Below are 48,881 nucleotides of genomic sequence, written 5' to 3'. Positions count from 1 at the left end.
CAGGACACACAGACGCGGCCCGTTGTCGAGAATGATGCGTGGTGGCTGGATTCTCGCAAACGGGCCGCCGTCTCGCGCTTCGGGGTGATCATTGCTGGGCGTGAACAAGCCTCCCAGGCTTGATCATCTTCGCCGCGAATTGTCGGTGGCCACCGGTAGAATGAATATCGGGGGCCGGAGGCATATCAAGATCATCGCCACGACTCGTCGAGCCCACCGCCCGAGGGACTCAGAGCGGAGAGAAGCGCGCTGTCCCGCAAGCGGCATCCCCACGAGGTCTCACGCACGGCTCAACCGATCAACCCGCGACCGGCTCCGACGGCGTCAGCGACCTGGGTCGCGATCGTCGTCCCGCGGCCGACTGGACCGCAAGGCGAGTTGCTCCCGTTGCCAGGCAGGGCGTTGAGCTTCGCCGGGCGCACGTCGGCGAAGCGGCTGCCATCGGTAGCGCGGTCGAACCGGTTTCGGTTGCCCGCGAACCCGGTCGCACGCGGCGGCGGAACGAACAGCGGAGGCCCACGCGCGCGGTGCGGGCGTGGGCCTCCGTCGGTTCCTGTGCGCGGTGGCGGTTACTCCTCGCCCGCGAAGTCTTCCTCGCCGCCGCCACCGTCGTCGCCGTCGAACATCTCGCCGAGGATCATGCCGCCGACGACGCCCGCCGCGACGCCGCCGATCACGCCGCCCATGCCGGGGCCGCGTCGCTGGCCGTGCTGACCGTATCCGGGCTGACCGTAGCCCTGCTGCCCGTAGCCGGGTTGTCCGTAGCCGGGTTGTCCGTACCCGGGCTGGCCGTAGCCGTGCTGCGGCTGGCCGTACCCGGGCTGGCCCCCGAACGCCGCGTTCGGCGCGCCGCCGCCGAAGGCGGGGTTGGCGGCGCCGCGTTCGACGACCTGCTCCAACCACTGGCCGATGAGCGGGGTCCAGTCGGTGGACTCGGCTTCCTGGTGGGGCATGGCGAAGCGACCGAAGACGTCACCGCCGCCGCCGAAGAAGCCGCCCCGGCGGTCGGCCTCGAGCACCACGTGCAGCTCGGTCGGCGTCGCCACGAAGGTGAGCTCCACCTGGTTGATCCGGCCCGCGACCTGCGGCGGCGCGTAGAACTCGAGCTCCTGGTAGCAGCCGAGCTGCTGCGGTACGCCCTGGATCCGCCCCGCCTCGACGTCGGCCTTGGCGAAGCGGAAACCGAGCTGCCCGAACGCGTCGAGCACCTTGTCCTGGGACGGCAGCGGGTGCACCTCGACCGGGTCTAGGTCGCCCTTGTCCGGCGCGCCCGCGATGACCAGCTCGGTGCGCAGACCGACGCTCATCCCCGGCAGGTGGCTGCCACCGACCGCGGTGATCGGCGTCTCCCACGGCAGCGGGAACTGGAACGGCACGTCGACGTTCTGGTTGGCCCGCACCGGAACCCGGTCCTGCACGACGACCCGCACGAGTTCACCGTTGCCGACCACCTCGTTGCCGCCGCGCTCCACCTCGACCCGGGTGACCAGCGACAACACGATCTGCCCGATCTCGACGTCGGCGCTCCCACCCTGGATGCGCACCCGCCCGGTGACCAGTTGCCCCGCCACCGCGTGCGGCGAGTCCAACACCGTGTCGACCGACGGACCACCGACTCCGAAAGCGGAGAGCATCCGTTTGAACATGAGGCCAAGTCCTCCTGATGAGCCACGAAAAGGGCAAATCCGACACTAGCACAACCGGACGATCACCCTCCGCGACCGTTTCCCGCGTGTCCGCGCCCGGTCCAGCGATGACACCCACCACAGCCCCTGTGAACGCGCGGTTCGCGATGCGGCCGGACTCCGTGCGGTGCGGACGATCCCCGTGGTCACCCGGCCACCCACGCGACATCAACAAGATCAACACTACCGGAGTCCGGGCGGGCGAGGTGCGCGACAGCGGGGAGACCGGACCGGTGGACGCGCCCCGACATCCGTTCCAGCCATTGTCCATTTCTCCGAATCAGCAAGTATTTCACCAGAATCGCCAGTGCGCGGTGAGCCGCGCGCCATCTCGGCCGTTCGTGTGGCGGTACGTCACAACATGATCGCGACCAGAGTGCCGCCACCGACGTGACCATGCAGGAGCAGCCTCCGAACTCACCGAACAAAATCCACCGAACCCGCCGAACCGGATGCGGCGGGCACGGGCGCCAGGCTAACCGTGTTCTCGGCGTTCAAACGCGAGTTCGCCGCGACAAGCTTGTTCACCGCGGTCGTGGCCGCGGTCTCGTCCCTCGGCGGTATATACGGCCAGGTATTCGCGATCGGCCCATGGGGCCTGGTGCTGGCACTCGGAACGATCCTCGTGCTCACCACCGCTTCGGCCGTCCGACGCGGTATGCGGAGCAACCAGATAACCAAGACCCAAGTGGCGTTCACCGCGGCCCTCCTGGTGGCCACGGTCCTGATCTTGCCGATCGCGGCGATCGCGCTCTTCACCTAGAAGGCGACCGAATCGTCCGCGGTGGCACCAATTCCCCCTTTGGTCAGCGAGTCGCCTGGACAAGTTCCCCCTTCCCGTTCGGCCGACCCGACGACACCCGGAGTGTCGAACCCGCCTGCCATATCCGGCACCCAGCCGGTCACGGTCGAGCAGACGACACCGTATTCACCGCCTGTTTCCGTTGTCCAGCCCGCCCCGGCCGGGCAGGCGGCACCGCATTCCACGGTCATGTCCGAGATTCCACCGCCAGCCCCCCGCGCCGCACCCGTACTTGCGGGCGACACCGGATACCCCAGGCGGGTGCAGCAGGCATGCCACACTCGCCGGTTCCGCGAACGGCGATTCCCGCGCCGCGGGAAAGGACCTCTGAGTGGTGTCCGAGTTGTTGGCCGCTCCGGAAACGGGAACAAGGACCACTTCTACGCGACAAGCAGGCTCCTCGACCGGTCGGTACCCGGTCGAGGAGCGCGGTCCGATCACCGCGGGCGCAACGCGTCTCCCAGGACCGCGCCCAGTGTGGGAGTCATCCGGGGAGACAGCACTTGGGCGTGTCGGCAGTCGAACGGGACGGCGGTGACGGTGCCCGTGGCGAAGTCGCGCCATTCGTCCGAGGCAGGGGTGTGGGTCAGTTCGAAGCCGGGTTCCGGGGTGGTGGCGTCGACCACGAGGATGTCGCCGTTGAAGACGGGGTATTCAGCGGTGGCGAGTAGCTGTTGGCCGGTCAGGTAGCTGATCACCACCGCCGCGATTGTCTCCGGGGTGAAGGACGCCATGATGTCGCCCCGAGCGCGGATGACCTCGACGGCCGATTCCATTGTCAGGTCGGCGGGGACCGGGTAGTCGAGGTCCGCGAGCAGGCCTTCCAAGGCGGCGGTCGCGTCGGCCGGAACCTCGTCCAACGCCGGGTCGAACTGGCGGGAGTCGAGCAGTGCCAGCAGGTCGACGGTCAGGCCCCGCCGCTGGAGGGCGCAGGCGACGAGGTGGGCCAGGTTGCCGCCGAAGGACCAGCCCACCAACCGGTACGGGCCGGTGGGGTGCAGGTGGATGATCTCCGCCACGTAGCGCTCGGCCAGGTCCGCCAAGGTGTCGAAACGCTCGGTCGGGGTGGTCAGCAGCGGCGACTGCAAGCCGTACAGGGGTACGCCGTCGGGGAGGTGGGGTTTCAGGGCCGCGAATTGCCAGGCCAAGCCACTCGCCGGGTGGAGGAAGAAGACCGGGGTCCCGGTGCCCGCGCGGAGCGGCAGGACCGGGGACAGGCCCTCATCCGGACCGGCCTCCGCGACCCGACGGGCCAGGGCGGCGACGGTGGAGGCGGTGAACAAGGCCGTGATGGGGAGGGTGACCCCGAGACGCGACTCGATGGCGGCGCTGAGGCGCACGAGGAGCAGCGAATGGCCGCCCAGCATGAAGAAGTCGTCGTCCACGCCTACCGAGGCCACACCCAGGACCTCAGCGAAGAGCGAGCAAAGGGCTTCCTCGGTGGGGGTCTGGGGCGCACGACCCTCGGACCGGGAACCGAAGTCCGGGGCAGGCAAAGCGCGGCGGTTGACCTTTCCGTTGTCGGTCAAGGGAAACGCGTCGAGTACGACGAAGGCCGACGGGACCATGTAGTCCGGCAGGCGAGAAGACGCGGCGGAACGCAGGGTCGCGGTGTCGATGGACCGGCCGGGCGCGGGGACCACATACCCGACCAGGCGCGCGTCGCGGGCGACCACGACCGCCCGCCCCACGGAGTCCACTTCGGACAAAGCAGACTCGACCTCGCCCAGTTCGATGCGGAACCCGCGCACCTTGACCTGGTCGTCGGCCCGGCCCAGGTACTCGAGTTCGCCCGCGGCGTTCCACCGGGCCAGGTCGCCGGTTCGGTAGAGGCGCCCCGCGCCGAAGGGGTTGGCCACGAAACGGGTGGACGTCAAACCCGGACGCCGGTGGTAGCCGCGGACGACTCCCTCACCGGCCAGGTAAAGCTCACCGACAACTCCCGCGGGCACCAGTCCGAGCCCACCGTCAAGAACATGGGCCTGCGTGGCCCGAATAGGCGCACCGATCACCACGCGCTCGTCGGTGACCTCGGCGGTGGTCGACCAGACCGTGGTTTCCGTTGGCCCGTAGAGGTTCACGACCCGATGTGCGCGGGTAGCGAGGGCGCTGGCCAGAGCGGAAGGCAGGGCCTCGCCACCGACCAACGCGGTCGTGTCGCCCAAGCCGGCACCCGCGTCGACGACGGCCTGCCACAAAGAAGGCGTGGCCTGCACGTACCCGGACAGGTGCGGTACCAGCAGCCGGGGGTCGAGGACCTCGTCCCTGGACGCCACCCGCACGGTCACCCCGCGCGTCAACGGCACCAGCAGCTCCAACACGGCGATGTCGAACGACAGCGTCGTGACCGCCAGCAACCGGTCCCCCGCCCCGAACCCGACGACCGCGCCCATGGCCTCCGCGAAGTTCGCCACGGCACCATGGGGCACGACCACGCCCTTGGGCCGCCCGGTCGACCCGGACGTGTAGATCACGTACGCCGGGCTCGCCGGAGCGGGCCACGCGACCGGGACGTCCCCGGACCACGAGTCGTCGAACGTCACCGTTTCCGCGACCGGGGGCAGCACCGCGCGCAACGCGGGGGTGGTCACCAAGAGCGCGGGCGAGGCGTCCTCGACCATGTACGCCAACCGGTCCGCCGGGTACTCCGGGTCCAGCGGCAGGTACGCCGCCCCCGACCGCAGCACGGCCAGCATCGCGACGACCATGTCCGTCGACCGGGGCAACGCCAGCGCCACGATCCGCTCCGGGCCCGCGCCGCGCCTGGTCAGCTCCCCGGCCAGCGCGGAGGCGCGGGCCACCAGCTCGGCGTAGGTCACCGAGCCGTCGGCGGCGGTGACCGCGACGGCCGTGGGGGTGCGCGCGGCCTGGGCGAAGATCGACTCGATGACCGTGGTGGCCACGGCGGGTGCGTCGGGGAACGCCAGCAGGTCCCGCCGCTCCCCCGCCGACAGCAGGTCGACGGCGGAGACCGGCAGCGCGGGGTCGGCCGCGACCGCCTCCACCAGCCGCACGAGGCGGGTGGCCAGCAGGGATGCCGTGGCACGGTCGAACAGGTCGTCGGCGTACTCGACGGTGCCGGAGATGCCGTCGGCCAGTTCGGTGAAGGTGAACGTCAGGTCGAAGCGAGCCGTCGTCACCTCGGCGACCTGCGCCGCGGTCGAGACGCCGGGCAGGCCGAGGTCGCGGTCATCGGCGTCGTGGAACACGACCAGCGTCTGGAACAGCGGGTGCCGCCCCATCGACCGGGTCGGGTTGAGGATCTCCACAAGGCGCTCGAACGGCACGTCCTGGTGCGCGTAGGCGGCCAGGTCGGTCTCCCGGACACGGCCGAGCAGCTCGGCGAACGACGGGTCACCGGAGACGTCCGTCCGCAGCACCAGCGTGTTCAGGAAGAACCCGACCAGCTCATCCAGCGCCTCGTCGGTGCGGCCCGCGATGGGGGAACCGAGCGGGATGTCCGTGCCCGCGCCCAGTCGCGAGAGCAGGGCTGCGACGGCGGCTTGGGCGGTCATGAACAGGGTCGCGCCAGAGGCGCGGGCCGCCGATCGGAGCCCGCGCAGCGCGTCGCCGCTCAGGTCGAACCGCACCTCGCCGCCACGGTAGGAGGCGATGGCCGGACGTGGTCGGTCGGCGGGCAGTGCCAGCTCCTCCGGCATGCCCGCGAGCGCCGAGCGCCAGTGGTCGACCTGGGTCGACACGACGCTCGTCGGGTCGTCTTCCGAGCCGAGGAGTTCCCGCTGCCACAGCGCGTAATCGGCGTACTGCACGGGCAGCGGTGTCCACTCCGGACGCGTGCCGGACCGTCGAGCCGAGTACGCGGACGCCAGGTCGCCCAACAGCGGCGCGGTCGACCACTCGTCGGCCGCGATGTGGTGCACCAGCAGCACCACCACGGACTCCTCGGCGGAGAGCCGGAACAGCCACACCCGCAGGGGAATCTCGGCGGACAGGTCGAATCCGTACTCGACCGCCGCCGCGACCAGGGAATCCACGTCCGAGCCCGCGTCCGCCACCTCGAACGGAACGTCTACATCAGACAAAATCCGCTGGTACGGCACGCCGTCCCACACCGGGAACACCGTCCGCAGGCTCTCGTGCCGCCCCGCGATATCCCGCAGCGCCAACCGGAACGCGTCGGCATCGACCTCGCCGCGCAGCCGCGCGGTCAGCGGGATGTTGTAGGTCGAACTCGGCCCTTCCATCCGGAACAGGAACCACAGCCGCTGCTGCGCGAACGACAGCGGCAACCGCTCCGGCCGCTCCCGCCGGGTCAGCGCGGGCCGCGCGACCCCGGACAGGGGAAGCCGCGACACCAGACCCGCGACGGTCGGCGCCTCGAACACGTCCCGAATGGTCGGCTCGACACCGAGAACCGTCCGCACACGACTCACCAGCTTCGTCGCCAGCAGCGAATGGCCGCCCAGCGCGAAGAAGTTGTCGTCGGAGCCGACGGAGTCCACCCCGAGCAGGTCCGCGAAGATCCCCGCGACCAGCTCCTCGCGCGGCGAGCGCGGCGCCCGCCGGTCACCTGTCTCCAGCACCGGCTCGGGCAGCGCCCGCCGGTCCACCTTCCCGTTGGCGGTGATGGGCAACGCGTCCAGTTCCACGAACGCCGAAGGCACCATGTATTCCGGCAGCGTGTTCTTCGCCCACTCCCCCAGGTCCGCGACCGGACCCTCGGGAACCACATACGCGGCAAGGTAAGCGCTTCCGGTGGGTGTGTGCCGGGTGGTCACCACCGCCGAACGGACGCCAGGGTGCGACAGGAGCGCGGCCTCGACTTCTTCCAGTTCGAGCCGCATTCCCCGGATCTTGACCTGGTTGTCCGCGCGCCCGACGAAGTCGAGCGTGCCATCCCCCGCCCAGCGCACCAGGTCGCCGGTGCGGTAGAGCCGTCCGTCACCGAACGGGTTCGCGACGAAGCGCGCGGCGGTCAGGTCCGGGCGGTTCACATAGCCCCGACCGAGCAGGTACCCGCCGACGTACAGTTCGCCCGCGACACCCGGGGGAACCGGGTTGAGCGCGTCGTCGAGCACGTAGAGCCGGGTGTTCGGGTTGGGACCGCCGATCGAGGTGGCCATGCGGTCGGAACCCTCACGGTAGACCACGTGCGAGACGCCGATGGTGGTCTCGGCGGGACCGTAACCGTGGTACATCGTGGTGTCGAGCGCGGCGCGGAACCGGTCGAACAGCTCCGGGGTCAGCACTTCGCCACCGCACCAGACGTGCCGCAGGCCGCGCAGGGAATCGGTGCCGCGGCCGAGTTCGAGCAGCGCGTCGAGCATCGAGGACGGCAGGTAGACGAAGGTGATGCCCTCGTCGTCGATGAGGTCGAGCAGGTAGCGGGGGTCGCGTTCGCCGCCCGGTTCGGCGATCACCACGCGACCGCCGGTGACCAGCGGCAGCAGGATCTCGTTGACCGAGATGTCGAACGACAGCGGCGCCTTGAACAGCGACGCGTCACCCCGGCCGAAGCCGAGCAGCCCGCTCTGCCACACCAGGCGCGCGCAGATGGCCTCGTGGCGGATCATCGCGCCCTTCGGCGCGCCGGTCGACCCGGAGGTGAACATGACGTAGGCGAGCTGCGTGCCCAGCGCCGGAACCGCTGGGGCAACGGGGTTCCCGCCGAAAGCCCAGCGTCCCAGGTCGACGGCCAGAGTGTCCGCGGATTCCGGCACCCCGCCAGGACCGGTCACGGTCAGCACCGCACCCGAATCGCGCAGCACGCTCTCGCGTCGAGCCCGCGGCCAAGTCGGGTCGAGCGGCACGAACGCGCCGCCCGCGCGCAGGATGGCCAGCAGCGACACGACCATTTCCGCACCACGCGGCAGCCCGATGGCGACGACCCGCTCGGCCCCGACGCCGCGCTCCCGCAGTTCCCCGGCAAGCTGTCCCACCAGCACGTCCAAGTCCCGGTAGGACAGACGGGCGTGGCCGGACACCAGCGCGATCTCGTGGGGGAACTCGGCGAACGCGGACGCGAGCAGTTCCGGCAGGGACCGCTCGACTTCCGGTTCCGCCGTGTCGTTCCACGTCCGCAGCACCAGTTCGCGCTCGTCCTCGGACAGCAGTTCCACGCGCCGGATCGGCCGACCGGGGTCGGCGGCGACGGCCGCGAGCAGCCGCACCAGGCGGTCCGCGAGGTCGACGATCGTCGCCCGGTCGAACAGGTCCGTGGCGTACTCGATCGCGCCGACCATGCCGCCGGGCACGTCCGCCAGCCCGAAGGACAGGTCGAACGTGGCGGTGGTGGTCGCGACGTCCGCGGCCTCGGTCCGGGTGCCGGGCAGGCCCAGGTCGGCCTCCTCCAGGCCGGTGTGCGTGACCATGACGTGGAACAGCGGGTGGCGAGCCATCGACCGGGTCGGGTTCAGGATCTCCACCAGCCGCTCGAACGGCACGTCTTGGTGCGCGTAGGCCGCCAGGTCGGTCTCCCGGACGCGGCCCAGCAACTCCACGAACGACGGGTCACCGGAGACGTCCGTCCGCAGCACCAACGTGTTCACGAAGAAGCCCACGAGCCGGTCGAGGTTCTGGTCGGTGCGCCCCGCGATCGGCGTGCCGAGCGGGATGTCGTCCCCACCCCCGAGCCGGGACAGCAACGCGGCGACAGCGGCCTGCACGACCATGAACACCGTGACGCCGTGGTCCCGCGCCACCTCGCGCAACGACGAAGCGACGTCGGACGGCACCTCGAACCGGACGTCGTCGCCCCGGTAGGAAGCCACGGCGGGTCGGGGCCGGTCCAGCGGGAGCGCGATCTCGTCCGGCGCGCCGGCGAGCGCGTCCCGCCAGTAGGCGACCTGCCGGGACACCAGGCTCGCGGGGTTGTCCTCGGAACCCAGCAGTTCCCGCTGCCACAGGGCGTAATCGCCGTACTGCACGGGAAGGTCAGCCCAGTCGGGACCGACGCCCCGCTTGCGCGCCGAGTACGCCTCGCCCAGGCCGCCCAGCAGCGGCGCGGTCGACCACTCGTCCGCGGCGATGTGGTGCACGAGCAGCACGACGACCGAGTCGTCCGCGGACACCCGGAACAGCCAGGCCCGCACGGGGATCTCGGTGGCCAGGTCGAACGCGTACCCGGTGGCGTCCTGGACTTCCGCACCGACCTTGTCGGCGGTGGTGCCGATCTCGGTCAGCTCGACGTCCACATCGGACAAGATCCGCTGGTAGGCCACACCGTCGTGGTCGGGGAACACCGTGCGCAGGCTCTCGTGCCGCCCCACGACGTCCCGCAGCGCGAGCCGCAGGGCGTCCGCGTCGACCGCGCCCCTGAGCCGTGCGACGAACGGGATGTTGTTGGTGGCGCTGGGGCCTTCCATGCGGAACAGGAACCACAGCCGCTGCTGCGCGAACGACAGCGGCAGCCGCTCCGGCCGCGCCCGCCTGACCAGGGCGGCCCGGACCTCGTCGTCGCCCGCCGTGACGAGGGCGGCGATGCCCGCGACCGTGCGGGCCGTGAACACGTCCCGGATCGCCAGCTCGGCGCCGAGCGTGGCGCGGACGCGGGAGACGAGCCGGGTGGCCAGCAGCGAGTGCCCGCCGACGGCGAAGAAGTCGGCGTCGGCCCCGACCTCGGGCAGCCCCAGCACCTCGGCGAACAGCGCGGCGACGATCTCCTCGGCGGGTGTGCGCACCCGGCCGCCCGCGAGCGCGGCGAGGTCCGGTGCGGGCAACGCCTTCCGGTCGACCTTGCCGTTGGGCAGTGTCGGGAACTCCGCGAGGACCACCACGACCGCCGGGACCATGTGTTCGGGCAGGCGTTCCGCCAGCCGTGCCCGCAGCGCCCGGCCATCCGGTGCCGTGTCGGGCGCGGCCACCACGTAGCCGACGAGTTGCTCGTCGCGCACCACGACGACCGCGGCGGCCACCGACTCCTCTGCGGTCAGCGCCGCTTCGACCTCGCCCGGCTCGATCCGGAACCCGCGCACCTTCACCTGGTCGTCGACGCGCCCCAGGAACTCCAGCCCGCCCGGGGTCCGGCGCACCAGGTCGCCGGTGCGGTAGAGCCGTCCGCCGCCGAACGGGTTGGCGACGAACCGGGACGCGGTCAGCCCGGGCTGACCGAGGTACCCGCGCGCCAACCCGGGCCCACCCAGGTACAGCTCGCCCGGCACACCGGCGGGCACCAGCCCGAGCGTCCGGTTGACGACGTAGGCGGTCGAGTTCGCCACCGGGTCACCGATGACGACCTCGGCACCCACCACGGGTGCGAACACGGCATCCACAGTGGACTCGGTCGGGCCGTAGAAGTTGAACGCCGCCACGTCCGCGGCGGCCAACCGCGCCCACAGCGCGGCTCCCACGGCCTCGCCGCCGGTTCCCACGACCGTGAGTCCGGTCTCCAGAAGACCTTCGTCGACCAGCCGGGTCAGCAGGGCGGGCGCGGCGTCGACGTACCCGATCCCCCGCGACCGGACGTGCGCGACGAGCGCGGCCGGGTCGGTGGTGAGGTCGGGGCCCGCCAAGTGCAGTTCGTGTCCGGCCAGCAGCCAGAGCAACCCGTCGACCGAAGCGTCGAACGAGAAGGACGCGGCGTTGAGCACCCGCAGCCGTTCGGACGGCATGACAGCAGCGCGATGCGAAGCGAGAAGGTTGGCCACACCGCTGTGCTCGACGACAACCCCCTTCGGCCTGCCCGTCGAACCGGAGGTGTAGATGACGTACGCGGCGCCGGAAGTGCCTTCGAGCGCGAACGTCTCCCCGGTCGCACCCGGCAGGCCGTCCGGCCCCAGGACGACCCCGGGCGCCGCGTCCTCGACCATGAACGCGATGCGCTCGGCCGGGTAGCCCGGGTCCAGCACGAGGTATGCCGCGCCCGCCCGCCAGGTCGCGAGGATCGCCGCGACCAGTTCGGCCGACGAGGGCAACGCCAACCCGACGACGTCCCCGGCGCGCACCCCTTGTCCCACGAGGTGAGCCGCGATCTCGCCGGACCGCGCGACCAGTTCCGCGAACGTCAGCGACCCGTCCGGCCCGACCACCGCGACCGCGTCGGGCGTCGCGGCGGCCTGCCGCGCGAACACCTCCAGCACGGGCTCGACCGGGACTTCCCGGCCCTCCAGCCCGCCACCGCCGGCCAGCCACAGGCCGCGCACCGAGGAGTCGGGGTCCGTTGCCAGGGCGCGCAACGCGGTCCGCAGCCCGTCCGCGAGCCGGGTGACCAGGTCCCGGTCGAGCGCGTCCGGTCGGTACTCCAGGGACAGGTCGAGGACCTCGCCGAAGTCGGCGGTGAGCGTCAGGGGGAAGTCGGTGGCGTCCGTGCCGGAGACACCCTTGACCCGCAGGCCCGCCGCCGCCTCGGCGGCACCGAGCGCGTCGGTGTCCACGGGGAAGCTCTCGAACACGGTCAGGCTGTCGAACAGCTCGGGCAGCCCCGTGCCCCGGGTGATGTCGGTGAGCCCGAGGTGCTGGTGGTCGAGCAGCGCGGACTGCTCGGTCTGCACCCGCCGCGCGGCCTGGCCCAGGCTTTCGCGGGGGTCCAGCCGCACCCGCACGGGCACGGTGTTGATGAACAGCCCGATCATCGACTCGACACCGGGCAGGTCCGCCGGTCGACCGGACACGGTCGCGCCGAACACCACGTCCTCGCGGCCCGACATCCGGGCCAGGGTGAGGCCCCAGGCGAACTGGATGGCCGTGTTCAGCGTGATGCCCAGCGCGCGGATGGTCGCGACCAGCGCCTCGGACAGCTCCCGGCCGGTCTCGACGTCGACGTTCTCCGGCCGCACGGCGGTCGTCTTGGCCGCCGCGCCCGCGACGAGCGTCGGCTCGTCGACACCGGCCAACGCCGCGCCCCAGGCGGCCCCGGCGGCCTGGCTGTCCTGAGTGGACAACCAGGACAGGTAGTCGGAGAACGGCTTGGCCCTGGGCAGCCGGACGCCGCCGTAGAGCTGGAGGAGTTCCTGCCCCAGCAGCGGGGTGGACCAGCCGTCGAGCAGCACGTGGTGGTTGGTGATCACCAGGTGGTGCGCGCCGTCGTCGGTGCGCACGAGCAGGAACCGGATCAGCGGTGCGGCCAGCGGGTCGAACCGGGTGTCGCGGTCCTGCGCCACCAGCGCGTCGAGGTCACCGGACGCCTCCCGCCACGGCGCGCGCACATCGTCGAGCACGAGTTGCGCCGACCGGCCGGACGACAGCGTGTGGAAGCGGACCCGCAGGCCGGGGTGCCGGTCGAGCAGCGCGTCGGCGGCGGCGCGCAGGCGTGCGGCGTCGACCGGTCCGTCGAGGTGCAGGACGGTCTGGACGGTGTACACGTCCTCGTCGGAGTCGTCGAGGCCGGCGAGGAACAGCAGCCCCTGCTGCAACGGCGACAGCGGCCAGACGTCGGCCAGCGCGGGCTCGGCGGCCTGGAGCGCGTCGACCTCGGCCTGCTCCAGCGCGACCAGCGGGAAGTCCGACGGCGTGCGCCCGCCCCGGGCGCCGACGAGGTCGGTCAGCGCGGCGAACCAGTGGTCGCCGAGCGCGCGGATGTCCGCCTCGGTGAAGACGCCGTCCGGCCACGTCCAGTCGACGGTCAGCACCGGACCGCCGACACCGTCCACTGTGGTCACGTCGATCTGGAGCGCGTGGTCGAGCGGCAGGCCGGGGTCCGCGCCGCCGCCGATCCCCGCGTCGACCGGTTCCCACGGGCCGGGCGCGGCCTCGCCGGTGCCGAACCGGCCGAGGTAGTTCAGCACGACCTCGGGCCCGCCCCGCGTGGCCAGGCGCGCGGCGGTGTCCGGGTTGAGGTGGCGCAGCAGGCCGAAGCCGGTGCCGTCGCCCGGGGTGGCGCGCAGGGTTTCCTTGACCCGCTTGAGGGTCGCGGCCGGGTCGGTCGGGACGATGCCGGCGAGCCGGACCGGGTGCGTGCTGGTGAACCAGCCGACCGTGCGGTGCAGGTCGGCGCCGTCTACCCGGGTCTCGTCGCGACCGTGGCCTTCGCGGTCGACCAGCAGCGCGGTGCGGCCGGGGTGCAGCCGGGCGACGGCGACGGCGAGCCCGGCGAGCAGGACGTCGTCGACGCGGGCGCGGAACCGGTCGAGCACGGTGGTGAGCAGCGGCCCGGTGACTGCGGGCGGCAGTTCGGCGCGGTGGGTGCGCGCGGTGGCGATGACGTCGGTGCGCGGGTCGAGCCGACGGGCGCCGAGCGGCTCCTCCTCGGTGAGCACCGCGAGCCAGTGGTCGAGTTCGGCGGTGTTCTCGGCCGCCTCGACCAGCCCGGTGGCCCAGCGCCGGAACGACGTGCCGACCGGCTGGAGGTCTTCGCCCCGGTAGGCGGCGACGAGGTCGGGTAGCAGGATCCGCCAGGACACGCCGTCGACGACCAGGTGGTGCGCGACCACAGCGACGACTCCGCGCTGCCGCAGCCACACCACGCGGAACACGACCCCGGCGCTTGGGTCCAGTTCGTCCAGCACGGCGTCGACGTCACCGTCGTCGACGACTCGGACGACGTCGGCGGCGCCTGGCGGGGCGATGAGCAGCCCGTCGTCGGTGAGTCGGGCGCGCAGGACGTCGTGGGTGTCGACGAGCTTGGCCACCGCGGCGGCCAAGCGGTCCGCGGTGAGGTCGGCAGCCGCGGTCAGCACCTGGACCTGGGCGTACCGGTTGATCGGGCCGCCCGCGTCGAGCAGTTCCCGCATGATCGGGGTGAACGGCACGAGCCCGATGGCCGCCCCCGCCTCCTCGACGACCGGGGCCGTGTCGGGGGCGGCGATCGCGGCCAGCGCGGCGACCGTGCGCTGCTCGAACACGTCACGCGGGGACAGCCGGAGCCCGGCCGCGCGGGCGCGGCTGACGAGCTGGATTGACACGATGCTGTCGCCGCCGAGGGTGAAGAAGTCGTCGTCGACCCCGACCGCGGGCAGACCGAGGACGCGGGCGACGAGGTCGAGCAGGACCGACTCGGCGGGGGTCCGCGCGGCGCGGCCCGCGGTGGCGAGACCGGCGAAGTCGGGGGCGGGCAGGGCCTTGCGGTTGACCTTGCCGCTGGGCAGGGTCGGCAGCTCGTCGAGTACGACGAACGCGGCGGGCACCATGTGGTCGGGCAGCACGGCCGCCGCGTGCGACCGCGCATGGTCGGCGTCGGCGCCCACGAGGTACGCGACGAGCCTGCCGTCGCGGACCACGACGACCGCGTGCCGCGAGATCTCCGCCAGCACGGCCTCGACCTCGCCGAGTTCCACCCGGAAACCGCGGATCTTGACCTGGTCGTCGGCGCGCCCCAGGTACTCCAGCTCGCCCGCGGCGGTCCAGCGCACGAGGTCGCCGGTGCGGTAGAGCCTGCCGTCGCCGAACGGGTTGGCCACGAGCCGGGTCGCGGTCAGGCCAGGTCGGTTGAGGTAGCCGCGCGCCACGTGCGGCCCGGCCAGGTACAGTTCTCCCGCCACACCGGGCGCGACCCGCGACAGCGCGGTGTCGAGCACGTACGCGGCGCAGTTGGCCAGTGGCGTGCCGATGACGACGTCGGTCCCCCGGACCTCGCCCGCCACACCGTCCACGGTGAACTCGGTCGGGCCGTAGGCGTTGAACGCCTCGACCGGTGCCTCCGCGAGCCGCGCCCACAGCGCGGGCCCGATGGCCTCCGCTCCGGTGCCGACGACCCGGATCCCGGACTCCAGGAGCCCGTCCTCGACGAGTTGGGTCAGCAGCGTGGGTGTGGTGTCGATGAAGCCGACGCCGTTCGCGCGGATGTACTCGACCAGCGCGGCGGAATCGCGCACCAGCTCGGCGGAGACGATGTGCGCGGGGTGCCCGGCCAGGAACCAGACGATCGGGTCGAGCGAGCCGTCGAAGGAGAACGACGCGGTGTGCAGCGCCGACACCGGCCGCATGACCGTGGCGCGGTGCGCGGCCAGCAGGTTCAGCAGGCTCCGGTGCTCGACGACCACGCCCTTGGGCCGTCCGGTCGACCCCGAGGTGAAGATCATGTACGCGGCGCCGTCGACCGGCGCGGGGGTGAACGGCGCGGACATGTGCGGTTCGACCGCGTCCAGCACGACGACCGGGTCGGCGTCCTCGAGCATGAGCCGCAGCCGCTCCGCGGGGTAGGTCGGGTCGACCGGCAGGTAGACGCCTCCGGCCTTCCAGATCCCCAGCATGGCAACGAAAACGTCGACCGAGCGCGGCAGCTTCGACACCACAACGCGTTCCCGCGCGACCCCCTGGGCGCGCAGCCACCCGGCGAGGTGGTCAGCGCGCTCGTCGAGTTCGGCGAAGGTCAGCGCGCGGGTGCCGTCGGTCACCGCGAGTCCGTGCGGGTCGGCCGCGACGGCGGCGGCGAAGGTGTCCAGCACCGAGGTTTCCGGCACCGCGAGGACCGGCCCCCGCTCGGCCGCGCGGACCGCCGCGCGCTCCACATCGGACTGGAGGTCGAGGGCGCGGACCGGGACGGAGGCGTCGGCGGTGAACGCGGTGAGGGCGGTGACGAGGCGTTCGGCGATCCGGGTCGCGGTCGCGGCGTCGACGACGTCGGGCCGGTGGTCGAGCCACACCTCAAGGCCTTGGGACGCCTCGGCGGTCAGGGTGATCGGGTAGTTGGTGTCGTCGGTGCCGTCCGCGCCCAGCACGCGCAGTCCGGCGGCGCTTTCCGCGCGGCCCAGCGCCTCGGTGTCGACCGGGTAGCTCTCGAACACGGTGATGGTGTCGAACAGCTCGGTCAGGCCGGTGTGCCGCTGCACGCGGGACAGGCCGACGTACTGGTGGTCCATGACCCGCGCCTGTTCGGCCTGCACGCGCGCGAGGAACTGCCCCACGGACTCGGCCGGGTCGAGCCGGATCCGCACGGGCAGGGTGTTGATGAACAGCCCGATCATCGACTCGACCCCGGGCAGGTCCGCCGGGCGGCCGGACACGGTCGCGCCGAACACCACGTCGTCGCGGCCCAGTTGGCGGGCGAGGGCGAGCCCCCAGGCCGCCTGCACCAGGGTGTTGACCGTGACCCGCAGTTCACGGGCCACCGCGCTCAACCGCGCCGCCAGGTCGGCGGAGATCTCGACCGGCACCCGCGCGGTCAGCGACCCGGAGTTCGACGCCCCCGGCGGGCCGACCAGCGTCGGCTCGGTGACGCCGTCCAGCGCCTGGGCCCAGGTCTTCTCCGCGACCTCCTTGTCCTGTTTGGACAGCCAGACCAGGTAGTCGCGGAAGGAGCGGACGCGGCGCAGACCGGAGGCGTCGCCGCGGGCGCCGTAGATCTCGAACAGCTCGCCGAGCAGCAGCGGGGTGGACCAGCCGTCGAGCAGGATGTGGTGGTTGGTAACCAGCAGCCGGTGCCTGCCGTCGCCGACCTCGGCCAGCAGGAACCGGACCAGCGGCGGCACCGCGAGGTCGAACCGGGTGGCGCGGTCGCGCTCCAGCACCGCCGCCCAGTCCCGCTCCACGTCGTCGGAACCGGTGAGGTCGATCTCGGTCCACGGCAGCGGCGCGCGCGCCACGATGAGCTGGACCGGCTGGTCGGCCTCCTCGGTGGAGAAGCACGCGCGCAGGCCCGGGTGGCGGCGCAGCAACGCGGTGGCGGACTCGCGCATCAGCTCGGCGTCGAGGTCGCCTTCGATGGCCAGCACCGTCTGCACGGTGTAGATGTCCACTCCGGACTCGTCGTAGCCGGAGAGGAACAGCATCCCCTCCTGCAACGGGGAGAGCGGCCAGATGTCCTGTAGACCCGCGCGGCTCACGGGGTCCTCCATTTCGCCTCGAAGCGGTCGATCTGCTCCTGGGCGAGCCCCGGGATCAGCAGGTCCGATGGGGTGAGTCCGCCCGCGCCGGACTCGGCGCCGTGGTCGGCGAGCGCGCGCAGCGCCCCGGCCACGCACACGGCCAGGTCGCGGACGTCGCGCTCGTCGAACAGCGCGTCGGGGAAGGTCCAGTCGAAGCGCAGTTCCAGCCCGTCCACTGTGGTCACGTCGACCTGGAGGGCGTGGTCGGCGGGCAGGTCGGCGTCGGCGCCGCCGCCGATGCCCGGCCGCACGGACCAGGCGCCGTCCGCGGTGCGGGAGTCGAAGCGGCCCAGGTAGTTGAACAGGAGCTGCCTGCGGCCGGTGAGGGCCGGGGCGGTGTCGGGGTTGAGGTGGCGCAGCAGGCCGAAGCCGGTGCCCTCGCCGGGGACGGCCCGGACCTGCTCCTTGACGAGCTTGAGCGCGGTGCCCGCCTCGGGGCCACCCGCGAGCGCGTCGGCGAGGTCGACCTCGCCGACGTCGAGGCGGACGGGGTGCACGCTGGTGAACCAGCCGACCGTGCGGTGCAGGTCGGCGCCGGGCACGGCGTCCTCGTCGCGGCCGTGCGACTCGAGGTCGATGGTGACCGCGGGCCGGTCGAGGCCGTGGTAGCGCTTGGACCAGCGGGCGAGGCCGAGCGCGAGCCCGGTGAGCAGGACGTCGTCGACCTCGGCGTGGAAGAGGTCCGGGACGGGGCCGAGCAGCGGCTCGGCGGTGTCGGCGTCGACGGTCGTGGTGACGCGGCGCAGCGTGGACACGGTGTCGACGCGCGGGTCGAGCGGCCGGGCGCCGAGCGGGGCGTCCGCGCCCGCGACGGCGGCGGTCCAGTGCGCGAGTTCGGCCAGCCGCTCGGCGCTGCGGGCGTTCTCGACCAGCCCTTCGGCCCAGCGGCGGAACGAGGTGCCGACCGGTTCCAGATCGCGGCCCTCGTAGGCGGCGGCCAGGTCCGGCAGCAGGATCCGCCAGGAGACGCCGTCGACCACGAGGTGGTGGGCGGCGAGGACGAGCGATCCGGTCTTGGGGAACCAGGCGACGCGGAAGACGCTGCCCGCGCGGGGGTCGAGGTCGTCGAGCACCGAGTCGACGTCAAGGGTGTCGGACTCGACCACGCGGACCTCGGGGGTGACCGCCCCGGGCTCGCCGACGAGCAGGCCGTCCCCGGTGAGGCGGGCGCGTAGGATGTCGTGGGTGTCGAGGAGCTTCCCGACCGCCGCGGTCAGCCGGTCGACCGCCAGGTCCGCAGGTGCGGTGACGACCTGGACCTGGGCGTAGCGGGTGATCGGGCCGCCCGCGTCGAGCAGGTCGCGCATGATCGGGGTGAGCGGCACCAGGCCGACGCCCGCGCCCGCGGCCTCGGCGGTGGGCTTGTCGGTCTCGGCGACCAGCGCGAGCGCGGCCACGGTCCGCTGCTCGAACACATCGCGCGGGGAGAACCGGAGCCCTTCCGCGCGGGCCCGGCTGACGAGCTGGATCGACACGATGCTGTCGCCACCGAGGGCGAAGAAGTCGTCGTCCACGCCGACCGACGGCAGGCCGAGCACGGCGAGGAACAGGCGTCGCAGCACGGACTCGGACTCGGTCGTGGCCGCGCGGTCGGAGACCAGGGCGGCGAAGTCCGGGGCGGGCAGGGCGGTGCGGTCGACCTTGCCGCTGGGCAGGGTCGGGAACTCGTCGAGGACGACCACGGCGGCGGGCACCATGTGGTCGGGCAGCGCGGCGGCGGCCTTCGCGCGGACGGACTCGGTGTCGCCTTCGGTGACGTAGGCGACCAACCGGCCGTCGCGCACGACGACGACCGCGTGCCCCAGGACGGTCTCGATCTCGCCGAGTTCGACGCGGAACCCGCGGATCTTGACCTGGTTGTCCGCGCGGCCGAGGAACTCCAGGCCGTCGTCGGCCCAGCGGGCGAGGTCGCCGGTGCGGTACAGGCGGCCGTCGCCGAAGGGGTTGGCGACGAACCGGGACGCGGTCTGGCCGGGCTGGTTGAGGTAGCCGCGCGCCAGACCGGGCCCGCCGACGTACAGCTCGCCGACGGCACCCGGCGGGACGAGCCCGAGGGTCGCGTCGAGCACGTGGACGACCGTGTTGGCGACCGGGCGTCCGATGACGACCGCGCCTCCCGCGATCGGCGCGACCAGTGCGTCCACTGTGGACTCGGTGGGGCCGTAGAAGTTGAACGCCGCGACGTCCGCCGCCGCGAGCCGCGACCAGAGCGCGGGGCTCACGGCCTCACCGCCGGTGCCGACGACGGTCACGCCGGTGTCCAGGAGGCCGTCGTCGACGAGCTGGGTCAGCAGCGCGGGGGCGGCGTCGACGTAGCCGATCCCGTGGGCGCGGGTGTAGTCGACGATGGCGCGGGAGTCGCCGGTCAGGTCCGGTCCGGCGACATGCGTCTCGTGTCCGGCCAGCAACCAGAGCAGCGGGTCGAGGGAGGCGTCGAAGGAGAACGACGACAGTTGCAGCGCCTTGCCAGGCCGCATGACCGACGCGTGGTGCGACGCGAGGAGGTTCACCAGCCCCGCGTGCTCGACCACGACGCCCTTGGGCCGTCCGGTCGAGCCGGATGTGAAGATCACGTACGCGGCGCCGCCGACCGGGCCGGGGGTGAACTCCTGGGTCGAGAGGTCGATCGCGTCGAGGTCGATGCCGTCGTGGTCGACGGCCGCGATGGTGAGGGTGACCTTGGGGTTGGCCTGCTCGACCATGTACCGCAAGCGATCCGCCGGGTACTCGGGGTCGAGCACGACATACGCCGCGCCCGCCCGCCACACGCCGAGGATCGCCGCGACCAGGCCTGCCGACGGCGGCAGCGCCAGCGCCACCACGTCTCCTGGCGCCACACCGCGCGACACCAGCAGGCCCGCGATCCGCGCGGAGCGGTCGGCCAGTTCGCCGTAGGTGAGCGTGGTGTCCGACCCGACGACCGCGGTGGCCGCCGGGTCTTGGGCGTCCACGACGTCGAGCACGGTGCGCTCGACGACCGGGACGCGCGGACCTTGTCCGGCGGCGAGCAGGTCGGCGCGCTCGGTGTCGGTGATGAGGTCGAGCGCGCGGACCGGGGTGCTCGGGTTCGCGAAAGCCGTTAGCGCCCGGGCGAACCTGGCCGCCCAGATCTGGGCGGTGTCCGGGTCGATGAGGTCGTCCCGGACATCCAGCCAGGCCGCGAGCCCGGCGCCGACGGTCAGCGTGATCGGGTAGTTCGTGGCGTCGGCGCCGTCGACCGCGCTGACGGTGAACCCGGCGGCGGCCTCGGCGCGGTCGAGGGCTCCTGTGTCGATGGGGAAGCTCTCGAAGACGGTAAGCGTGTCGAACAGCTCCGCCACGCCGAGCGCCCGCTGGATGTCGGCTAGGCCGACGTGCTGGTGGTCGAGCACCGCGGCCTGCTCGGCCTGCACGCGGGTCAGCAGGTCGGCCACGGTCTCGGCCGGGTCGAGCCGCACCCGCACGGGCAGGGTGTTGATGAACAGGCCGATCATCGTCTCGACGCCGGCGACCTCCGGCGGCCGCCCGGAGACCGTCGCGCCGAAGACGACGTCGCCGCGGCCGAGTCCGCGGGCCAGGGTGAGGCCCCAGGCGGCTTGGACGAGCGTGTTGACGGTGACGCCGCGTTCGCGAGCGATGGCCGGGAGCCCGTCGGGGAGGGTGATGTCGACGCGGCGCGGGAGGACGGCTGCGCGGGAAGCGCCTGCCGGGGCGACCAGGGTCGGCTCGGTGATGCCCGCAAGCGCTTGCGACCAGACGTCGACACCGGTGTCGCGCGTGGACAGCCAGGTGAGGAAGTCGCGGTAGGGGCGCACGGGCGGGAGGGTGTTGCCCGCGTAGGTCTCGAACAGCTCGCGCACCAGCAGGGGCGTGGACCAGCCGTCGAGCAGCACGTGGTGGAAGGTGATCAGCAGTCGGTGCCGGTCGTCCGCGAGCCTGCCGAGGTGGAACCGGACGAGCGGTGCCTCGTCGACGGCGAACCGGGTCTCGCGGTCTTCCGCGACCAACCGGTCCCATTCGGACTCGTCCACGTCGACCTCGCGCCACGGCAACGGGACGGTGTCGGCGATGACCAGGACGGGATCGCCGGAGATCAGGTGGTCGACGGCGGCGCGGAGGGTGTCGTGCCGGTCGAGGAGGGTCGCGGCGGCGGCGCGGAGGCGGGCCGGGTCGAGGTCGCCGGTCAGCTCGCAGGAGAACTGGACGGTGTAGACGTCGGTCCCGGTGTCGTCGAACCGCGACAGGAACGCGATGCCCTGCTGGAGCGCGGTCGGCTGCCACACGTCGACGAGCCCGGCGTGGCGTTCGGCCAGGGCATCCACATCGGACTGGGTGAGGCGCGCCAGCGGGAAGTCCGACGGCGTGTGGCCGCCGGAACCCGGTTCGCTGTGCCGCTCGATGGCGTGCAGGGCGTTGACCCAGTGGGCGGCGAGGTCGCTGACCTCGGCCTCGGTGAACAGGGCGGCAGGCCAGGCGAAGGTGGCGGAGAGGACGCCGTCGGCGGTGACGGCGTTGATGTCGAGCGCGTGCCCGACGGGCAGGCCGGGGTCGGCGTCGCCGCCGAGCGCGCCCGCCTCCGGGGCGCCGGACCAGGCGTCGCCGGTGGTGGCCGCGGTGCCGAAGCGGCCGAGGTAGTTGAACAGGATCTCCGGTGTGGCGGCCGGGAGTTCGGCGCGCAGCAGGCCGAAGCCGATGCCGTCGCCGGGTACGGCTCGGAGTTGTTCCTTGACGAGCTTGAGCGCGGTGCCCGCGGCGGGTCCGCCCGCGAAGGCGTCGGCGATGTCAACGCCGGTCAGGTCGAAGCGGACCGGGTAGAGGGTGGTGAACCAGCCGACCGTGCGGGCCAGGTCGGCTCCGGGGACGGCGTCCTCTTCACGGCCGTGGCCTTCGAGGTCGACGACTCCCGTCGCGGTGCCGCGCGCGCGGGCGACGGCGAGGGCGAGCGCGGTGAGCAGGACGTCTTCGACGCCCGCGTGGAAGGCGGCGGGGATGTCGCCGAGCAGCCTGGTCGTGGTCTCGGCGGAGAGGGCGACCTTGACCGTGCGGACGGTCGAGACGGTGTCGCGGGCGGCCACGGGGGTGCGGCCGTCAACGGCGTCCAGGGTTGTGCGCCAGTGGTCCAGTTCGGTGGTGCGGTCTTGGGCGCGCAGGGCGAGGGCCCAGTCGCGGAAGGAGGTGCCGACGGGTGCGAGGGCCTCTCCGGCGACGGCGGCGGCGAGGTCGGGGACGATGATCCGCCACGACACGCCGTCGACGACGAGGTGGTGCGCGACGATCAGCAGCCGGTCCGGGGCGAACCAGACCACGCGGACCACCTCGCCCTCAGCTGGATCGAGTTCGCCGTACGCGCGGGCGGCTTCGGCCTGGTAGTCGGTGTTGTCGACGCGGCGGACGAGCTTCGCGGCGTCGACCGCGCCGACCGGTCGGACGTCGAGCTGGTCCCCGGCGAGGCGGGCCCGCAGCACGTCATGGGTGTCCACAACGGACTGGACGGCGGCGGTGAGGCGTTCCTGGGTGAGGCCGGTCGGGGCGATCAGCAGGCGGGCCTGGGAGACGCGGTTGACCGGGCCACCCCGGCCAACCAGGTCGCGCATGATCGGGGTGAGCGGCAGGGCGCCGGAGCCGGTGGAGGTCGGCACGGGAACGGGTTCGGTGGCGATCTCGGCGATGCGGGCGACCGTGCGGCGCTCGAAGACATCACGCGGGGAGAACTTGAGGTCCTCGGCGCGGGCGCGGCTGACGAGCTGGATCGACACGATGCTGTCGCCGCCGAGGGCGAAGAAGTCGTCGTCCAACCCGACCGACGGCACACCCAGGACCTCGGCGAACACAGCGGCCAGCGCGCGCTCGGCGTCGGTCTCGGGCTGGCGGGTGGTGGTCAGACCGGCGAAATCGGGTGCGGGCAGGGCCTTGCGGTCGACCTTCCCGTTGACCGTCAGGGGAATGCGGTCGAGGACGACGATGGCGGCCGGGACCATGTGCTCGGGCAGGTCCCGCGCGGCCCAGTCCCGCAGCTCCGCACTGTCCACTGTGCCCGTGACGTAGCCGACGAGCCGGGTGGTCTTGTCCTCGCGGACAACCGCGACGGCCTCGGAGACCGCCGGGTGCGCGGCGAGGACCGCCTCGACCTCGCCGAGTTCGATGCGGAAGCCGCGCAGCTTGACCTGGCCGTCGGCGCGACCGAAGTACTCCAGTCCGCCGTTGCTCCAGCGCGCGAGGTCGCCGGAGCGGTAGAGGCGGCCGGAGCCGAAGGGGTTCGCGACGAAGCGGGTCGAGGTGAGGCCGGGGCGGTTGAGGTAGCCGTCGGCGAGACCGGCGCCCGCGACGTACAGCTCGCCGACGACACCAGGGGCGCAGAGGCCGAGGCCGGAGTCGAGGACGTAGGCGCGCAGGTCGGGGATGGGAACGCCGATGCCGGGGTTGGCGTCGGCGGCCGTGAGCGGCAGGTAGGTCACGTGGACGGTGGTCTCGGTGATCCCGTACATGTTGACCAGCCGGGGCGCGTCCTCGGCGTGCCGGGTGTACCAGCCCGCGAGCCTGCGCGGGTCCAGCGCCTCGCCGCCGAAGATCACGTACCGCAGGGCTAGGTCCGCGCCGCTGTCGACCGCGTCGAGCTGGTAGAACGCGGACGGGGTCTGGTTGAGGACGGTGACGCGTTCGTTCGCCAGCAGGTCGAGGAACGCCTCCGGGGAGCGGCTGGTGGCGTGGTCGACGACGACCAGCGTGCCGCCGCGCAGCAGGGCGCCCCACAGCTCCCAGACGGAGAAGTCGAAGGCGTAGGAGTGGAACAGCGTCCACACGTCGTCGGGGCCGAAGCCGAACCAGTGGTCGGTGGCGGTGAGCAGCCGGTCCACGGCCCGGTGTGGGACGACGACGCCCTTGGGGGTTCCGGTGGAGCCCGAGGTGTAGATGACGTAGGCCGGGTGGTCCGGGGTGAGGGCGGTGCTTACCGGTCCGTCGGCGGTGTCGTGCGGGTTGACCGTGGCGATGTCGCCGAAGCGGTCGTGCAGGTCCGGGGTCGTGATCAGCAGGGTGGGCGCGGCGTCGGTGAGCATCAGCTCCAGGCGCGCGGCCGGGTAGTCCGGGTCGAGCGGCAGGTACGCGGCCCCGGCCTTGAGCACGGCCAGCACCGCGACGACCAGTTCGGCCGACCGGGGCAGGGCGATCGCGACAAAGCCTTGGGCGCCCTGGTTTCGCAGGACCCTGGCGAGGCCCGTCGAGCGGGCGTCGAGTTCGGCGTAGGTGAGCCGGGTGTCGCCTGAGACCAGCGCGATGCCGTCCGGGTTGGCGGCGACCTGTTCGGCGAAACGGGCCGGGATGGTGGCCTGCTCCCCAGCTTCGCCGGTCGGGTTCCACGTGCGCAACAGGTTCTCGCGCTCATCCGCCGCCAGACCATCCACACGCGACACCGGAACGCTCGGATCCGCCGCCAAGGCGGTGAGGACGCGGACCAGGCGCTCGGACAGCTCGACCGGGTCCACCAGCCCGGGACGGTACTTGAGCAGCAGGTCGGGGCCGGTGGCGACGAGGGTGGCCGGGTAGTGGGTGGCGTCGCGGGTCTCCCCCGCGCGCACGCGCAGCCCGGTGGCGGCTTCGGCGCTCTCCAGGGCGGCGGTGTCCACGAAGTAGCTCTCGAACACTGTCAGTGTGTCGAACAGCTCCCCCACGCCTGCCGCGCGCTGGATGTCCGCCAGGCCGACGTGCTGGTGGTCCATCACCCGCGCCTGCTCTGCCTGCACCCGGGTGAGCAGCGCGGCCACGGTCTCGGCCGGGTCGAGTCGCACCCGCACGGGCACGGTGTTGATGAACAGCCCGATCATGCTGTCGACGCCCGGCAGCTCCGGTGGCCTACCGGATACGGTGGCGCCGAAGACGACGTCGTCGCGGCCGAGGGTGCGGGCGAGCAGCAGCGCCCATGCGGTCTGTACGACGGTGTTGAGCGTGACGCCGTGTGCGCGGGCGAGCGCGGCGAGGGTGTCGGTGAGGCCGTCGGGGAGCGGGATCGGTTGCTGTTCGGCGGATCCGGACGGGTCGGCGCCGGCGGCGAGCAGGGTGGGTTCCTCGAAGCCGGCGAGGGCTTCGGCCCAGGCGGCGCGGGAGGCGTCGGCGTCCTTGGCGCGGAGCCAGGACAGGTAGTCCTTGTAGGGCCGGACGGTCGGCAGCGCGGACGCGTCGCCCTTGGCGGTGTAGAGCTGGAACAGCTCGCGGGCCAGCAGTGGCGTGGACCAGCCGTCGAGGAGGATGTGGTGGTACGTGATCAGCAGGCGGTGCCGCTCGGGGCCGAGCCTGCCGAGGAGCACGCGCAGCAGCGGCGGCTGGGTGAGGTCGAACCGTTCGGCGCGGTCCTCGGCGAGCAGCACGTCCCAGTTGTCGACATCGACCTCGCGCCAGGGGAGTTCGACGTCGCGCGGCACGGGCGCGACGACCTCCCCGGTCTTGCGGCGGCGGAAGCAGGCGCGCAGGTTGGCGTGCCGGTCGATCAGCGCCTGCGCGGCCGTCCGCAGCACGGCGGCATCCAGCGGGCCGTCGAGGTCGAGGGCGAACTGGACCACGTACGGGTCCTCCGGCTCGGTGCCGCCGGAGTACTCGCTGTGGAAGAGGAGGCCCTGCTGTAGCGGGGCGAGGGGCAGGACGTCTTCCAGCCCGGACTTGCGCGCGTTCACCTAACTCCACTCCGACTCGAACTCGTCCAGCTCGTCCTGCGACAGGTCGCTGAGGGTCAGATCCGACGGCGTGTGGCCGCCGCCTCCACCGTCCGCGTGCGCGACGAGCGCCCGCAGCGCGGCGAACCACTTCTCGGCCAGGTCCCGCACCGCCGACTCGGCGACCACCTCGCCGCCCCACGCCCAGTTCGCGGTCAGGCGCGGGCCGCCGGGCCCGTCCTGGGTGAGGGCGTTGACCTGGATGGCATGGGAGATGGGCATTCCCGGGTCGACGCCGCCGTCGAGCGCGGCGGCCTCGGGGGCGCCTTGCCAAGCCCCGGTGGCCGCGTCGGTGCCGAAGCGGCCGAGGTAGTTGAACAGGATTTCCCGCGCGGGCACGGGGGGAGCCAGGAGACCGAAGCCGATGCCGTTGTCGGGGATGGCCCGCAGGTGTTCCTTGACCCGTTTGACAGCCCGCCCGGCCGCATCGCCGCCCGCCAGCGCCTCGGCGGCGTCGATGCCGGTGAGGTCGAGGCGGACAGGGTAGGCGGTGGTGAACCAGCCGACCGTGCGGGACAGGTCCGCGCCGGGGATGACCTGCTCTTCGCGGCCGTGGCCCTCCACGTCGACCAGGCGCGCGGTGTTGCCGCCGGTGGCCGCGGCGGCGATGGCGAGGGCGGTGAGGAGGACGTCGTTGACGGTGCCGTGGAACAGGTCGGGCACGGTGGTGAGCAGCGGCCCGGTTTCCTCGGGGGTGAGGGTCAGGCGCAGCTCTCGTCCGGTGTGGATGGTGTCGGTCGAGCGCAGGGGGCGGGTGGTGAGCAGGTCGCCCCGGGAGTCGGCGAGGCCGGTCCAGTGCGCGGTCTCGGCGCCGCGGTCGAGTTCGGTCAGGCTCTTGGCCCAGCGGCGGAAGGACGTGCCGACGGGGTCGATGTCGGCGCCTTCGTAGGCGGCGCGCAGGTCGGGTTCGATGACGCGCCACGAGACGCCGTCGACCACGAGGTGGTGGGCGACGAGCAGCAGCCTGCCTTCGTCCGCGCCCCGGTCGAACCAGACGACGCGGAACATCTCGCCCGCTCGGGGATCGAGTTCGTCCGCGACCGCTTGTGCCGCTGGCGCGAGGTCGTTGATCCCGGTGGCGTCGACGCGCCGGACGCTCGCCTGCGCGGTCTCCGGGATGTGGAGGCCGTCGTCGGTGAGGCGGGCGCGGAGGACGTGGTGGCGGGCGATGAGCGCTTCGACGGCCTTGGTGAGCCGGTCGAGGTCGAGGTCGGCGGGGGCGCGGAGCAGGCGGGACTGGGAGAAGCGGTCGATCGGACCGCCCCGGGCCAGCGCGTCGCGCATGATCGGGGTGAACGGGACCTCGCCGATGCCTTCGCCTTCGGCTTCGGCGGCCCGGGTGTCGGTGTCGGCGACCATGGCCAGTCCGGCGACCGTGCGGCGTTCGAAGACGTCTCGCGGGGAGAAGCGGATGCCCGCCGCTCGCGCCCGGCCGACGAGCTGGATGGAGACGATGCTGTCGCCGCCGAGGGTGAAGAAGTCGTCGTCCACGCCGACGGTCGGCAGGCCGAGGACGGCGGCGGTCAGGTCGACGAGGACGCGTTCCAGGTCGTTCCCGGCTTCGCGGTCGGTGACCAGCGCGGCGAAGTCGGGGTCGGGCAGGGCCTTGCGGTCGGTCTTGCCGCTGGGGGTGAGCGGGATGGCGTCCAGCGTCACGAAAGCGGACGGGACCATGTGGTCGGGGAGGGTGCGGGCGAGTTCGGCGCGGAGATCGTCGTGGGGGGTTTCGCCGACGAGGTAGCCGATGAGGCGGTCGTCGCGGACGAGGGTCACGGCGTGCTCGACGCCGGGGAGCGCGGCCATGGCGGCCTCGATCTCGCCGAGCTCGACGCGCTGGCCGCGGAGTTTGACCTGGTCGTCGGCGCGGCCCAGGTACTCCAGCGCGCCTTCGGGGTTCCACGCGGCGATGTCGCCGGTGCGGTAGAGGCGGCCGTCGCCGAACGGGTTGGCCACGAACCGGGTCGCGGTCAGGCCCGGGCGGTTGAGGTAGCCCTGGGCGAGTTGGGCGCCCGCGAGGTACAGCTCTCCGGGGACGCCTGCGGAGACGGGGTTGAGGAACGGGTCCAGCACGTAGGTCTGGGTGTTCCATACCGGGTGTCCGATAGGGACGGTCAGGTCTTCGCGGTGGAGCTGGATGGCGGTGACGTCAACGGAGGCTTCGGTGGGGCCGTAGAGGTTGTGCAGTTGCGCGTCGGAGACGTTCAGGAACTCGTCGCGCAGGTCGACGGGGAGGGCTTCGCCGGAGCAGAGGACTCGGCGGAGGGTAGTGATGGTCCGCGCTTCGGGCTCGGCGACGAACGCGCGGAGCATGGATGGGACGAAGTGGACAGTGGTGATGTTGTTGCGTTCGATGGCGTCCGCGAGGTAAGCGGGGTCGCGGTGGCCGCCGGGCTTGGCGAACACCAGGGTGGCGCCGGTGATGAGCGGCCAGAAGAACTCCCACACCGACACGTCGAACCCGGCCGGGGTCTTCTGCAGGACCCGCTCGCCCGGCTGGAGGCCGTATTCGGACTGCATCCACAGCAGGCGGTTGACGATGCCCTCGTGCGGTACCCGCACGCCCTTGGGCCTGCCGGTCGAGCCCGAGGTGAAGATGACGTACGCGGGCGCGTTGGGGTCGCTGTTGTCGTCGGCTTCCGGACCGGTGGCTTGCGGCGGGAGCACGGTGACACCGGGGAGAGTGGCGTTTTCCGGTGCGATGACGACGACCGGGGCCGCGTCCTCGACCATCATGCGAAGGCGGTCGGCGGGATAGTCGGGGTCGAGCGGAAGGTAGGCGGCGCCTGCTCGCTGGACCGCGAGGAGCGCGACGATGAGGTCCGCCGAGCGTTCCAGCATCACGCCGACGATGTCACCGACGCCCGCGCCCCGGCTCCGGAGTTCGCCTGCGAGGACCTTGGTCGCGTGGTCGAGTTGCTTGTAGGTCAGGGTTTCGCCGCCGTCGACGACCACAGCCGTCGCGTCGGGGGTTTGTGCGACCTGGCGGGCGAACAAGGCTGGGATGGTCGTCCGCTCGACGGGAATCGCCTGACCCTGCCAAGTCTTCAGGACGCTCTTTGCGTCCACTTCAGACAGCAGGGTGACGTTGCCGACGGGCTTGTGCGGCGTGTCGGCCACCGCGGTGAGGGCTTTGACGACGCGAGCGAGGAGGGTGTGGGCCTCGGGCTCGTCGATGACGTCCGGGCGGTATCGCAGGGTCAGGGTCGTGGTCGCGCCGGGCAGGACCAGCAGGGTCAGCGGGTAGTGGGTGGCGTCGCGGCCGACGGCCTCGGTGACGCGCAGCCCGGCGGCGGTCTCGGCGCGTTCGAGGGCGTCGGTGTCGACCGGGTAGCTCTCGAAGACGGTGAGGGTGTCGAACAGGTCGCCGATGCCCGCCGCGCGCTGGATGTCGGCGAGGCCGAGGTGCTGGTGGTCAAGCAGGGCGGCCTGTTCGCCGTGCAGCTTGGTCAGCAGCTCGGCCAAGGACTCGGCCGGGTCGAGGCGGACGCGGACGGGAACGGTGTTGATGAACAGGCCGATCATGCCCGTGATGCCGTCGAGGTCGCCGTCGCGGCCGGAGACCGTGGCGCCGAACACGACGTCGGTGCGGCCGGTCCGTTGCGCCAGAACGAGTCCCCACGCGGCTTGCACGGCGGCGTTGAGTGTCACGCCGACCGCGCGGACGGCGGCGGTGAGCCTGGTGACGACCGGTTCCGGGAGGTGGACGTCGAGTTGGCCGGGGAGGACGCCGCCGTGGGGGGCTCCGGGGGCGACCAGGGTCGGCTCGTCGAGGCCGGTGAGCGCGGTGCGCCAAGCGTCGCGGGCCGCGTCGGTGTCGCGGTCGGCCAAGTCGGCTAGGTGGTCGCGGTAGGAGCGGACCGGGGGCAGGGTTTCGCCCGCGTAGCGCGCGAACAGCTCCCGGGCGAGGAGCGGGGTCGACCAGCCGTCGAGGATCGCGTGGTGGTTGGTCAGGACGAGCGTCGCGTCGGTTTCCGCGCGTACCAGGAGGAAGCGGACCAGCGGGGGTCGGGCGAGGTCGAAGCGGGTGGCGCGTTCGGCGTCGATGATCCGGGCGGTCTCGGCTTCGGAGGCGCTGGTCACCTCGCGCCAGGGGACCTCGACTCGGCGGGTGATGACCTGGGCCAGTCGGCCTGTCGCGAGGGTGGGGAATCCTGCTCGCAGGATCTCGTGGCGGTCGACCAAGGCTTGCGCGGCGGCGCGGAGGCGAGTGCTGTCGACGTCGCCTTGCAGGGAAAGGACCTGCTGGGTGGTGTAGACGTCTACACCGGACTCGTCGAAGCGGGAGAGGAACAGCAGGCCTTCTTGCAGCGGGGAGGTCGGCCAGACGTCCGCGACATCCGGGTAAGCGGTGTCGATCTCATCCACTTCGGACTGGGTCAGGTTCGCGATGGGCCAGTCCGCTGGGGAGTGGCCGCCGGTTTCCAGTGCCGCGATAGCGTTCAGAGCGGCGACCCAGCGGTCCTTGACGGCGTGGACCACGGCGTCGGGGACGGCGGCGACCCAGGCGAAGTGGGCGGTGAGGGTGGCGCCTTCGGCGATGATGTTGAGCGCGATGGGGTGGCCGACGGGGAGTTCCGCGTCGGCACCGCCTGCCAGGGTGGCCGCTTCGGGGGCGGTCGACCAGGTCTGCGCGGTCTCGGATCCCATGCGTCCCAGGTAGTTGACCAGGATGTCGCGTCGGGGGGCGTCGGCGAGCTGGTCGCGGAGGAGGCCGTAGCCGAGGCCGTCGCCTGGGGTGTTCTTGACGCTGCCCTTGACGAGCTTGAGGGTCGCGGCGGCGTCGGGTCCGGGGGTGAGGCGGACGGGGTGGATGTCGGTGAACCAGCCGACGGTGTCGGTGACGTCGTCGGAGCGGCCGTGGCCTTCGACGTCGACGACGATCGGTTCGCCGACGGCTTGGGCGAGGGCGGCGAGGAGGACTTCGGTCGGGCCGGTGTGGAAGAGCGCGGGGACCGGGCCGAGCAGGCGGTCGGCGTTGGGGACGCTGACCGTCAGTTCGCGTGCTGTCGCGACGGTGTCGTCCGCGTTCAGCGGGCGGGTGACCAGGGTGTGCGCGGGGGCGAGGATTTCTTGCCACAGCGGGAGTTCCGGCGTTCGGTCCTGGTTCGTCGTGGCGATTGCCCAGGTCCGGAAGCTCGTGTCCGGCGGTTGCGGGGTTTCGCCCCCGATCGCGGCGGCCAGCGCGGGGACCAGGACTCGCCAGGAGACGCCGTCGACCACGAAGTGGTGGGCGACGATCAGGAGCCTGCCTTCTTCGGAACCCCGGTCGAACCAGACGACACGGAGCACGCGGCCCCGCGCGGGGTCTAGGTCCGCGATGGCCTGTTCGGTGTGGTAGTCGAGTTCGCTGGTCCATTGTGGATTTTTTGCGTCGACGCGGGATACCGACGGTTCCGTTGCCTCGTCGGGGATGACGAGCGCGTTGTCGGTGAGGCGGGCGCGAAGGATCACATGAGCGTCGGCGAGTGCGGCAACGGCCCGGGTGATCTGGTCGAGGGTCAGGTTCGCCGGGGTGGTGAGCAGGCGCGACTGGTGGAAGCGGTTGAGGGGGCCGCCGCGGTCGAGGTGCTCGCGCATGACCGGTGTCAGCGGGATCTCACCGGTGGCGATGTCCTTGGGGCGCGCGGCCACGGCCTCGACGATCTCCGCGACAGCGGCCAGCGTGGCGATCGTGCGGGTCTCGAACACCTGCCGGGTGGAGAAGCGGATGCCCGCGGCCTTCGCCCGGGCGACGAGCTGCATCGAGATGATGCTGTCACCGCCGAGGGCGAAGAAGTCGTCTTCGACCGTCACGGTCATGCCGAGGATGTCACCGACGAGGCTGACGAGCGCCGCCTCCGCCGGGGTCTCGGGCCCGCGACCGCCGCCGCTGGCGCGTTCGGGCTCGGGCAGCGCGGCGCGGTCGACCTTGCCGTTGACGGTGGTCGGCAGGGCGTCCATCAGCACGAACGCCGAGGGGACCATGTAGTCGGGGAGGACGGACCGCGCCCAGTCGGTGATTTCCGTCGCGGTGACGGGGTTCTCGGGGACGATGTAGCCCGCCAGGTACGGCGACGGGTTCTTGCGGACGGTGACGACCGCGCGGCGGACGGCCGGGTGCGCGGAAAGCGCGGCCTCGACCTCCTCCAGCTCAAGGCGCATGCCGCGGATCTTGACCTGGTTGTCGGCCCGGCCGACGAAGTCCAGTGTGCCATCGCCGTTCCAGCGCGCGAGATCGCCGGTGCGGTAGAGCCTGCCGTCGCCGAAGGGGTTGGCGATGAAGCGGGACGCGGTCAGGCTGGGCGCGTTGACGTAGCCGCGGCCGAGGAGGTAGCCGCCCGCGTACAGCTCGCCGGTGCGGTCGACGGGGACCGGGCGCAGGTGCGGGTCGAGCACGTACAGCTGGGTGTTGGGATTGGGCTTGCCGATCGAGGTCGCGGGCCGCTCGGCCGCGTCGCGGTAGACGACGTGCGAGACGCCGATCGTGGCCTCGGCGGGGCCGTAGCCGTGGTACATCGTCGTGGTCAACCTGCGGCGGAAGCGGTCGAAGAGATCGGGGGTGAGGACTTCACCGCCGCACCAGACGTGCTTGAGGTCGCGCAGCGTCCCGGGTTCGGTCGCGACGGTGAGCAGCGCGTCGAGCATCGAGGACGGCAGGTAGACGAACGTGATGCGGTGGGTGTCGATCGTGTCGAGGAGGTAGTTGGGGTCTCGTTCGCCGTCCTGCTCGGCGATGACGACCCGGCCGCCCGCGACCAGCGGCAGGAAGATCTCGTTGATGGAGATGTCGAAGGCGAGGGGTGCTTTGAAGAGGGTGGCGTCGTCCGGGCCGAAGCCGAGGAGTCCGAGCTGCCAGTGCAGGCGGGCGCAGATGGCTTCGTGGCGGATCATGGCGCCCTTGGGCGTGCCGGTGGAGCCGGAGGTGAAGATGACGTACGCGAGGTTGGTGCCGTCGACCGCGACCGGCGTCGGTTCGGCTCGGGTCCAGTTGTCGAGGTCGACGTCTTCGGGGCCGAGCAGGAGGAGTGCGCGGGAGTCGGCCACGACCCGGTCCCGCCGGTCCTGCGGCCAGGCCGGGTCGACGGGGACGAACGCGGCCCCGGCCCGCAGCGTCGCGACGAGGGCGACGACCATCTCGGCGGAGCGCGGGAGGGCGATGCCGATGGTGGTCTCCGGCTTCGCACCGTTGCTCTGGAGCACGGCCGCGAGCGCAGCGGTGCGCTGGTCCAGCTCGCGGTAGGTGAGGGTGCGCTCGCCGTCCACGATTGCGATGGCGTCGGGGGTTTGCGCCATGCGTGCGACGAGCATGTCGGTCAGGGTGCGGGTGACCTCGGGCTCGGCGGTGTTGTTGAAGGTACGCAGGATGGTGCGCCGCTCGGCGTCGGTAAGGACATCGATGCTGCCGACCGTGCTGTCGTTGCCCAGCTCGACGAGCGCCGTCGCAAGCCTCGTCGCCAGGTCCCGGGCCGTTGCGCGGTGCTCGACCTGGTAGCGGAGGCGGATGTCGCCGCTGTCGTGCGCCACGAGCGCGAACGGGTAGTGGGTGGCGTCCCGACCCTCGACGCCGACGACCCTGATCTCCTGGTCTTCCCGCTGCTCGGGGATGGGGTAGCTCTCAAAGACCACGAGCGTGTCGAACAGCTCGCCGATGCCCGCCGCCCGCTGGATGTCGACCAGCCCGACGTCTTGGTGATCGATCAGCTCCGCCTGCTCGGCCTGGAGCCGCCGCAGCAGGTCACCCGGCCGCTCGTGCGGCCGCAACCGGACGCGGACGGGGACGGTGTTGATGAACAGCCCGATCATCCCGGCGATCCCCGCCACCTTCGGCGAGCGCCCGGAAACCGTCGCGCCGAAGACGACGTCGTCCCGCCCGAGCACCCGCCCGAGCACCAACCCCCACGCCGCCTGGACCACGGTGTTGACCGTGACCCTGTAGCGCTTGGCCAGCTCCTCGAGGTTGGTGGTTACCGGGACCTCAACCTCATCCGGCAACCCACCCTTCACCCCGGGAGCCAACAGCGTCGGTTCCCCGAACCCCTCGAGGGCCCGCGCCCACGGTTCGGGATTCGCGTTTTCGAGCGAGGCGAGGTAGTTCCGGTAATCACCCGTCCGAGTGGCCTCCCCGTTCGCGTAAAGCGAAAGCAGCTCCCGAACAAGCAATGGACCAGACCACCCATCAAGCACAAGATGATGATTGGTCACCACCAGCCGATGCCGCTCGCTCCCCACCTTGACCAGGCCGAATCGAACCAACGGCCCCCGCTCAAGATCAAATTTAACCCCCCGGTCCGTCCCCAAAAACGCGTCCCACTCACCTTGTCCCCATGCCGGGAATCCATCCACAGCATCCGCACCGCCCCCCAATTCCCCCTCCCCCGCCGATAAAATGGGCAGGGGACGCCCCCCAGAGGAGGGCGGGGGTGTGTGTTGGGGTCCGGTGGGGTGATCTTCAAAACCGGGGTGGGTTTGGGCGTTGCCGAGATTCGGGTCGAGGGGGTCTCGGGTGCCGGGGTCCAGCGGGGTCGAGTTGCCGGTGCCGTGAGTTGTCGAGTCCGGCGCGGTGGGGCGCGGGGCGGCAGTGCCGTGCGTGGCCGAGTCCGACGCCGTGGGGTGCGGGTCGAGGGTGGCCGGAGAGGTGGCTCTCGGCTTCATGAAGTTGTGGGCAGCCGCGTTCGATGAGTTGCGCGGCGGGTGGGTGGGGTGCCTGTCCGACGATTCCTGGGTAGCGGTGTCCGGCGAGTTGAGATGCGGACGGGTGGGATGACCGTCCGGCGATCCCTGGGCGGTCGGGCCCAGCGGGGCGAGACGTGAGCCGGGCGAACCCTGGGCAGTCGGGCCCGCCGGGTTGAGGCGCGCACTGACGGGGTCCGGCGCGGCGGAAAGCGGGACGGCCGACCGCCGGTCGGTGGATTCCGGCGCGTGGGCGGGCGGTGCGGTCGTGGGCCGCGCGGCCTCAGTCGGCGAGGCCGGACGCGCGCCCGGGTTGGGGGCGCCCGGAGCGGGGTGAGCCGGGCCGGTGGGAGCGCCGGAGGTGGAGTGTGGTGCGTGGAGGGTGGGGTGGTAGGTGAAGGGGGTGGTGGTGGCGGGGGTGATCAGTTGGACCGGAGTGCCGCTCGGGGTCAGGTGGAAGGTGGCGCGGAGGTTGGGGTGGTTGTCGAGGAGGGCGGCGACCGCCGTCTCCAGGCGGGTGGGGTCGAGGGGGCCCTCCAGGTCCAGGACCAGTTGGACCGTGTAGGCGTTGTCTTCGTCCTCTGTGGACAGGTAGAGGAGTCCGGCTTGCAGGGGTGAGACCGGCCAGATGTCGGTGAGGTCTGGGTGGGACTGGGCGAGGGCGTCGATGTCGCTCTGCGGCAGGGTGACCAAGGGGAAGTCGGACGGGGTGTGCTCGGTCGCGGTGGCCGACGCGGCTTCGGCGGTCAGGTTCCGCAGGGCTGCGGCCCAGCGCGCGGCGAGGGTGGGGGTGGTGGTGCCCGCGGCGGGTGTGTAGGTCCATTCGGCGACCAGGGTGGGGCCGGTGGGGCGGTCTTCGAGGGCCGCGTTGATGGTGATGGGGTGGGTGACCGGGAGTTCCGGGTCGACGCCGGCGCCCAGGGCGTTGCCTTCGACGGCCGGGGACCAGGGGGAACCGTCGGTGGTGAATCGGCCCAGGTAGTTGACCAGGACCTCGGCGGTGGGGGTGGCGACGAGGCCGTAGCCGATGCCGTTGTCGGGGGTCTGGTGCGCCTGTTCCTTGACGAGTTTGAGCGCGGCGGTTCCCTCGCGGCCTTGGGCGTCGAGGTACATCGGGTAGACGTTGGTGAACCAGCCGATGGTGCGGGTCAGGTCGGCGCCGGGGACGGCGTGTTCGGCGCGGCCGTGGCCCTCGACGTCGACCCGGGTGGGGCCGTCGGCGGTGATGGCCAGGGCGGTGAGGACGGCCTCCCGGACACCCGCGCGGAAGCGGCGCGGGAGGACGGTGAGCAGGTCGGCGGCGTCGATCTCGACGCGTTCGGTGCGGGTGTTGCCCGCGGTGTCCCGGGTCGGGTCGAGCGGGGCGGTCCCCCAGGGGCGGACGGGCTTGGCGAGCAGGGCGCGCCAGTGGTCGCCGTCGGTGCGGGGGCGGGTCATGAGCTCACGCGCCCACAACCGGAACGGCGTCGACTCGGGGGCGAGGTCACCGGCGCACGCGGCGGCCAGGTCGGCGGCCAGCACCCGCCAGGAGACGCCGTCGATGACGAGGTGGTGGGCGGCGATGAGGAGGCGGTCGCCGTGCCAGCGGAAGGCGATCATCGAACCCCGCCACGGATCCAACGAGTCCAGGGCCTCGTCGACGGTGAATTCGCCGACCTTGAGCACATCGGCAGCGGACCTGGACGGCTCTACGACCAAGCGGCGGGCGTAGGTCTCCGCGGGGTCGACGACCAACCCGCCATCAGCCAGGTGGCGGCGGGACGCGTCGGCGACACCCGAGGCTGGCTCGCCGGGCTCCGAGGAACGGGCAACCGGTGTGTCCACGACATCCGGGATGGACTGGCCGGACGCAGAAGGTTCTGCCGCGATCCTGCCACCGACCGGCGAAGAACTCGATGCGCCGATGACGCCCGGGGCAGGCTCGTCGGACTCCGGAGACGCAGCGACGATCCTGCCATCGACCTGGTGAGCACCGTATGCGTTGACGGCGCTCGGGGCGGGCTGGGTGGAGTTCGAGGGGTTGGTGGCCGGGGTGCCGCCGATCAGGCGGGAGCGCAGCATGCCGTGGGTGTCGAGGACCCGTTGGATGGCGGTGGTGAGGGTTCCGGTGGTGAGGTCTTGGGGGGTGGTGAGGATTGTGGTTTGCGCGAATCGGCGGATGGGGCCGCCGAGGGCGAAAAGGTTGCGGATGACGGGGGTGGGGGTCACCTCCCCGTTGGGTGAACCGGTCAAGCCCGTCACGGTGGCGGGGGCGTGGGCGGCCAGCGCGGCTACGGTGCGGAGTTCGAAGACGTCGCGGGGGGTTAGGGCGAAGCCTGCGGTTCGGGCGGCGGTGACCAGTTGGATGGAGACGATGCTGTCGCCGCCGATGGCGAAGAAGTCGTCGTCTGGTCCTACGGTGGGGAGGTTGAGGACCGCGGCGAAGATCTTGGCCAGTGCGAGTTCGGCTGGGGTGTTGGGGTCGCGGGTGGTGGTCAGTGCACTGAAGTCGGGGGACGGGAGGTTGTTGCGATCGATTTTGCCGTTGGGGGTGAGTGGGAAGGTGGCTAGGGGAACGATTGCGGCTGGGACAGCCTGCTCTGGCAACGTTGCGATCAGGGTGGTGCGGATGGCTTCCGTGGAGAGGTCGGCGGGGGTGACGTAGGCGATCAGGCGTTGGTCGCGGAGGATTGCGGCGGCAGAGCGGACACCGTCTACCGCGGATAGCGCGGACTCGACTTCGCCTAGTTCTACGCGGAAGCCGCGGATCTTGACCTGGTGGTCGTCGCGGCCGCCGAACTGGAGGGAGCCGTCGCGGGAGCGGCGTACGAGGTCGCCGGTGCGGTAGAGGCGGCCGGGGCCGAAGGGGTTGGCCACGAAGCGGGACGCGGTGAGGGCGGGTTGGCCTAGGTAGCCGCGAGCGACTTGTGCGCCACCGATGTAGAGCTCGCCTACTACGCCGGTGGGGACGGGGCGGAGCAGCGGGTCCAGTACGTGGGCGGAGGTCCCGGCGACGGGAGCGCCGATGGTGACGGAGTCACCGGAGATTCGGGCCATGGTGACCATGACGGTGGTCTCCGTTGGGCCGTACACGTCGAAGGCGACCACGTTCGACGACGCCAGGCGCTCCCACAACGCGGCGGGTACGGATTCGCCGCCCATTGCGAGGCCGGAGACGGACGTGTCGAGGAGGCCGTGGTCCACCAGCATCGAGACCGTGCCGGGAGTCGCCTCGACGAAGTCGATCCCCTGGGCGGTGATGGCAGCGACGTAGGCGGCCGGGTCGGCGTACTGGTCGCGGTCGAGCAGGTGCAGTTCGTGGCCGTCGAGCAGCCACAGGACCTGCTGCCACGACGCGTCGAAGGCGAAGGAGAAGCCGTGGGACACGCGTAGGCGGCGGCCGCGCGAGACCGGCTCGAAGACGGCGGAGTGGTTGGTGTGGAAGAGAGTCGTGATCTGCCGGTGTGCCACCGCGACGCCCTTGGGCAGGCCGGTGGAGCCCGAGGTGTAGATGACGTACGCGGTCGAGTCCGGGTGCGGCAGGCGGCCGAGAGGGGCGTCCGAGTCGCCCGCGTCGGGTCGGACGGTTCGCAGTGAGGTCTCCAGGCGGTCGGTGATGACGAGCACCGGTCGCGCGTCGGAGAGGATGTGGTCGAGGCGTGTCCGCGGGTAGTCGGGGTCGAGGGGCAGGTAGACCGCACCCGCCTCGACGACCGCGAGCAGGGCGACGATGAGGTCGGCGGACCGTGGCAGCGCGACGGCAACGACGTCCTCCGTGGCGACCCCGAGGTCGACGATGTGGCGCGCCAGGCGGCGAACGCGGCTGCCCAGTTCGGCGAACGTCAGGGATTCGCCGCCCGCGACCAGGGCGGTGTCGTTGGGCCGGGAGGAAACCTGTACCGCGAACAACTCCGGCAGCGTTTGCGGACCCGAGGGCGCTGGGACCGGCGTGGCGGGCCAGGCGCGTTCCCGAGGAGTTCGTAGGTCTACCGAGGACAGCGGTGCGGACGGAGCGGCGGCGACGGCGTCCAGGAGGGTGGCGAGGCGCCAGGCGAGGTCGACGGCTGTCTCGTGGTCGAACAACGCCGTCGCGTAGTCGACCGAGAGGTCGATGCCGCCCTCGGCGCGTTCGGCCAGGGTGATGGTGAGGTCGAACTTCGCGGTGGTCAGCTCGACCGGTTCGAACACGCCGTCGTGGCCGGGCAGGCCGGGCTTCGCGGTGGGCGCGGTCCGGTGCACCACCATGGTCTGGAACAACGGGTTGCGGCCGAGGCGCCTGCTCGGCGCGAGATCCTCGACCACCCGGTCGAACGGCACGTCCTGGTTCGCGTACGCGGCCAGGTCCGAGACCCGGACCCGGTCCAGCAGCTCGGCGAACGTCGGGTCACCCGCGGTGTTCGCGCGCAGCACGACGGTGTTGACCAGGAACCCGATCAGCCCGTCGAGCCGGTCGTCGACGCGGCCCGCGACGGGCGCGCCGAGCGGGATGTCCGTGCCCGCGCCCAAAGCGGTCAGCAGGGCGGAGACGGCTGCGTGGCCGACCATGAACAGCGAAGCCCCGTGCCTGCCCGCCAACTCGGCGAGCGCGCGGTGCGTGTCCGCGCCGACCGACGCCCGCACGCGGGCGCCCCGGTGGTCGGCGGCGGCCTGCCGGGGGCGGTCGAGTGGCAGCGGGATCTCCTCCGGCAACCCGTCGAGCGCGCGGCGCCAGTGCGCGAGTTGGGTGTCGGCGACGGCGTCGAGCAGCGCGTTCTGCCAGACCGCGTAGTCGGCGTACTGCACCGGCAGCGTCGCGAACGTCGGCTCGACACCGACAAACCTCGCCCCGTAGGCGGTCCCGAGTTCGGCCCAGAGGGTCGCCTCCGACCACTCGTCAGCCGCGATGTGGTGCACGAGGACGAGCAGCACCGACGCCGACGGGCCGGTGCGCAGCAGCCAGGCGCGCACGGGGATGTCGTTGGCCAAGTCGAAGGCGTGCTCGGCCGCATCGGTGAGGCGAGCGGGGAGTTCGTCCTCGGTGAGGTCGACGACCAGCAGTTCCGGTGTGGCGTCGGTGATCTCCTGGTGGGTGTCGCGCAGGACCGTGCGCAGGCTCTCGTGGCGCACGGCGAGGTCGGCGAGCGCCGCGCGCAGGGCCGTGACGTCGACGGCGCCGGTGAGCCGGGCGGTGAACGGGATGTTGTAGGTCGGCGACGGTCCTTCGATCCGGAAGGCGAACCACAGTCGTTGCTGCGCGGCGGAAAGCGGTGGCCGCTCGGGCCGCTCCAGCTCACCCGGCACGGGTCGCACGGTCGGCGCGACCCTCACCCGTGCCGCGAGACCGGCCACTGTGGACGCTTCGAAAACGTCCCGCACCGACAGCTCCGCCCCGAGGCCGGTGCGGGCGCGGTTGACCAGGCGGGTCGCCAGCAGCGAGTGGCCGCCGAGGGCGAAGAAGTCGTCGTCGACACCGACTTCATCCAGTCCCAGCAGGTGCGCGAAGGCGGCGCACAGGAACTCTTCCGTGGAGTTGCGCGGCAGTGCGCGAGTGGCACTGACTCGCGGCTCCGGGAGCGCCTTGCGATCGGTCTTCCCGCTGGGGGACAGTGGGATTCGATCGAGCCCCACGACCACGGACGGCACCAGGTGCGCGGGCAGGGTCGCCCCCAGCGCGTCGCGGACGCCGTCAGCGGCCTCGGCGGGGACGACGTAGCCGAGAAGCCGGTCGTCGCGGACGGTCGCGACGGCGTGCGTGACGCCGGGCAAGGCGCTCATCGCGGCTTCGACTTCGCCGAGTTCGATCCGGAAGCCGCGCAGCTTCACCTGGTCGTCGACGCGGCCCAAGTATTCAAGCGCGCCGTCGGCGTTCCAGCACGCGAGGTCGCCGGTCCGGTAGAGCCGACCGCCGAACGGGCCTGCCACGAACCGGGTCGCGGTCAACCCGGGCCGGTTGAGGTACCCATGCGCGAGCTGAGCACCGGCCAGGTAAAGCTCCCCGACAACGCCGACCCCGGCGGGGTTGAGGTCGCCGTCCAGCACGTATGCCTGGGTGTTCCAGACCGGGTGTCCGATAGGGACGGTTGGCTCGTCGGCACGCACCCGAACGGCGGTGACGTCCACGGACGCCTCAGTCGGCCCGTAGAGGTTGTGCAGCTCGGCGTCCGAGACAGCGAAGAACTCGTCACGCAGGTCAACGGGCAGTGCCTCACCGGAGCACAGCACGCGCCGAAGCGACCGCACCTCCCGCGCCTTCGGCTCGGCGACGAAGGCGCGCAGCATCGATGGGACGAAGTGGACAGTCGTGACGCGTTGCCGCTCGACCACCTCGGCGAGGTAAGCCGCGTCCCGGTGGCCACCCGGGCGGGCGAAGACCACGGTGGCGCCAACCACCAGCGGCCAGAAGAACTCCCACACCGACACGTCGAACCCGGCCGGGGTCTTCTGCAGTACCCGCTCCCCCGGTTCGAGCCCGTAGGCCGATTGCATCCACAGCAGCCGGTTCACGATGCCGGACTGCGGCACCACGACGCCCTTGGGCCGCCCGGTCGAGCCGGACGTGAAGATGACGTACGCGGGTGCGCCCGGTTCGGCGGCCTCCCCCTCGAAGGCCGCCGAACCGGCTCCCCCAAGCTCATCCGGCACTAGGACGGCATCGCCGGGCAATTCGGTTCCACGTGGCGCGATAACGACCGCGGGCGCCGCGTCCTCGACCATCACGCGCAGGCGCTCTGCCGGGTACTCGGGGTCCAGCGGCAGGTACGCGCCGCCCGCGCGCTGGACAGCCAGCAGCGCCACCACCAACGCCGTCGAGCGCTCCAGCATGACCCCGACGATCGAGCCGACCCCCACACCGTGCGCGCGCAGCTCCGCCGCGAGAGCGGACACCGCGGCGTCCAGTTCCGCGTAGGTCAGCTCCTCGCCACCGTCGACCACGACCGCCGTCGAGTCCGGCGCCGCCGCGACCCGCGCAGCGAACAGCGACGGGATCGTCGCGGGCGTGACTGGCACCGACTTCCCCTGCCACGACGACAGAACTCGCTCGCGCTCGTCGTCGGTCAGCAGGTCGATCGAGCCGAGCGGCAGACCTGGTTCGGCCACAACGGCGCTCAGGAAGCGGGTGAGCCGGGCGGCGAACCGTTCGATGGTCGAGGGCTCGTACAGGTCGGTGGCGAACTCGACAAATCCGGTCAAGCCGTCACCTGTGGGCAGTTCGGCCAGGTCGACGGTGAGGTCGAACTTCGCGGTGTCGGTGTGGACGAGATCGGCGGCGCCGGTCAGGCCGGGGAAGCCGGAGACCTCCGGCAGGGCCGGGTGGTACGCGAACAGGACCTGGAACAGCGGGTGCCGGGCGGCGGAGCGGCGCGGCGCCAGGGTCTCGACCAGCCGGTCGAAGGGCGTGTTCTGGTGGTCGAACGCGGCGAGGTCGGCGGCGCGGACCCGGGAGAGCAGGTCGCGGAACGTCGGGTCACCGGAGGCGTCGGTGCGCAGGACGACCGTGTTGACGAAGAAGCCGACCAGCGGGTCGACAGCCGGGTCGACGCGGCCCGCAGTGGGAGTGCCGATGACGATGTCGTCGCCCGCGCCGTGGCGCGACAGCAGCGCGGCGATGGCGGCGTGCAGGACCATGAACGCGCTGGTGCCCGTGTTCGCGGCGAGAACGCGGATGGCGGCGTGCAGGTCCGCCGGGATGTCGAGGGGGACGCTGCCGCCACGGTGCGAGGCGCGGGTCGGGCGGGGCCGGTCGGGGCGCACCGTGACCTCGTCGGGCAAGCCACCGAGCGCGGATGCCCAGAAGTCGGCGCCGGACTCGGGCAAAGCCCGTTGCCACACGGCGAAGTCTGCGTACTGCAGGGCGAGCGGCGCGTACTCCGGGGATCGACCGGCCAGGCGCGCGGAGTAGGCGGCGGCGAGGTCGGTGACCAGCGGGCCGAGTGACCACTCGTCGCCCGCGATGTGGTGCAGGACAAGCAGAAGCACGTGCCGGTCACCGTCGCGCAGCAGCGTGACCCGCAGCGGCGAGTCGGCGCGCAGGTCGAACGCCGCCTTCGCCGCGTCCGCCACGGCGGAGTCGGAGTACCGCGCCTCGACGACCTCCGGCATGGCGGAACCGATCACCTGGTAGGCGATACCGTCCGCGTCCGTGGCGACCGTGGTGCGCAGGACCTCATGACGTGCCACAACATCCGCGACGGCCGCGCGCAGCGCACGCACGTCGAGCAGGCCGTCGAAAGTCAGGACCAACGGGATGTTGTAGGTCGGGTCCGGGCCATCCAGCTCGTGCACGAACCACAGGCGGCGCTGCGCGAACGACAGCGGCACGCGCTCCGGCCGCTCCCCCGCGCGGGGCCCGTCGATGGCGGCGGCGGCCGTGAGCCGGTCGATCAGGCCCGCGACGGTCGGCGCGTCGAAGATGGCGCGGATCGACAGCTCGACACCCAGTTCGACGCGGGCCCGCACGCTCAGCCGGGTGGCCAGCAGCGAGGTGCCGCCCAGGGTGAAGAAGTCGTCGTCGATGCCGACCGCGCGAACGCCCAGGACCTCGCCGACCAGCTCGCACAGCGCCCGTTCACGCGGGTTGCGCGGCGCGCGGCCACCCGAGGAGCCCGCGAGGTCGGGGGCGGGCAGGGCGCGGCGGTCGACCTTCCCGTTGGGGGTCAACGGGATCGCGTCGAGGCCGATGACCGCCGACGGGACCATGTAGTCGGGCAACGCGGCCCGCGCCCACTCGACCAGGTCGTCGGGGACGGCCGGGACCACGTACGCGACCAGCCGCTGCTCGGCCAGGCCCGTGCCGTGCGCGACGACCACGGCCCGCTCGACGGCGTCGTGCCTGGTCAGAACCGCTTCGATCTCACCGAGTTCGATGCGGAAGCCGCGGATCTTCACCTGGTGGTCGACCCGGCCCAGGACCTCCAGCAGGCCGTCCGCGCGGGTGCGGGCCAGGTCGCCGGTGCGGTACATGCGGGTGCCGGGGGCGCCGAAGGGGTCGGCGGTGAAGCGTTCGGCGCTCAGGGACGGGCGGTCGTGGTAGCCGCGCGCCAAGCCGTCGCCCGCGATGTACAGCTCGCCCGCGACACCGGCGGGGACCGGGCGCAGCGCGGAATCCAGCACGTACACCGTGGTGTTGGCGATCGGCAGTCCGATCGGGACGGTCAGCGCGTCGGTCAGGACGTGCGCGGTGGACCAGATCGTGGTCTCGGTGGGGCCGTAGAGGTTGGTGGCGCCACGGGTGCGGGCGAGCATGTCGGCGGCCAAGTCGGCGGGCAGGGCCTCGCCGCCGACCAGGGCGCGCAGGTCGCGCGCGGCATCGGGGCGAGCGGCCAGCAGCGCCTGCCACAGCGACGGCGTGGCCTGCATGACCGTGGCGCCGCTCGCCGTGATCGCGGACTCCAGCAGTGCCGGGTCGCGCGCCGTGTCACCGTCCACGAGGTACACGGCAGCGCCGGAGAGCAGTGGTGTGAACAGCTCCAGTCCGGAGATGTCGAAGCCGACCGTGGTCACCGCGAGGAGGGTGTCGGCGGCGGTGAGGGCGAACCGGTCGACCATGTCGAGCAGGAAGTTCACCAACGCACCGGAAGGCACGACGACACCCTTGGGGCGGCCGGTGGATCCCGAGGTGTACAGGATGTAGGCGGCTTGGTCGGCGTGTACCGGGGCCGGGTCGAGGTCGGCCGTGGGCACGTCGTCGAGGTGCAGGACGTCGAGGCCGTCGAGGGGCTTGACCATGCCGGGCGCGGTCACCAGCAGGGCGGGCGCGGCGTCGGCGAGCATGTGGTCGAGCCGGTCCGCCGGGAATCCGGGGTCCAGTGGCAGGTACGCGGCACCGGTGGCGGCGACGGCCAGCAGGGTGACGACGAGGTCGACCGTGCGGGGCAACGCCACCGCCACAACGGAATCCGGCGTGACGCCCCGCTCGCACAGCACGGCCGCGAGCCCGCCGACGCGGCCCACCAGCTCGCCGTAGGTCAGTTCCCGCACACCGTCGCGCACCGCGACCCGATCCGGTGTGTCCACCGCGCGGTCCCGCACCAGCGCGGCCAGTCCGCGTCCCGGCCGGATGCGTTCCGGTCCGATGATGCCTGCCGGTCCTTCCGACAGCCCCAGCTGCCCGGTCGGTGTCTCCGAGCCTGCCTCGACCAGCCCTCGGAGCAGCGCGGTGAACGACCGGAGATGACTCGTCAGGTCGTCCTCGGTGTACCGCACGGGATCGCCGTCCAGCTCGATCTCCAGCGGGACGCCGTTCTGGCCGCCGTAGACGGTGAACGACAGGTCCTCGGCCGGACCGGCGGCGAGGTAGCGCACCTCGGCCGACGGGCCGCCGAAGTCCAGTGGCGCGCGGTAGGGCTTGAGGTTCACCCACGGCCCGACCAGACGTCGTTGCGCGGCGAGCAGATGCGCGGCGCGCCGGACATCCTCGCCGCGGTACCGCTGGTGCGAGCCGACAGCCCGGATCTCGGCCCGGACCGCGCCGATCAACTCGCCGACGGTCATCCCCGGACGAACCGCGACCCGCAGCGGCAGCACGTTCACCGCAGTGGTCGGGATCCGCGCCGACACCGAGCCGAGCCTGCCCATCATCGGCAGTCCCAGCACAACCTCGTCCGCCCCGGTAACCCGGCGCGTGAACAACGCCACGGCAGCGGAGACCACCGCGGGCGCGGTCAACGCCGCCAACCGGAGGTCGCGCACGGTCCCGCGCACGCGGCGGAACCCCAGCGACGACTCCCCCACCGTCGACGGCGACACCACCTCGGGAAGGTCGGCGACGCGCTCGGCCCACCAGTCCTTGTCCTGGGCGAACCGCTCCGACGCGCGGTAGAGCTCCTGCTCCTCAACATAAGCGCCGACCGGCGCGAACGGGCTCGGCCCCGGCTCCCCACCGCCGACCAGGTTCCGGTAGACCTCCGCGAGTCGCGACGCGACAAGGGAGAAGCCGTATCCGTCGAGCACGATGTGGTGCGCACGCTGGTACCACAGGTGGTGGTCCACACCGACCACGAGCAACGCTTCAGCCGCCAACGGGCCCACGGTCAGCTCGACCGGTCGCGCGAGGTCGGCGTCCATCCACCGCCGCGCCGCCGCCATCGGATCGGCCGCGTCACGCAGATCCACCACCTGGACCGGGATTTCCAGCGCGCCGGGCCGCTGCCGGACGTCGTCACCGTCCACGGTGAACACCGTGCCGAGCGCGGTGGCCTCACCGACCACGACGGACAGTGCGCGCCGGAACACGTCCACTTCGAGCACACCGCGCAGCTCGACCGCCTCGGCGGTGTGGTACGCGGTCCCGGAGGCGTCGAGCCGTTGGGCGAACCACAGCGCCTGCTGGGCGGGGGTGAGCGGACTTAGCGGCTCGGACATCCTGCGCAACCTTCCACGGCCGTGGCCGCTCGCCCGTCAAACCCTGTGGGAGAAACGGGATTCTGCTGTTGACCAAGTTCACGGTCCGCGCGCCAGGTCGGGGACGGTGCCGGGCGGGGACGAGGGAGTGGGTGGTGGGAGAGAATGTCTCAGTCGTCTTCGGCGTGGCCTCTGCGCCAGTAGCCGCTGAAGTAGACGCGCTGGCGGGTCAGGTCGTGGTCGAGCACCAGGGTCGCGCGCACGGCCTGGGCCATCGCCGATTCCCCGGCGACCCAGGCGTAGGTGCGCGGGTCGACGGCGCCGACGGCGGTCACGGCGTCGTGCAGCAGCGTGGTCGTGCCGGGTTCGGCGCCGTCGCGGTGCAGCCAGGTGACGTCGAGGTCGGCGGCGGACGCCAGGGGCTGCTCGTCGGCGGCCCCGTCCACTTCCAGCAGCACCCGGGCGCGCGCCCCGACGGACAGGCTCCCGACGATGCCGCTGATCGCGGGCAGCGCGGTCTCGTCGCCGACGACCAGGTACGCCGACGTGTCGGCGGGCGGGGCGAAGCTGCTCAGGCAGCCGTAGAGGCCCACCGGGTCGCCGACCGCGGCGGCGCCCGCCCAGGCCGACGCCGGGCCGGTGTCGCCGTGCAGCACGAAGTCGATGTCCAGTTCGAGGTCCGCGGGCCGGGCCGCGCGCACGGTGTAGGTGCGCACGATCGGCCGCAGGCTCTCCGGCAGCGCGCGGACCTCGTCCCAGAACGGGACGGCGTCCGGCACCACGACCTCCGCGCCGGGCCTGGGCGGCAGCAGCACCTTGCATCGCGGCTCGGGGCCCACCTCGGTGAAGTGGGCCAGGTCCGGGCCGGTGAGGGTGATCCGCGCCAGGTGCGGGGTGACCAGCGCCTTGGCCGCGACGGTGAGCCGGTAGGGGCGCAGCGAGTCGCGGCCGGCGGGGGTCGGGCGGGGGCTCTGCGTGACGCTCACCGTCAGGCGCTCGTCCGGTCGGCGTCCATCCGCTCGGCGAGGCTGCGGGGGCGCATGTCGGTCCAGGTGTCCTCGACGTAGGCGAGGACGGCGGCGCGGCTGTCCGGTCCGAAGGCGACGGTCCACCCGGCGGGCACCTCGAGGAACGTCGGCCACAGCGAGTACTGGCCCTCGTCGTTGACCAGGGCCTGGAAGGTGCCGTTCTCGTCGTCGAAGGGGTTGGTCGACATCGCGGTGCTCCTCGGGTCCGACATTTTCGTTGGTTAGGCTAACCTAATTCGGACGACACGAGAAGGGCCAGACTCCCCGGCTGCGGGGTCCGTCACAGGTGGCCTCGGCGGGACCGCCAGGAACTCGGTGAGCAGGCCGTTCACCACCTCGGGCCGCTCCAGGTAGCCGTAGTGGCCGCCGCCGTCGACCTGGGTGAACCAGGCGTCGGGCAGCCAGTCCGCGATCTCCCGGCCCAGGTGCGGCGGGGCGACGAGGTCGTCGGTGAACGAGACCACCAGCGTCGGCGCGGTGACCCGGGCGCACAGCCCGGACAGGTCCGGGTCGTCGCCGATGTCCATCTGCGCGCGGATCCCCGGTCCGGGCGGCTGGGTGGCGAACTCGAGGATGTCCAGCCACTCGCCGACCTTGTCGCGGTCGAACAGGGTGTGCGGGGAGAGGTTCCACATCGCGGTGGTGGCGGCGTAGTAGCGCGACGGCAGCACAACGCCTTCGTCGACCAGGTCCCGCTCCCCCGCGTCGAACGTCGCGTGCAGCCGGCCTGCCCGCGACCGGGCCGCGAGCAGCACTACGCGGCCCACGAGGTCCGGTTTGGTCGCGGCCACGTCGATGGCGATCCGCGCGCCCAGCGAGGTGCCGACCAGGTCGAAGCGGTCGAGGCCGAGGTGCGCGGCGAGGGCGATGACGTCGGCGGCCATGTCGGCGACGGTGATGCCGTCGGCGCACTCGGAGGTCGGTGGGACGCCCCGATTGTCCACGGTGATCACCCGGTGCCCGGCGGCGATGAGCGCGGGCTGCTGGTGCAGGTGCCACACCCGACCGGAGCTGCCCATCCCCATCAGCATCACGACGGGCCTGCCCGCGCCCTTGTCCTGGTAGCTCAGGCTGATCCCGTTGAGGTCGACGACCGGCACGTCAGACCACCCGCCCTTCCGCGAGCCGGACGACCCGGGGCAACCGCTCGATGGTGGCCTGCCGGTGCGCGATGACGATGAGCGTGCGGTCCTCGTGCAGCCGGTCGACCGCGCGTTCCAGCCGGGCCGCGGTCTCGGGGTCGATGTCGGCGGTGGCCTCGTCGAGGATCAGCACCGCCGGGTCGACCAGCGCGGCCCGCACCAGCCCGACGATCTGGCGTTCCCCGGCGGAGAGCCGGTCGCCGCGCCTGCCGACCTGGGTGTCGAGGCCATCGGGCAGCGCGGCCCCCCAGTCGTCGAGGCCGAGGGCGGTCACGGCGGTGTCCATGTCGGCGCGGGTCGGGCCGGTCGGCGCCAAGGCGAGGTTGTCGGCGACGGTGCCGTCGACGAGGTGGACCTGTTGGGGCACCAGGACGAGCCTACCGCGCAGGTCGGCCTCGTCGAGGTCGGCGAGGTCGTGGCCGCCGTAGAACACGGCGCCGCGGTCGGGGGCGTAGAGGCCGCTGAGCAGCTTGGCCAGCGTGGTCTTGCCGGACCCGGTCTGCCCGACCAGGCCCGCGCGGTCCCCCTCGGTGAAGGTGACGGAGACCCGGTGCAGCACGTCGGCGCCGTCCACGTAGGCGTAGCCGAGGTCCGATGTGGACAGTTCGGCGCGGGGCGGCAGCTCGACGCGGGTGCCCCGGGACGCGCGCGGCTCGGTGGCCCCGAGCAGGTCGAGCAGCCGGGCCAAGCCGACGCGGGCCAGCTGGAACTCGGCCAGCAGCTCGGACAGGTTGAGCATGCCCTCGAACAGGTTGCGGGTGGCCAGCACGAACACCACGACGGTGCCGACGCTGATCTGGTCGGCCGTCACCAGCCACACGCCGAGCAGCAGCAGCGCGGCGGTGGACAGGCCCTCCAGCAGGTTCATCGTCTCCAGGCGGTTCTGCACGGCCACGG

Annotated in this window: 9 protein-coding genes (1 of these 9 only partly in view); 1 reads left to right on the top strand and 8 read right to left on the bottom strand. The window is 72.1% G+C overall.

The genetic code is table 11. The features are described 5' to 3' along the window. Window positions 1–569: 569 nt before the first annotated feature. Window positions 570–1,646: a sporulation protein gene (locus CLV40_RS31250; RefSeq protein ID WP_104482604.1), complete on the bottom strand. Its 1,077-nt coding sequence runs from the start codon at window positions 1,644–1,646 to the stop codon at window positions 570–572. A gap of 520 nt (window positions 1,647–2,166) precedes the next feature. Here CLV40_RS31250 and CLV40_RS31245 point away from each other — a divergent pair. Beyond that, on the top strand, window positions 2,167–2,448 hold the full coding sequence (locus CLV40_RS31245) for a hypothetical protein (protein ID WP_104482603.1): 282 nt from the start codon (window positions 2,167–2,169) through the stop codon (window positions 2,446–2,448). A 476-nt stretch (window positions 2,449–2,924) separates the two neighbouring features. Here CLV40_RS31245 and CLV40_RS31240 read toward each other — a convergent pair whose 3' ends face one another. The 7 genes from CLV40_RS31240 to CLV40_RS31210 all read right to left on the bottom strand — a co-directional run. After that, entirely contained in the window at window positions 2,925–17,144 is a 14,220-nt protein-coding gene (locus CLV40_RS31240) for a non-ribosomal peptide synthetase (RefSeq protein ID WP_181043850.1), read from the bottom strand. After that, window positions 17,141–25,828 carry a non-ribosomal peptide synthetase gene (locus CLV40_RS31235; RefSeq protein ID WP_104482601.1) on the bottom strand — a complete coding sequence of 2,896 codons (8,688 nt, stop codon included), beginning with the start codon at window positions 25,826–25,828 and terminating at the stop codon, window positions 17,141–17,143. The genes CLV40_RS31240 and CLV40_RS31235 overlap by 4 nt, the downstream gene beginning before the upstream one ends. After that, entirely contained in the window at window positions 25,829–45,835 is a 20,007-nt protein-coding gene (locus CLV40_RS31230; RefSeq protein ID WP_104482600.1) for a non-ribosomal peptide synthetase, read from the bottom strand. Window positions 45,836–45,984: 149 nt separating this feature from the next. After that, a complete protein-coding gene (locus CLV40_RS31225) occupies window positions 45,985–46,800 on the bottom strand; it encodes a siderophore-interacting protein (RefSeq protein ID WP_181043849.1) in 816 nt (271 codons plus the stop codon). A gap of 2 nt (window positions 46,801–46,802) precedes the next feature. Further along, window positions 46,803–47,030, bottom strand: coding sequence for an MbtH family protein (locus CLV40_RS31220; protein ID WP_104482598.1), 228 nt, complete (start codon window positions 47,028–47,030; stop codon window positions 46,803–46,805). 33 nt (window positions 47,031–47,063) lie between these two features. Further along, window positions 47,064–47,942, bottom strand: a complete 879-nt coding sequence (locus CLV40_RS31215; protein WP_104482597.1) for an alpha/beta fold hydrolase — start codon at window positions 47,940–47,942, stop codon at window positions 47,064–47,066. 1 nt (window position 47,943) lies between these two features. Next, window positions 47,944–48,881: the 3' portion of an ABC transporter ATP-binding protein gene (locus CLV40_RS31210; RefSeq protein WP_104482596.1), read on the bottom strand. The gene runs 742 nt beyond the window's last position; the window shows 938 of its 1,680 coding nt (coding positions 743–1,680); its start codon lies beyond the right edge, outside the window; it ends in the stop codon at window positions 47,944–47,946.

The organism is Actinokineospora auranticolor (genome assembly GCF_002934265.1).
Lineage (GTDB): Bacteria > Actinomycetota > Actinomycetes > Mycobacteriales > Pseudonocardiaceae > Actinokineospora > Actinokineospora auranticolor.
Note: the sequence above shows the minus strand (reverse complement) of the source record. Positions and strands in the feature narration are given on the sequence as shown.

Excerpts from the sequence above, each read along its gene's own strand:
- CLV40_RS31230 (WP_104482600.1), bottom strand. The coding sequence starts at position 45,835 with ATGTCCGAGCCGCTAAGTCCGCTCACCCCCGCCCAGCAGGCGCTGTGG.
- CLV40_RS31250 (WP_104482604.1), bottom strand. The coding sequence starts at position 1,646 with ATGTTCAAACGGATGCTCTCCGCTTTCGGAGTCGGTGGTCCGTCGGTC.
- CLV40_RS31220 (WP_104482598.1), bottom strand. The coding sequence starts at position 47,030 with ATGTCGACCAACCCCTTCGACGACGAGAACGGCACCTTCCAGGCCCTG.